This is a genomic window from Bradyrhizobium sp. ARR65, assembly GCF_000472385.1.
In the GTDB taxonomy this organism is placed as follows: domain Bacteria; phylum Pseudomonadota; class Alphaproteobacteria; order Rhizobiales; family Xanthobacteraceae; genus Bradyrhizobium.
The window spans coordinates 1-57,039 of record NZ_AWZU01000012.1; the positions used below are offsets into that span (position 1 = coordinate 1).

Here is a 57,039-nt window from a genome sequence, read left to right on the forward strand (position 1 = left end):
TGCACCAACCACTACTCTCATCGCATGGCCGGGCCTTGTCCCGGCCATCCACAAGCCTCCGGGTTTGAAGGCGTGGATGCCCGGGACAAGCCCGAGCATGACGGAAGAGAGAGCGTGACGTTCGCGCTATCCCTTCGCCACTCGCCGGCAATGCTCCCAGGCCGCAGCGATCAGATTCTCGCTCGCCTCGGGCGTCCGGAAGGCGGAATGGGCCGAGAGCGTCACGTTGGGCAATTCGGTCAGCGGGTGATCCGCCGGCAGCGGTTCGATGTTGAACACGTCGAGCCCCGCGTGGCGGATATGGCCCGACTTCAGCGCGTCGATCATTGCGGCCTCATCGACTAGCGCGCCGCGGGCGGTGTTGATGAGGATGACGCCCGGTCGCATCGCCGCGATGCGTTCGCGCGAGAGGAAGCCGCGGGTCTCGTCATTGAGCAAGAGATGCAGCGACACCACGTGGCTGTCAGCGAGCAGTTTCTCCAGCGAAACGAACTCGACGCCTGCATGGCTTCTCGGCGTGCGGTTCCAGGCGATCACGCGCATGCCGGAGCCGGACGCGATGCGCGCGACTTCCGCGGCGATGCCGCCAAAGCCGATCAGTCCCAGCGTCTTGCCGGTGAGCTGCATGCCGTCCTCGCGCAGCCATTGCCCTGCGCGCATCTCGCGGTCCATCAGCGCGATCACGCGGGCCGACGCCCACATCAAGGCGATAGTGCATTCGGCGACCGCGGTGTCGCCATAGCCCTTGATCAGATGCACCGATATACCGAGCTCGGCGAGCTCTTCCGGATTCATGTAGCTGCGCGCGCCGGTGCCGAGGAACACGACATGCTCCAGCCCGGTGCATTTCCTCGCGATCTCGGTCGGCAGCGGCGTGTGGTCGACGACGGCGATTTCGGCGCCATCAAGCACTTGCGGCCACTCGTCCGGTCTCAAATCGGGGTTGCGGTTGATCCGCACCTTGGGATCGCCGGACTGCTGCAGCCGCTCGAAGATGATGGCCAGCGATTCGTTGGCATCGACAAAGACTCCGCGCACGATGATTCTCCGCTGCTCGATGGTTGAGGTCAGGAGCCAACGCCGCTGAGCGCAAGCACCGTGTGCAGCAGCACATTGGCACCCGCGGCGCAATCGGCCTGCGTCGCGTCCTCCAGCTCATTGTGGCTGATGCCGTCCTTGCACGGCACGAACACCATGGCGGTCGGAATCCTGGTGTTGAGATTGCAGGCGTCGTGACCGGCACCCGAGGTGATACGGCGGTTGGAATAGCCGAGCGATTTGGCGGCATGCTCGACGGCATCGACGAGCCTCGCGTCGAAACGGGTCGGCGGCTTGCGCCAGATCAGCTCGAGGCCGACCTCGACCTTGCGCTTTTGGGCGATCTCGGCCGCAGCCGCACGAAAGTCGCGGTCGAGCGCGTTCATGATGGCATCATCCGAGCTGCGCAGATCGGCCGTGAAGGCGATCTCGCCCGGGATCACATTGCGCGAGGGGTTTGCGATCACCGCTTCCCCGATCGTGCCGACGGCGTTGGGCCCATGCTTTTTCGCGATGGCCTCCACGGCAAGCACGATTTCCGATAGCGTCGCGAGCGCATCACGGCGCAGTGGCATCGGTGTCGAGCCGGCATGGCTCTCGAAGCCGGTGATCTTGCCATCGTACCAGAGCACACCCTGGCCCGAATCGACCACGCCGATGGTCTTGTTCTCCGTTTCCAGGATCGGGCCCTGCTCGATATGCAGCTCGACGAAGCTGCCGAGCTTCTGGCCGCCGACCGGGAGGTCGCCGCGATAGCCGATGCGATCGAGCGCTTCTCCCACCGTGACGCCCTCGGCGTCCTTGCGCGACAGAATATCGTCGGTCGTGAAGTCGCCGACATAAGCGGCCGACGCCATCATGGCCGGCGCAAAGCGCGAGCCTTCCTCGTTGGTCCAGTTGACGATGCAGATCGGCGCGTCCGTCTCGATCCCGGCATCGTTGAGCGTGCGCACGACTTCGAGCGCCGCCAATGTGCCGAGAACGCCATCATATTTGCCTCCCGTAGGCTGGGTATCGAGATGCGAGCCGAGCCCGATCGGAAGTTTGCTCATGTCGCGGCCCTTGCGCAGCGCGAACATCGAGCCAAGCGCGTCGATCTTTACCTCAAGGCCGGCGGCCTCGCAGGCCTTGCGAAACCAGTCGCGCACCTGCTTGTCTTCGGCCGAGAGCGTCAAGCGCCGCACGCCGCCCTTGGGCGTGCCGCCGAACTTCGCGGTTTCGTGAATCGTTTCCCACAGGCGGGCGGAATCGATCTGCAGGTTGGTTGCGGCTCGGCTCATGCTGACTTCCTTTGAACGGCGTTGTTCAAGAGCATGATCCGAAAAGGTGGGAACCGGTTTTCCGAAAAGATCATGCTTAAAAAGAGAATCTTGAGTGCGATGGCGATCTCAACCAGATCGCCATCGCATAGAAGCGGTCACATGACTCGGGGCCAGGGCGGCATCAACCGACATGCCTGCATGCGCGATCTGGCCGGCGAGATCGGCCACGCGCTCGACCGCGACGACATCGGGGGAGGCGAGCCAGCTTGCAGTGAAGGTCAGGCGCTCCATCTCCAGATCGGTGTTGAGCAATTGCAGCCGTCCGTCGGCGAGCTCGCTCTCCACGATCGCCGCCGGAATCACGGCAATGCCGAGCCCCTCGATCGCCATGTGGATCACGGTCGACAGCGAGGTGCTGGCGTGCAGCCGGATCGGCGGCAGGTCGGGCCGGTTAAACACCGCGCGCACGGCCTCATAGGGCTGGGTCTTCCGCGGGAAGGTGATCAGCGGAAATCGCGCGAGTTCCGCCCGCGTGATCGGGCCGTCGCCGATCCCGAGCGAAGGGCTGGCAAGAAAGCTGATCGGGTAATCGCAGAGCACGCGATTGTGGACACCGGAGCCTGACAGGGGTCCCACCACGAAAGCCAGCTCAATCTCCTGGTTGAGCAGCCGTGCGCTTAAATTCGGCGTGATATCGACCTCGATTTCCAGGAGCAGGTTCGGGTAGGCGGTGTTGAGACTCTTGATCAGGCGGGGCAGCCAGGTGTGCACGATGGTTTCTGCGACACCGAGCCGGAGCACGCCGCGCATCGCGGTGCGCTCGCCGACCTCCGCCAGCATTTCCGAGCGCAGCCCGATCAGCTTTTCGGCGTAGACCATCATCTGCCGGCCGCTCGGGGTGGGTGAGGCGACGCGGTGGTCCCGGTTCAAGAGCTTCACCCCCATTTCGCGTTCGAGCTGGGCGATGCGTTGGGAAATTGCGGGCTGAGTCGTGTTGAGTCGCTGGGCGGCGCCGCGAAAACTGCCGAGTTTGACCACCCACAGAAACGTCTCGATCGACCTGAAATCCAGCATCGGAATCCGCCTAAGATGCTTGCCACGACTGATAAATTCGATTTATCGATCATGATCAAAAACGACGATTAGACTTTATAGCACGATTGGGATTGAGTGAGCATGTCGAGATATTAGGCAGGTCGCTCCGATGACTGTTTTTGCGGCAGGGCAGCAATTCCGCGGCGAGGAGAAGATTCTTCCAAGCGTCGAAGCACGACGCGCCTATCGCGCCGGCAAGGACGGCAGCACCGCCGGCGTTGCCAATGGCTATGTGCAGGGCAACCTGGCCATCCTGCCGGAAAAGTTCGCTTCCGCCTTTCATCGCTTCTGCCAGCTCAATCCGAAGCCGTGCCCGATCATCGGCATGTCGGATGTCGGCAATCCCCGCATTCCCGCGCTCGGCGCCGACCTGGACATCCGCACCGATGTGCCGCGCTATCGCGTCTGGCGCGACGGCGAGGTGGTCGAGGAGCCGACCGACATCACGGCGCATTGGCGCGACGACCTCGTCGCCTTCGTGCTCGGCTGCTCCTTCTCGTTTGAAGAGGCGCTGCTCGCGGAAGGGCTGCCGATCAAGCACATCGAGCGCGATGTGCGCGTGCCGATGTACCGCACCAACATCGCCTGCGCGTCCGCCGGGCCGTTCGCGGGCCCCATGGTGGTCTCGATGCGTCCGTTCAAGCCCGCGGATGCGATACGTGCGGTGCAGATCACCTCGCGCTTTCCGGCCGTGCACGGCGCGCCGGTTCACCTCGGCCATCCGCACCTGATCGGGATCAAGGATATTGCGAAACCCGATTACGGCGATCCGGTGCCGGTCGAAGCGGACGAGATTCCGGTGTTCTGGGCCTGCGGCGTCACGCCGCAAGCGGTGATCGCTGCGGCCAAGGTGCCGTTTGCTATCACGCACGCGCCGGGGCTCATGCTGGTGACGGACTTGCAGAACAGACATCTGGCCGTGCTCTAATGGGCAGGGGACTGCCGTTTCTTGAGGCTTTACGGCGGCCGCCAACCGTTACATTTAGCTGCCGCAAAAACCGGGGCATAAACAGGGGATGAAGTGATGAAGATCAGCCGCCGTAATCTGTTGCTTGGAGCCAGTGCAGCCGCCGCGCTCGGCCCGATCGCAGCCCGCGCAGAGGCTTCGGAAGTTGCGATCGGCGTGATCTATCCGTTGTCCGGCTCCAGCGCCCAGATCGGCGTGGACGCGCAGAAGGCCTTCGAGACCGCGGCCGACATCATCAACAAGGACTATGATTTCAAACTGCCGCTCGCCAAGGGCGAGGGATTGCCGGGCCTCGGCGGCGCCAAGGTCAAGCTGGTGTTCGCCGACCACCAGGCCGATCCGCAGAAGGGCCGCGCCGAAACCGAACGCCTGATCACACAGGAGAAGGTCTGCGCCATCGTCGGCACCTATCAGAGCGCGGTTGCGGTCACCGTCAGCCAGACCTGCGAGCGTTACCAGATTCCGTTCCTATCGGCCGACAATTCCTCGCCGAGCCTGCATCGCCGCGGCCTGAAATTCTATTTCCGTGCCTCGCCGCATGACGAGATGTTCTCGAAGGCGATGTTCGATTTCTTCGACGACCTGCGCAAGAACGGCCAGAAGATCGAGACGCTGGCGTTGTTCCACGAAGACACGATCTTCGGTACCGATTCCGCCAACGCGCAGACCAAGCTGGCGAGCGAACGCGGCTACAAGATCGTGGCCGACATCAAATATCGCGCCAATTCGCCGTCGCTGACCGCCGAGGTACAGCAGCTCAAGGCGGCCGACGCCGACGTACTGATGCCCTCGAGCTACACCACCGATGCCATCCTCCTGGTCAAGACCATGGCCGAACTCGGCTACAAGCCGAAGAACATCATGGCGCAGGATGCCGGCTTCTCCGAAAAGGCGCTATACGATGCCGTGGGCGACAAACTGGAAGGCGTCATCTCGCGCGGCAGTTTCTCGCTCGACCTCGCCGAGAAGCGGCCGATGGTCGGCCTGATCAACGAGATGTTCAAGGCGCGTTCCGGCAAGGACTTCAACGACTACACCTCGCGCCAGTTTATGGGCCTGATCCTGATGGCGGAGGCGATCAACCGCGCCAAGTCCACCGATGGCGACAAGATCCGGGAAGCGCTGGTGGCGACCGACATGCCGGGCGACGTCACCATCATGCCCTGGAAGCGGGTCAAATATGACGAGATGGGCCAGAACAACGATGCCGATCCGGTGCTGCTGCAGTATCTGGGCGGCAAGTTCGTGACCGTCGCGCCGGCGCAGGTGGCGGTGTCCGAGTCCGTCTGGCCGATGCCGGCGAAGTAAACAGCGAGCGAGGCAGGGGGCGTGACCGCCGAAACCATTATCCAAAGCCTCGCCAGCGGCCTGTTGATGGGCTTGCTCTACGGCCTGATTGCCGTAGGGCTCGCCCTCATCTTCGGCCTGATGGACGTGGTGAATTTCGCCCATGGCGAATTTCTGATGATCGCGATGTACGCGACCTTCTTCCTGTTTGCGTACTTCGCGCTCGATCCGCTGCTATCGGCGCCGCTGGTCGCAGCCGCGCTGTTCGTGTTCGGTGCGGTGATCTATCTGCTGATAGTGCGCTTTGCGGTGCGGGCGAAGGCCAATGCCGGCATGGTGCAGATCTTCTCGACCTTCGGTCTTGCGATCGTCATGCGCGGTCTGGCGCAGTTCTTCTTTACGCCGGACTATCGCAGCATCAATCACTCCTGGCTCGGCGGCAAGACCGTTTCGGTTGCGGGCATTTTCCTGCCCGAACCGCAGCTCGTGGGCGCGCTGGTGGCGATCGCGGCCTTTGTCGCGCTCTACTTCTTCATTCACCGCACCGATTTCGGCCGCGCGCTGGAAGCAACCCGTGAAGACGCGGGCGCCGTGGCGCTGGTTGGCATCGACAAGAACCGTGTGTTCGCGCTCGGTTGGGGACTTGGCGGTGCGCTGGTGGGACTCGCCGGCGCCATCATGGCGATATTCTTCTATATCTATCCCGATGTCGGCGCCTCCTTTGCGCTGATCGCCTACGTGACGGTGGCGCTCGGCGGTTTCGGCAGCGTGTTCGGCGCCTTCGCCGGCGGCATCCTCGTCGGCCTGGTCGAAGCGACCACCGCGTTGCTCCTGCCGCCCTCGCTGAAGTCGGTCGGCATCTACGCCGTCTACCTCCTTGTGGTCTTCATTCGGCCGCGCGGCCTGTTCGGGTCGATCTGATGGATAAGGATTTTGCCAGCCGTCGCCGCCGCGAGCTGATCGTCGCCGCCGTCTTGGCCCTGCTTGCTGCGCTGGCGCCATTGTTCGTGAAGGACGTCTACGTCCAGAACATCATGGTGCTGACCCTGATGTATGCGGCGCTGTCGCAAAGCTGGAACATCCTGTCGGGCTATTGCGGCCAGATCTCGCTCGGGCACGCGCTCTATTTCGGGCTTGGCGCCTACACCACGGCGCTGATGTTCATGAAGTTCGGCATCCTGCCGTGGTTCGGCATGCTGTCGGGCGGCGTATTGTCCGCGCTGATCGCAATGGCGCTTGGCTATCCCTGCTTCCGCCTGCGCGGGCATTATTTCGTCATCGCCACCATCGTGATCGCCGAGATCGCGCTGCTCTTGTTCCAGAACTGGGACTGGGCGGGCGCGGCGCTCGGCATCGACATTCCGATCCGCCGCGATAGCTGGCTCACCTTCCAGTTCACCCGCAGCAAGCTGCCTTATTTCTATTTCGCGCTGGTGCTCGCGGCCATCGCCTGGTTCGTGACCTGGTGGCTGGAGGATTCCAAATGGGGCTATTGGTGGCGCGCGGTGAAGGACAATCCGGAAGCCGCTGAAAGCCTTGGTGTCGTGGTGTTCAATTCCAAGATGGGCGCGGCTGCGGTCTCGGCATTCCTCACCGCAATCGGCGGCAGTTTCTATGCGCAGTTCGTGTCCTATATCGATCCGGAAAGCGTCATGGGCTTCCAGTTCTCGCTTCTCATGGCGCTGCCGGCCGTGCTCGGCGGCATCGGCACCCTCTGGGGGCCGCTGCTCGGGGCCGTGATCCTCATCCCGCTCACCGAACTTACGCGTTCCTATATCGGCGGGTCGGGGCGCGGCGTCGACCTCATCGTCTATGGCTCGCTGATCGTGGCGATCTCGCTGGCGCGGCCGCAAGGTCTGGTCAGCCTGTTCTCGCGAGCTAAGAAGGTGCCCGCGCGATGACGGCGCTGCTGGAGACTCGTAACATCACCCAGCGCTTCAGCGGGCTGGTGGCGAACAGCGATGTGTCCATTTCGGTCGGGCGCGGCGAGATCGTCGGCCTGATCGGTCCCAACGGCGCCGGCAAGTCGACGCTGTTCAACCTGATCGCCGGCGTGTTCCGGCCGACTGAAGGCTCGATCTGGTTCGACGGCGAGGATGTCACCGCGCTCCCCGCAGCCGAGCGCTGCCAGCGCGGTGTGGGGCGCACCTTCCAGGTGGTCAAGAGTTTCGAGACCATGAGCGTGATCGACAATGTCATTGTCGGTGCGCTGGTGCGCACCACCGTGATGCGCGAGGCGCGGCGCAAGGCGTATGAGGTGTTGGAGTTCGCGGGCCTCGCCGCCCGCGCCCACGTGCTCGCCTCCGATCTGGTGCCGGCGGAAAAGCGCAGGCTGGAGGTCGCGCGTGCACTCGCCACCCAGCCGAAGCTGCTGCTGCTCGACGAAGTCTTGACCGGGCTCACGCCCACGGAGGCGCAGACCGGCGTGGAGCTGGTGCGGCGCGTGCGCGATACCGGCATCACCGTCTTAATGGTGGAGCACGTCATGGAAATCGTGATGCCGCTGGTCGACCGCGCCATCGTGCTCGATCTCGGCAAGGTGCTGGTCCAAGGCAAGCCTGCCGACGTCGTTCGCGATCCCAAAGTCATCACCGCCTATCTCGGGGACCGTCATGCTGTCGGTGCGTGAAGTCACCACCGCTTATCAGGGGCTGGTTGCCATCTCTTCCGTCAGCATCGAGGTGGAGCAGGGCGAGATCGTTTGCGTGGCGGGTGCGAACGGCGCCGGCAAGTCGACCTTGCTCAAGTCGATCGCTGGCGCCGAGCGCCCGCGCTCCGGCAGCGTCAGCTTCGACGGCAACCGGATCGATGGGCTGGCGCAGCATCTGATCACCGCGCGCGGCATCGCCTATGTGCCGGAAAACCGCCGGCTGTTTCCGCGCCTCTCGGTGCGCGACAATCTGCGGCTCGGCAGCTATCTCTATCGCTCCCAAAGCGATCGCGAGGGGCCGCTGGATCTGGTGTTCAAGCTGTTTCCGCGGCTGTCCGAGCGGCTGGAGCAGCGGGCTGAGACGCTCTCCGGTGGCGAGCAGCAGATGCTGGCGATCGGGCGCGCGCTGATGACGCGGCCGCGGCTGCTGATGCTGGACGAGCCCTCTCAGGGCATCATGCCGAAACTGGTCGATGAGATCTTTGCCGCAGTGAAACGCATCCGCGACGCCGGCATGACCGTGCTGATCGTCGAGCAGCGCATGGCCGAGTGTCTCGAAATCGCCGACCGCGCCTACATCCTGCAGACTGGCCGCGTGCTGATGGATGGTCCCGCTGCCGAGATCAAGGTGAACCCGGACGTGCGCAAGGCGTATTTGGGATTGTGACGCGCTTGTCCTGCCGGCGGCCGTGACATGCGCAGCTATGACGACGCTTGAGGCGACGTCACCGCCAGTCGTCGTCGAACAGTTTGCGAAACTCGCCCCACGCCTCGTCGTGCAGTTCGAAGCCGATACCCGGCGCCTGCGGGAGGTCGACGCAGCCGTCGACGATCTCGCGATCGCGGTCGTAGCTGTTCATCGCATCGACGGCGAGATGCGACGAGCCGCGGAACCCACCACCGGTTTGCCCGCGCGCACAACGTCGGTAACCACCGCAACCAGGCTGGTGGTGAGACCACCTGACGGAATCGCGGGATCGGCGTAGCGGGACAGCGCGATCGTGCGCTCCCGGATATCAACGATACGCATGGATTGGTCTCCAGGACATCGCACCGGCGCGTACGGGAAAGGCGGCGTGTCGCAGGTCTAGTTCAGACGTCGCCAGACCGAGATAGGCGTGTTTCCGTCCGGCCGGGCAGGCACGCGATAACTCAGCTCGTCGCCTTTCAACTCATAGTGCCGGGTCTGCGTGTTGCCTTCCCAGTTGGGAAAGGATGCGGCGTCGATCTTGAACGTGAGCGCGCCGCCCGCCGCATCGAGGGCGATGGTGCCGTAATGCGTGCTGGAGCCGAGGACGGCGGCCTTGTACTCGGCATCTGTGCCCGCGAGCTTGTCGCCTGCGGCGAAGCGCGGCCGTTCTGATTTGAAGATCTGCAGCGAGTAGTGGCCGGCTGCATCGATCAGCAGCAGTCCTTTCGGCGCGGCACCGTAATCGCGCGTTCGCGTTCCGTCGGCGTGCAGGACGTCCGCGGCAAGCAGGGTCCAGGTCCCCGCGAGCGGAAAGGCGGCCGGAGGCGAATCCGCGCGCAATGCGGATGAGGCGGGGGCCGTGATCAGCAGGACCATGCTGATGACGCCGGCCTGCAGGGTGGTTGTGAATTTCATGACGTGGACGCTCCCGAAGCGGACGATTTGGCGGAGAAACTCGGTGCGCCGGAACATAGGCCTGTGAATACATAAGAAAATACGATAATTCTGATATCTAAAATTCAAGAAACCGAACAATGCTTCGTATCAATCTGGACATGGATGTGCTGCGAACGCTGGTGACCGCCCAGGAACTCGGCAGCTTCAACCGGGCGGCCGATCATATCGGCCGTTCCCAATCAGCGGTTAGTCAGCAGATCCGCAAGATCGAGGAGCAGGTCGGCGAGCCGCTGTTTCACAAGCAGGGACGTCGGCTGGTGTTGACCGACGCGGGAGAGGTCGTGCTCGCCTATGCGCGGCGCATCCTCGATCTCAACGATGAAGCCGTTGCCGCCATTCGCGGGCGCGCGATCGACGGGCAGGTGCGTTTCGGCCTGCCTGCCGATTTTGCGGAGACGTGGCTGCCGATGGCGCTGGGGCGCTTCAAGCGCGCACATCCCGCGGTGCGGATCGAGGCGGTCGTGGATCGCAATCGCCGGCTGCTGGAGCGCCTGGACAATGGCGAGTTGGATCTGGTGCTCGCGATCGGCAACGGCACGCGCAGCGATGCGCACGTATTGGCGCCGCTGCCGTTGGCGTGGATCGGTCCGGCGGTATCTAAACCGGTCTGGGTGCGGGGCGAGCCGATTCCGCTTGCGATGTATGAGCCGCCTTGCTTCTTCCGCCAGCGCGCGCTGGCCGCGCTCGATAAGGCTGCTCTGCCCTGGCGCATTGCGTTCACGAGCCCAAGCCTGCATGGCCTCTGGGCCGCGGTCGAAGCCGGGCTCGGCATTACGCTGCGAACCGCCGTCGGGCTTCCCGCGTCACTGAACGTGCTCACCGCCGATTTGCCGGCAGTTGCAGAGCCTGCGCTCCCGGTCTGCCTTCACGACGGCGGTCGCGCGCTTGATCCCACATTGACGTCGCTCAGGTCCGTCATTGTCGAGACGATGGCGGGGAAGCTGCGATCGTGACGCGGCAATGGGATTGCGTTTGCTTATCGTATCGTAGGGTCGGCAAAGCGACCTGTCCGCCGTAGCTCGAAGAGCAAAGGCGGAAGCGTGCCCACCACTTACCTGACGTCTTGGTGGGCACGGCGCATGCGCGCCTTTGTCCACCCTACAAGTTAGCTATCGTAGATGGGTGGAGCGAAGCGATATCCATCGTTTTGCTCACCTTTCGGGGTGATGGCTTTGGCTGCGCTCTACCCATCCCACGGTTCAGTGCCCGTGCTCGGGCAGCTTTAACCCGAACGTCTTGACGAGATCCGCAATCTGCTCCGGCGACAAATAGCGCGGGTTCAGCCCCCGCAACAGCAGATGGAGTTTTGCGGTCTCTTCCAGCTCCTCGGTGGCAAATACCGCCGATTCCAGCGTATCGCCCGCGACCACCGGGCCGTGATTGGCGAGCAGCACTGAGGAATATTGTCCCGCGAGACCCTTGATCGCATCGGCCACCGCCGGATCGCCGGGCCGGTAATAGGGCACGAGCGCGGTCGCCCCGCAGCGCATCAGGTAATAGGCTGTCATGGGCGGCAGCGCGGCGCGCGGATCGATGTCAGGCAGCATCGAGAGCGCCACCGAATGGGTCGAGTGCAGATGCACCACGGCCCGCGCCGCGCCGCGGGTCTGATACAGCGCGCTGTGCAGCGGCACTTCCTTGGTCGGCGCATCGCCCGAGAGCAACTTTCCGCTCGCATCGAGCCGCGACAGCTTGGCCGGATCGAGAAAACCGAGTGAGGCATTGGTCGGCGTCACCAGATAGCCGCCATCGTCCAGCTTCACGCTGATATTACCGGAGGAACCTGGCGTCAGCCCGCGCTCGAACAGCGAGCGTCCGAAACGGCAGATGTCCTCGCGGATCTTTGTTTCGCTTTTTGTTTCGCTCATGGCGGCCATCCCTATTCCGCCTTGTCTCACGCTTTGGCAGCACGGCCAAGCCGTGATAGGCAGAGAGAAAGCTCAATAAAACGGAAACGCGAAGGAAAGTTGCCGCATGCCGCAAGCTGACAAACCGAAAATGGCCGTGATCGGGCTCGGCTCGATGGGGTTCGGCATGGCGACCTCGCTCAAGCGGGCCGGCTTCGAGGTTACCGGCTGCGATGTCGCGGCCGAAAGCGTGGCGCGGTTCGTCAAGGAGGGCGGAAAGGGGGCCAAGACACCGGCCGAGGCCGCCAAGACCGCGGATATCGTGGTGAGCGTGGTCGTCAATGCGGCGCAGACCGAAACCATTCTGTTCGGCGAAAGCGGCGTCGCCGAAACCTTGGCCAAGGATGCCGTGTTCATCTCCTCCGCCACGATGGATCCCGACATAGCGCGGCGGCTCGCCAGGCAATTGGAGGCAACGGGGCGGCATTATCTCGATGCGCCGATTTCGGGCGGCGCGCAGCGTGCCGCCCAGGGCGAACTCACCGTGCTGGCCTCCGGCAGTCCCGCCGCCTTCGCCAAGGCCCGACCCGCGCTGGATGCGATGGCGGCAAAGGTCTACGAGCTCGGCGATGCGGCCGGCCAGGGCGCCGCCTTCAAGATGATCAACCAGCTGCTGGCCGGCGTGCATATTGCGGCGGCCTCCGAGGCGATGGCCTTTGCCGCCAAGCAGGGCCTCGACATCCGCAAGGTCTACGAGGTGATCACGGCCTCTGCTGGCAATTCCTGGATGTTCGAGAACAGGATGCCGCATGTGCTGGACGGCGATTACACGCCGCGCAGCGCTGTTGAGATCTTTGTCAAGGACCTCGGCATCATCCAGGACATGGCGCGCTCGGCGCGCTTTCCGGTGCCCGTCGCGGCCGCCGCGCTGCAGATGTTCCTGATGACATCGGCGTCCGGTATGGGCCGCGACGATGACGCGTCGGTGGCCCGGATGTATGCGAAGATCAGCGGCGCCAAATTGCCCGGTGAGGCGGGCTAGCGAGAAGAGAAGAGGACAGCACATGCCCCGTTTCGCCGCCAATCTCACGATGATGTTCAACGAAGTGCCGTTTCTCGATCGTTTCGAGGCGGCGGCCCAATGCGGCTTCACCGCGGTGGAATTCCTGTTTCCGTACGAATATCCCGCCGAGGACGTCGGCGAGCGGTTGCGCCGCAACGGCCTGACCCAGGCGTTGTTCAACCTGCCGCCCGGCAATTGGGATGCTGGCGAAAAGGGCTTTGCGGCGCTGCCCGACCGTTTCGCCGACCTGCAGCAGAGCCTTCAGATGGCGCTGCCTTACGTCAAAGCGACTGGTGTCAAGCGACTGCATCTGATGGCTGGGATCGCCGATCGCAAGGATGCGAATGCAGTCGCGGCGTTCCGCAGATCGGTCATTTGGGCTGCGGAGTTTTTCCAGCCGCATGGGCTGGATGTGGTGATCGAGCCGATCAACCCGCGCAATGTGCCCGGCTACTTCCTCAACGACTTCGCCTTCGCCCGCGACCTGATCGGCGAGCTCGCCATCCCCAACCTGAAGCTCCAGTTCGACATCTATCACTGCCAGATCATTCACGGCGATGTCACCATGCGGCTGCGCGAGATGATGCCGATTATCGGTCACATCCAGATCGCCAGCATCCCCTCCCGCCACGAGCCCGACGGCGAGGAGTTGAACTATCCCTTCCTGTTCGCGGAACTCGACCGGCTCGGCTACGCCGGCTTTGTCGGCTGCGAATATAATCCGCGCGGCAAGACCACCGATGGTCTCGCCTGGTTCAAGCCCTATGCTGGAGTAAAGCCGTGACGTTAAAGCTCGGCTGTATCGCCGACGACTATACCGGCGCATCCGATCTCGCCAATACGCTGACGCGCGCGGGCCTGCGCACGGTGCAGACCATCGGCGTGCCCGCCGGCGATCTCGCGTTGCCGGAGATCGATGCGGTGGTGGTGTCGCTGAAAAGCCGCTCCATCGAGGCCTCCCTTGCGGTCGCCCGCTCGCGCGAGGCGGAAAAATGGCTGCGCGGGCGCGGCGCCCGCCACGTGTTGTTCAAGATCTGCTCGACCTTCGATTCCACCGACAAGGGCAATATCGGCCCTGTGATGGATGCGCTGCGCGACGATTGCGGCGAGAAGCTCGTCCTGGTGACGCCCGCTTTTCCCGAAACCGGCCGCACCGTCTACCAGGGCAACCTGTTCGTGGGATCGGTGCCGCTGAACGAGAGCCCGCTCAAGGATCATCCGCTCAACCCGATGCATGATTCCAACCTGGTGCGGGTGCTGGCTCGCCAGAGCAAGACCAGGATCGGGCTGATCGAACTCGCCACCGTGACGCGCGGGGCGGAGGCGGTGCACGCGCGCGTTGCCGCGCTTGCGGCGGACGGATTTGGAGCCGCGATCATCGATGCGGTGTTTGACCGCGATCTCGAGACCATCGGCACCGTCGCCCTCGACCATCGGCTGTCGGTCGGTGCCTCCGGTATCGGACTAGGTCTGGCGCGGGCGCTGGTTGCCGCAACCGGGCGGCAAAATGCCTCACATGCCGACGCCATGGCGCCGGTCGGCGGGCCGGCGGCGTGTCTTGCCGGCAGTTGCTCGCAGGCAACGCTCGGTCAGATCGCCAGGGCTGAAGCGATCATGCCGGTGCTGCATCTCGATCCCGAGCAGGCGATGAAAGGCAAGGGCGAGGCCCGGCGCGCGCTGGCCTGGGCCGGCGAGCGTCTCGGCAAAGGCCCGTTCCTCATCGCGAGTAGCGCAACGCCTGATCGAGTAGCCGCGGTGCAGGCACGTTACGGTCGCGATGCCGCGGGCCACGCTATCGAGGAAGCCATGGCGGACATCGCCGAAGGGCTGGTGCAAGCCGGCGTTCGTCGCCTGGTGGTCGCTGGCGGCGAAACATCGGGTGCCGTGGTCGACCGCTTGCGTATACCAGGCTTCCTCGTCGGCGACGAGATTGCCGCCGGTGTGCCTGTTTTGCGCGCAGTCGGCACCAAGGAAGGCGCCATGCTGCTTGCCTTGAAGTCAGGCAATTTCGGCGGCCCTGAATTTTTCGCCGACGCGCTTAGGCTCATGCGCTAAGCGCACGGGAATTTAGTCCTTAATTCATTTCTTTAGCTTTTCAGTAGTCATACGGAGCACGCCGTTTACGCAAAGTGAAGGGCGCCTCGGCTCTGTTGGGCAGGCATTTGCCGAGTCTGCCGTTTTTAAGCATCACCATTGGCCGCGCAGCGCGGTCAAAAAACGAGAGAATTAGATCATGCTCGCCAAGTACTCGATCCGCGCGAAGATCATTGCGGTCGTCGCGTTCCTGCTCGTCGCGATGACCGGCATGGGACTGCTTGCGGTCCAAAGCATGAGGTCGATCAATGCCAACACCGTCGATATCACGACCAGCTGGCTGCCGAGCGTGCGCGCTCTTGGCGAGCTGCGCGCCGGCGTCATCAACTACCGCAACGTGATGCGCGAGCATCTGCTGGCTGAGACGGTTGAGGAGAAGGACGCGGTCGAAAAGTGGCTCGCCGACATTCTCGAGAACAACACCAAGATCCGGCAGACCTACGAACCCCTGATCACCTCGCCCGAAGAACGGGCGCTGTACAATGAATGGGCGCAGAGCTGGGATAGCTACAAAAAAGGGGCTGCGGAGGTCAGGGCGCTGTCCCGCAAGGAAGCGGGCCGCGTGCCGCATGAGGCGCATGAGCTGAACGCCAAGACGATAAACAAGATCAGTGTCGATGCCGACAGCCTCCTGAAAAAGGACATCGATCTCAACAACACCGGCGCCGACAAGGCGGCTGCCGATGCGGCGTCGAATTACGCCTCGGCCTTTGCCATGCTGGCCGCAATCCTCTGCGCTGCAGTTGTCCTTGGCGTCGCCATCAGCGTCTATCTGATCCGCGACGTCTCCAGCGGCATCGCCTCGATCGTCACGCCGATGCAGGCGCTCGGCAACGGCGACCTCTCGGTCGAGATTCCGCACCGTGGCGAGAAGACCGAGATCGGGCAGATGGCCGATGTATTGCAGGTCTTCAAGGAAGCCCTGATCGCCAAGAAAGCCGCCGACGAGGCCGCCGCCCGCGATGCGGAAGCCAAGATCGAGCGCGGACGCCGCGTCGACAACATCACCCGCGAGTTCGAGGCGATGATCGGCGAGATCGTCAACACCGTGTCCTCGGCGTCCTCTCAGCTTGAGTCGTCCGCCGGCAAGCTCTCGGCCACCGCCGAGCGCTCGCAGCAGCTCGCCGCCGCCGTTGCCTCCGCTTCGGAGGAAGCTTCCACCAACGTCCAGTCGGTGGCCTCCGCGACCGAAGAAATGGCGTCCTCCGTCACCGAGATCAGCCGCCAGGTGCAGGAATCGGCCCGCATGGCCGGCGATGCCGTCGGCCAGGCCCGCACCACCACCGAGCGCGTCAGTGAGCTCTCCAAGGCAGCGACCCGTATCGGCGACGTCCTCGAGCTGATCAACACCATTGCCGGCCAGACCAACCTATTGGCGCTCAATGCCACGATCGAGGCTGCCCGCGCCGGCGAGGCCGGTCGCGGCTTCGCGGTCGTCGCCTCCGAGGTCAAGGCGCTCGCCGAGCAGACTGCGAAAGCCACCGGCGAGATCGGTCAGCAGATCTCGGGCATCCAGGCGGCCACGCAGGAATCGGTGAACGCGATCAAGGAAATCTCGGGTACAATCGAAAAGCTGTCCGAAATCTCCTCGACCATCGCGGCGGCCGTGGAAGAGCAGGGCGCGGCCACGCAGGAGATCGCCCGCAACGTACAGCAGGCCGCGCAGGGGACGCAGCAGGTCTCGTCGAACATCGCCGATGTCGAGCGCGGGGCGAGCGAGACCGGATCGGCCTCCTCGCAAGTGCTCTCGGCCGCCCAAATGCTGTCTGGCGATTCCGGCCGGCTGAAGAACGAGGTCTCGAAGTTCCTGACCTCGGTGCGGGCGGCCTGAGCAAACCGCCGGAGCAATTTGGCCGGGCCCGTCGTGATACGGGCCCGTTTCCTTTTGGCCGGTCGTCAAGGCGCCTCCGCCAGATATCGCGGAAGCGAATGCGGCCATTACGCGCAGGCCTTAGCTAACCGGTCGCGGTTGAGGTAAATCAATCCCCTGCGGTTCGGGGGCGCAGGTTCCGCGCGGTCCCGCCTCACCTGGAAAGCGCCTATCCTATGATCGCAATCGTCCGCATCGCCCTGAGCCGGCCATACACTTTCGTCGTGCTCGCGTTGCTGCTCCTGATCATCGGGCCGCTCGCGGCGCTGCGCACGCCGACCGACATTTTTCCCGACATCCGCATCCCCGTGATCGGCGTGGTCTGGCAGTACACCGGCCTGCCGCCGGACCAGATGGCCGGCCGCATCACCACCCCGTTCCAGCGGGCGCTGACGACCACGGTCAACGACATCGAGCATATCGTCGCCAATTCCTATAACGGCTTTGGCATCATCAAGATCTTCTTCCAGCCGAACGTCGACATCCGCACCGCCAACGCGCAGGTCACCGCGATCTCGCAGACGCTTCTGAAGCAGATGCCACCGGGCGCCACCCCGCCCTTGATCCTGAACTACAGCGCCTCCACCGTTCCGATCATCCAGGTGGCGCTGTCCGGCGATGGCCTGACCGAACAGAACCTCGCCGATATCGGCATCAACCAGCTCCGTACGCCGCTGGTCACGGTGCCCGGCGCCGCCATTCCCTATCCGTTCGGCGGCAAGCAGCGCCAGGTGCAGATCGACCTCAACCCGACGGCGCTGCAAGCCCGCGGCCTCTCCGGCCAGGACGTCGCCAATGCGCTCGCTGCCCAAAACCTGATTACCCCGGTCGGCACGCAGAAGATCGGCGGGTTCGAATACAATATCCAGCTCAACAACTCGCCTTTGAAGATGGAGGAGCTCGGGGACCTGCCGATCAAAGCGGTCAACGGCGCCATGGTCTATGTGCGCGATGTCGCGAGCGTCCGTGACGGCAATCCGCCCCAGACCAACATCGTCCACGTCAACGGCAACCGCTCCGTGCTGATGATGGTGCTGAAGGCCGGCTACACCTCGACGCTGGATATCATCGCCGGCATCAAGCAGAAGGTGATCGACGTCCGCGATCAACTGCCCGATGCGCTCAAGATCGGCTTCATCGGCGACCAGTCGGTGTTCGTGCGCAGCGCGGTCACGGGCGTCGGCTTTGAAGGCGTGATCGCGGCGCTCTTGACCAGCGTGATGATCCTGTTGTTCCTGGGAAGCTGGCGCTCGACCATCATCATCGCCGTGTCGATCCCGCTCTCGGTGCTCGGCGCGATCATCATGCTGTCGGCGATCGGCGAGACGCTGAACATCATGACGCTGGGCGGCCTGGCGCTCGCCGTTGGCATCCTCGTCGACGACGCCACCGTCACCATCGAGAACATCAACTGGCACCTGGAACAGGGCAAGGACGTCGAGCCAGCGATCATGGACGGCGCCCGCCAGATCGTGACGCCGGCCTTCGTCTCGCTGCTCTGCATCTGCATCGTGTTCGTGCCGATGTTCTTCCTGACCGGCGTCGCCCGCTTCCTGTTCGTGCCGATGGCTGAAGCTGTGATGTTCGCGATGATGTGGTCGTTCATCCTGTCGCGCACGCTGGTGCCGACCATGGCGAAGTATCTCTTGCACAAGCATGAGCATCACGACGGCACGCCGGAACCTTCGCGCAACCCGCTGGTGCTGTTCCAGCGCGGCTTCGAAGCGCGCTTCGAGCGCATCCGCATGGGCTATCGTGGCCTGTTGACGCTCGCCATGCAGCACCGGCCGATCTTCCTCGTCGGCTTCCTGGGCTTCGTCGGGCTGTCGTTCCTGCTGACGCCGTATCTCGGCCGCAACTTCTTTCCGGCCGTCGACTCCGGCTCGATCCTCATGCATGTCCGCACCCAGATCGGCACCCGCATCGAGGAAAGCGCCGGCCAGTTCGCGGATGTGCAGAAGGCGATCCGCAAGATCATTCCGCCGAGCGAGATCGAAACGCTGGCCGATAATATCGGCATGCCGATCTCGGGCATCAACATGACCTACAACAACACCGGCGTGATCGGTCCGCAGGACGGCGACATCCAGATCAAGCTGAAAGAGGGACACCGGCCGACTGAAGAATATGTCCGGGTCATGCGCGAGCAGTTGCCGCGCCAGTTTCCGGGCATGACGTTCGCGTTTCTTCCCGCCGATATCGTCAGCCAGATCCTCAATTTCGGCGCGCCGGCGCCGATCGATCTGCAGATCCGCGGCGCCAACCTCGATGCCAACTTCGCCTATGCCAACAAGCTGCTCAGCCGCATCCGACATATCCCCGGCATTGCGGACGCGCGCATCCAGCAGTCGCCTGATAATCCGACCTTCAACATCGACGTCGACCGCACCCGAGCGCAATATGTCGGCCTCACCGAGCGCGACGTCACCAACAGCCTCGTGGTCAATCTTGCCGGCTCCTCGCAGGTCGCGCCGACCTATTATCTCAACCCCGACAACGGCGTGTCCTATTCCATCGTGATGCAGACGCCGCAATTCCAGATCGACTCGCTGAGTGCGCTCGAGACCCTGCCGATCACGGCGGCCTCGACTTCGACGCCGCCGATCCTCGGCGGCATCGCCGATATCAAGCGCTCGACCTCGAGCGCGGTGGTCTCGCAATACGACATCCAGCCGATGGTGCAGATCTTCGCGACATCGCAGGGGCGCGACCTCGGCGCGATCGCCGCCGACGTGCAGGCCGTGATCGCCGACACCGCCAAGGAGGTGCCGAAGGGGTCTTCCGTGGTGCTGCTCGGCCAGGTGCAGACTATGAATAGCGCCTTTGCCGGGCTGTTGTTCGGGTTGCTCGCCGCCGTCGTGCTGATCTACTTGCTGATCGTCGTGAACTTCCAGTCCTGGTCTGATCCCTTCGTGATCATCACCGCGCTGCCGTCGGCGCTCGCCGGCATCGTCTGGATGCTGTTCACGTCCAACACCACGCTGTCCGTGCCGGCGCTGACCGGTGCCATCATGTGCATGGGCGTCGCCACCGCCAACAGCGTCCTGGTGATCAGCTTTGCGCGTGAGCGGTACGAGGAGCTTGGCGATCCCATCCAGGCTGCGATCGAGGCCGGCTTCGTGCGCTTCCGTCCCGTCTTGATGACGGCGCTCGCCATGATCATCGGAATGACGCCGATGGCGCTGAGTTTGGGCGAGGGCGGCGAGCAGAACGCCCCGCTCGGGCGGGCGGTCATCGGTGGGCTGATCTTCGCCACCATGGCAACGCTGATGTTTGTTCCCGTGGTCTTTAGTATGGTACACAAGAAACAAGGCGCCAACGCCGCCGCCGCATTGGAGACGCTGCATGCCCACTGAACAGACCACGCCGGTGTCTCGCCGGAAGTTGGGCATTTTTGCAGGTCTCGCCGGCATCGCCGCTGTTCTGGTGGTGGTGACCGGCATCAGGGCGCGTGAAGACAGCGCCGCAAAACTGCGTGAATGGACCGACGATCAGGCCATTCCAACCGTCGCCGTGGTGCAGCCGGATGCAAAGGCCCTGAGCGCGACGATCGACCTCCCGGGGCGGCTGGAAGCCTATTCCCGCGCTCCCATCTTCGCCCGCGTCAGCGGCTACCTGAAAGGCTGGAGCGCCGACATCGGCGCCAAGGTAAAGGCGGGGCAAGTGATTGCCGAGATCGAGGCGCCCGACCTCGATCAGCAGTTGTTGCAGGCGCGCGCCGATCTCGCCAGCCAAGAGGCCAGCGCGAAATTGTCGGAGGCGACGCTGAACCGCCGCAAGACGCTGATCGCCTCGAACTTCGTCTCGATGCAGGAGATCGACGAGCGCACCGCCGACCTCTCCAACAAGCTCGCCGCAGTCAAGGCTGCCCAGGCCAATGTCGAGCGGCTGGAAGTGCTGGCCGGCTACAAGAAGATCACCGCACCTTTTGACGGCATCGTTACTGCGCGCGACACCGACGTCGGCGCGCTGATCAATGCCGGCGGCGGCGGAGGCCTGCCGATGTTCGTGATATCAGACGTTTCCAGGCTCAGGCTTTATGTGAACGTGCCGCAGAACTACGTGCCGGCGATCAAGATCGGCGCGAAAGCCGTGGTGACCGTGCCGGAATATCCGAACCGGACCTTCCCGGCGACCGTCGAGGCGTCCGCGCAGTCCGTCGATGTCAATTCCGGCACCACGCGGATGCAGCTCGGCATCGACAATGCGAACGGCGAATTGATGCCGGGCGGGTATGCCAGCGTCAGGCTGAGCCTGCAGCGCGACAGCGTGCCCCTGCACATTCCGGCGAGCGCATTGATATTCGACCAGAAGGGCTTGCGCGTGGCCACCGTCGGCGTTGGCGACAAGGTGCGGTTCAAGACTGTGACCATCGCGCGCGACCTCGGCCGCGAGATCGAGATCGGCTCGGGCCTGTCGACGGAAGATCGCGTCATCGTCGCCCCGCCCGACGGCGTCGCCGAAGGCGACCAGGTCCACATCGCCGGCGCCGCGGCGCCCAACGCCAAGCCCGCGAAGGTGTCCGAACGGCAGGATGTGAAGGGGTAGGGTCCTTCACCTCGCCCCGCTTGCGGGGAGAAGGGTGTAGCAGCGTCACCCGACCCGCCACTCGGGCACGCCGTCGTCGGACATTGCGATCTCGCCGCGCGAGCCCACGGGGCTGCGCTCCATGCTGGTGAGATGCCTAAGCGTCACGTCATCGCTTACTGGCACGCGCGCCAGCGTGCGCGCATTCGCCTCCGTCCGCAGCATCACCACGCCATGCTCGACCTCGCCGTTGCGGCCATAGAGCATGGTGAAGCTTTCGACGGCTCCCTTACCGGACGCCTCAGTGACGAACTCCGGCGCGGCGCGGTTGTTCTTATCCGCCGCGGCCTGCACGCTGGTCTCCTGCGCCAGCGGCATGCGCGGCGACTCGCGCGACAGCACCAGCGCATGATGCTTGGTCACGAACCCGCCCTGCCCGTAGAGCAGCCCGAGTTTTGCGCCCTCGCGCATCCTGCGCACCATCGCGCAGGTCGCATGCGTCATATAGGTGTTGAGCGGTGCGCCAAAGAAAGTGAGCCCGCCGGTCACGGTTGGCTTGACGTCGGACCCGAGCCTGAGCGTGCGCCGCGCCATCTTGGGCACGCAGGGAAAGCAGCTGTAGAGCTCGATTGCATCGAAGACCCGGCCATCATCGCCGCCGGCGAGGTCCATCACGGCGGTAAGCACTGCGTTCTGCGCATGGCTCTCGCAGAACTGGTCGCGCATGAGATAGTCGCGCGGCTCTTCGGCGAAAGCGCCGCCGATGGGATAGACCAGGTGTTCTTCCGCGATGCCGGCTTCGCGCGCCTTGGCGAGGCTGGTCAGCAGCACCGCTGCGCCCATGTTCACGGTCGGGTTGGCCACCATCAGCTTGGTGTAGGGCCAGGCGATCAGCCGGTTGTCCGGCGAGGGCGTGGTGATCTCTTCCGGCGCAAAATGTCGCTTCAGCCAGGCATTCGGGTTGGTGGAGGCGACCGCCGAATAACGCGACCATAGCTCGCCGGATTCCGCCAGCGCCGCGCGCGGCGTCTGGCCCCAATGCGCGCTGCTGGCCGCCTCATAGAAGGGATAGACGCTCACGGGGCGGAATACGCCGAGCTTCACCGCAAGCGGCTTCTGAAACGCCGCGCCGCGTTTCGGCTCGGGCGCGTCGTGCGCGAACGGGGGCCAGGGCAGGGCGACGCCGGCGCGCTCGGCTTTCGTCGCGGTCGATTGTGCCTCGGCACCACACACCGCGGCGACGCTGCATTCGCCGCGCGCAATGCGCTGCGCCGCCTCGTGCAGATAGCGGATCGGGCTCTCGCCGCCGACCGGGCCATAATAGCAGTGCGCTGGATTGATGTTCAGACGCCGGGCGAGCAGTTTGTCCGGATCGCAATAGCGCCAACTCAGGAAATTCACGACGTCGAGAGATTGTATTTCGTGGAGGAGCTTTACGCACGAGTCCGCCTCGGCGCGCCTGAGCGCCTGTTCCAGCAGCGCGAGCGGCTCGAGGCCTTCGGTGATTTCTTTGGGACGGTCGACGATCTCGCCAATGCCGACGATGACGGGAATGCGGTCTGGGGGGAGGGGGCTGCTCATCGAACTTCCGAAACGACGCTGTTGTTCTTGCCGTACTCTTTCCTTCTGTCATTGCGAGCGGAGCGAAGCAATCCAGAAGCGGTCCGCGGAGATAGTCTGGATTGTTTCGTCGCTCCGTACGTCGCAACGACGGCGGCGACTACTCCGCAACGAGCGCATTCATATGCTCGATCGCCTCGAGAAAATCTTCCTTGAATTCCTGCACCACGGCACCCGCCGATTTCACACTGTCGATCAGCCCAACGCCCTGGCCGACAAAATAGCTGACGAGGTCGCGCGCTTTCATGTTGCCCGCGGCTGCGGCGCGGTCGATCGAATTGAAGGCATCGCGGCTGATGATGCTTTGCAGCGGCATCGGCAGCGCGCCCGGGCTGTTCTCGCCGCGGTCCCAGGCATCGGTCCAGACCGAGCGGAGCTGCCGTGCCGGTTTTCCCGTGCGCCCCTTGGAGCGGACCGCATCGCGCGAGGAGGCCGCGATCATCTTCTCGCGGAAGATTTCGGTGGTCTCGGATTCCAGCGTCGCCAGCCACACCGAGCCGGTCCACACCCCGGCCGCACCCATCGCCATGCAGGCCGCCATTTGCCGGCCCGTCATGATGCCGCCGGCGGCGAGCACCGGCACGTCGCGGACCTTTTTTATCGCCTTGATCACCTCTGGCACCAGCACCATGGTGGACACCTCGCCGCAATGGCCGCCGGCTTCCGTGCCTTGCACCACCAGAATGTCGACGCCGGCCGCGACCTGGCGCAGCGCGTGTTCCTTGGCGCCGACCAGCGCGGCCACCGGCACGCCGTGTTTCCTGCCCATCTCGATCATCTCCTTCGGCGGCAGGCCGAGCGCGTTCGCGATCAGGCGGATCGGATGGCGGAACGAGACTTCAAGAAGCTGCAAGGCCGTATCCGCATCGAAGGGCTGCGGCTGATTGTCGGCAACATTGGTGGTGGCGAGCTCGATGCCGTATGTCTTCAGGAGGTCGCGCGTGAAGTCGCGATGCGCCTGCGGTATGCGCGCCTCCAGGCTCTTCCAGGTGACGTGCTTCTCGCCCGCCGTGGAGATGTTTTCCGGGATCAGCACGTCGACGCCATAGGGTTTGCCGTCGACATGCTCGTCGATCCACCTCAGTTCCTGCTCGATCGATTCAGGCGAGTGCACGGTCGCGCCGAGCACGCCAAACCCGCCAGCACGACTGACGGCGGCCACCACGTCGCGGCAATGGCTGAAGGCGACGAGCGGAAATTCGATGCCCAGCATCTCGCAAATCGGCGATTTCATCGGCGTTCACTCCATCGCGGCAGGTTCGGTCTGCTCGTAGTGTTTTGAAGATGACGCGAGACGCTAGCGCATCGCGCGCCCCAGCGCCAAGCCGGTTTCGCGCACCGGACTTGTGTGTAGACGCTATGCCTAGGCAGCAGCGCGGCACGCATTCCGCCCAGCAAAATATGTTGCTCCTCTGGGCGAGTATCTACCACGCTGTCTTGCCTCTTGCGCTTTGGCGCGGACGTGGAATGCTCCGCTCGACAAGGACGATTTTCCGAGGAGCGTGCCCTTCATGTCTGCATTGCCATCGATCTCGCCTGAAGGCCGGAAAACCTGCGACGTTGTCGTGGTTGGCGCCGGCTTTGCCGGCATGTACATGCTGTATCGGCTGCGTGGCGCGGGCTTTTCCGTGCGCGTCTACGAGCAGGGTGGGGGCGTCGGTGGCACCTGGTATTGGAACCGCTATCCGGGCGCGCGCTGCGACGTCGAGAGCATGCAGTACTCCTATTCCTTCTCTGAGGAGCTGCAGCGGGAATGGGACTGGAGCGAACGCTACGCGCCGCAGCCAGAGATATTGAAATACGCCAACCATGTCGCCGACCGCTTCAACCTGCGGCGGGACATTCAGTTCAACACCCGCGTCGATCGCGCGGTGTTCGATGAAACTGCCAACACTTGGGCAGTGACCACATCGGACGGCAACACAGCGATCGCAAGCTTCGTCGTGCTCGCCACCGGCTGCCTTTCCAATGCACGCAGGCCCGACATCAAGGGCCTCGAAAGCTTCAAAGGTCCGGTCTATCACACCGGCAATTGGCCGCACGAACCGGTGGATTTCACCGGCTTGCGGGTCGGCGTGATCGGAACGGGGTCCTCCGGCATCCAGTCGGTGCCTGTGATCGCCGAGCAGGCCAGGCATCTCACCGTATTTCAGCGCACGGCGAATTTTTCGATTCCAGCACGCAACGCGCGGCTGACGGAGGAGGAGCGGCAGGCGTTCCGGCAGAATTATCCTGAGATCAGGCGCTTCGCACGCGAAGTCGCACGCAACGGCATCTATACCGATCCGCCCGATCGCGGCGCGCTCGAGGACGGCCATGAACAGCGCCGCGCGAAATATGAGCAGCGCTGGGAGAAGGGCGGCCTGACCTTCATGTATGCCTACAACGACCTCGCGCTGAACCAAGCCGCAAACGATACCGCCGCCGATTTCGTCCGCGGCAAGATTGCCGAGATCGTCAAGGATCCGGAGACGGCAAGGCTGCTGCAGCCCAATTCGCATCCGATCGGCACCAAACGCATCTGCGTCGATACCGATTACTTTGCGACCTTCAATCGGGACAACGTCACGCTGGTCGACATCAAGGCCAATCCGATCGAACAGATCTTGCCGAATGGCCTGCGCACCAGCGCCAAGACGTATGAGTTGGATGCGCTGGTGCTGGCGACCGGCTTTGACGCGATGACGGGCTCGGTTGCAAAGATCGACATTCGCGGCCGCAACGGGTTAACACTGAACCGGAAATGGGCTGAAGGGCCCAAGACCTATCTCGGGCTGATGAGCGCGGGCTTCCCCAATCTCTTCATCATCACCGGCCCGGGCAGCCCATCGGTGCTGTCGAACATGATCGTCTCGATCGAGCAGCATGTCGATTGGATCGCCGATTGTCTCGCTTTCATGCATGCGAAGGGCCTTAACCTAATGGAAGCGGAGAAAGACGCCGAAGACAAATGGGTGGCGCATGTCAACGAGGTTGCCCACGCAACACTCTATCCGCAGGCCAATTCCTGGTACATGGGCGCCAACATCCCTGGCAAGCCGCGCATCTTCATGCCCTATATCGGCGGCGTCGGGACCTACCGGCAGATCTGCAACGAGGTCGCCGCCAAGGATTATGAAGGCTTTGCGATGGCGGCGAATGAGCGGGAACGGGCTGTGGCCATTTCCTGATCACCGTCATTGAGGTGGCGATGCCACCCGGTCCGCGCGAAGCGCGACCGGATGACAGGCCCGCGAGCTCGTCATTCTGCGGCGCCGGACTCGCCGGCGACGGTGACATCGAATGCAGCGCTCGGGGCGAACTCGTCACGCGCCCGCTCGAACCGGCCATAACGCAGCGCGAGCGTCGGCAAGACCAGGAGATTCAATGCCGTTGACGTCAGCAATCCGCCGAGGATGACGATGGCCATCGGCCCCTGGATCTCGCGGCCGGGATCGTTCATGCCGATGGCGAGCGGCAGAATGCCGAGGCCCGTCACGATCGAGGTCATGAGAATGGGCGTGAGCCGGTCCGCCGCCCCCGCGATCGCCGTCTCCAATCCCCACGGTCTGCGCTCGACGTCAACCAGGTGCTCGTAATGCGCAATCATCAGTATGGAATTGCGCAGGCTGATCCCGAACAGCGTGATGAAGCCGACCATGCCGCCCAATGTGAGCAGCCCGCCGGTGGCAAAGACAGCGAGCACGCCGCCGACCAGCGCGAAGGGCAGGCTCGCCAGCACCAGGAGCAAGTTGCGCCAATTCCGCGTGACGACCGAGAGCAACAGGAGGATGCCGACGGTCGCGATCAATGAATTGATCGCGAGGTCGCGCTTGGAGCGCGATTCCTCCTGCGCGGTACCGGCGAACTGGACGTAGGTGCCGGGAGGAAGCTGGACGTTGGCGCCGATCGCTGCCTTGGCGGCCTGGACGAAGGAAACAAGATCGGTGCCGCTGACGTTCGCAGTCACCGTCTGCACCCGACGTGCGCCTTCGTGCAGAACCTGATAGCGCCCCGAGGTCTGGTAAATGTCAGCGATCTGCTTGAGCAGAACGTACGCCCCGCCCGGACTGCGCAATGGCAGCTCGCCGACCTTGCTGATATTGTCCCGGCTGCTCGCGTCGAGAATGGTGATCACGTTGAAGACCTGATTGCCATCATAGGTCTGGCCAACGACATCGCCCTGATAGGCGGCGCGGATCAGTTCGAGCACCTCGACCGCATCAAAGCCCCAGCGCTCCAGATCGGGTTTGCGTAGGCGGATCGAAAGCTGCGGCAAACCGGGCGGCGACTGGACCTGAACGTCGGTCGCGCCATTGATCTCGCCGAGCGCTCGCGCGATTTCCTGAGCCTTTCTGTCAAGAACATCGAGATCGTTGCCGAAAACGTTGATCGCGACCGCCGCGGTGTAGCCGGAGAGCGTCTCCTCGATACGTTCCGTCAGAAACGTCATCACCGCGGCGTTGACACCCACGAAGCCCGCGAACGTGCGACGGATATCGGCTTGCGCCTTTTCGACCTCCTCGCCCGACAGGCCCGGCTGCAAATCCACTTCAAGCTCGCTGTAGTGAGGACCCCAGGTGTCCTCCGACTCCTCGGCGCGCCCTGCGCGTTGCGCAACCGACCGCACCCCCGGCACCCGCCGCAGCGCATCGGCAATACGGGCGCCGATCCGCAAGGACTCGTCGATCGAAGTGCCTGGCACCGCCGACATATGGGCGACAAAATGCCCCTCCTTCAGCTCGGGGATGAAGCCGCCGCCAAGAAACGGCAGCGCTGCGCAGCCGGCAAAGGTCAGCATGGCGGCCGTGATGATGATCGTCCGAGGCCGGTTCGCGACCCGCCGCGCGAGAGCCTCATAGCGGCCGCGCGTCCACCGGATCAGCGGCGGATCGCGCGTCGGCACCTTGCCGGGAAGCAGCGCCATGGAGAGGGCCGGCGTTACCGTCAGCGCGACCACGAGCGAAGCCAGCACCGCCGCGGTGTAAGCAAACCCCAGCGGTGCAAACAGGCGTCCTGCGGTGCCGGTCAGTGTCATGACCGGCAGCACGACGAGGATGACGGCAAAGGTCGCGTAGACCACGGCACCGCGGACTTCGAGCGTCGCGTCAAGAATGACCCGCGCGAACGGTCGCGGCTGGGGCGATCGCCGGTTCTCGCGCAGGCGGCGGACGATGTTTTCGACATCGATCACCGCGTCATCCACCACGACGCCGATCGCGATCGCGAGTCCTCCGAGCGTCATGGTGTCGAGCGATGCCCCAAGCCGCTCGAGCACGATGGTTGCGGCCAGCAGGGACAGCGGGATGGCGGTGCAGGAGATCGCCGCGGTGCGCAGATCGAACAGGAAGAGGAACAGGATCACGACCACGAGCAGGCCGCCCAGGACCAGCGAATCCCGGACGTTGCCCGTCGCGGTGTTGATGAAGTTGGCCGGACGGAACAGATCGGCATGAATCGCGATACCGTCGGCCAGCAGTGTCGGCCGCAGCTCTTCGAGTGCCCGCTCGACATTCTTGGTGACCTCAAGCGTATCGGCCGCATACTGTTCCGCCACATTGAGGATCACGCCAGGGCCGCCTTGAATCTCCGCCCCGCCGATCGGCGGTTCGGGCGCCTCGACGACATCGGCGACATTGCCCAAGGTCACGCTCGCGGCGCCCCGGCTCAACAGCACCGTCCGGGCAATGTCGTCGGGCTTGAGCGATTGTCCCTCGCTTTGGAAAACGATGCGCTGGTTCCTGGTATCGACGAAGCCGGCGCCGCGCACGCCGGTGGACCGGCGCGCCACGGTCAGCACATCGTTGAGCGTGAGGTCGTAGCGGATCAGCTCGTCCGGATGGACCTGCACCTGGATCGAACGCTTGTCGCCGCCGAACACCGTGACGCTGGCAACGCCTGGCACGGCGAGCAGCCGCGGGCGGACGGTCCAGTCGGCGGCCGTGCGCAGCTCCATCAGCGAGCGCGTCTGTGAGGTCAGGCCGATCACCAGCATGCGGCTGGTCGAGGAGGTGAGCGGTGTCATGACCGGCGGCTGCAGTCCCTGCGGGAGCTGCTGGGTCGCCGCGGCGAGCCGCTCGGCGACGACCTGCCGGTCGCGATAGATGTCGCTTGCTGGGTCGAAAAACACCGTCACAACCGAGAGGCCCTGGATCGACGTCGAGCGTAACGTCCTGATGCCGGACACGCCGCTGATGGCATTCTCGATCGGACGGGTGACGAGGATCTCGACCTGCTCGGGCGTCAGCCCAATGGCCTCGGTTTGAATGCTGACCTGCGGCGGGGCAAATTCCGGAAACACGTCGTATTTGGCCCGGCCGAGGGCATAGACGCCGTACGCCACCAGGAGGCAGGCCAGCGCGGCGACGATGCCGCGGAAGCGGATCGCGAATCCGATGATCGCGGCCTGGGGACCTGAGGGATGGGCGGCGCTCACGGCTAGTCCTCGACCTGGATCTGCGCGCGGAATTCCTCGGACAGCAGCAATTGCGCGCCGCGCGTCACGACCTCGGCATGTTCGGGCAGATTGCTCACGAGATAGCCGCCGTCCGGCATAGGCCGATCGGTCGTGATCTCCGTACGTGCGAACGTGTCTTGAGCGGTGAGCCGATACACCCAGGCTCGCCCCTGCCACCATACGACCGCGGAGGCAGGCACTGCGGCAACATCAATGGATCGGCCGGATGGCAGGAACCCGAGCACGTTCATCCCGGGCAGGACGCCGCTTTCCGCCGGCGCCGTAAAGAAAAAGCTCACGCCCTGAATCTTCGGATCGATACGCGTTGCAGGCGAGACGAAGGCGATCGCGGCCCGGCTGCCCTTGCCGGTTTCGATGGAGGCGGTCGCAGGCGGCTTTGCCAGCGTGACGCCGGGCGGCAGGCTGACCTGCAGCAGGAAATCCTGCCGCTCGATGAGCCGGGTGATGTCAGGCGAGCCTTCGACAAGCGATCTGCCAAGTACGGGACCCCATTCCTGGTACGCCGTCGCCGCGAGGGTGCGTAGCTGAGATTCCGCGGCCGCCAGGCTCGCCTGGTCCGTGCCATAGGCTGCCTGGGCCGCCTGCAGTTGGGCCTGCGAAACCGCCTGCGGCTCGCTGATGAGCTTCTGCGCGCGCTCGAACGCCGGCTTCGAGGACGCCAGTTTCGCCTGTGCGGTTTGCACCTGCGCCTTCGCCGCCGCGTAGTTGTTGCTGAGTTCGGTCAGTCGCGCCACGTCGAGCACGACGCCATAAGCGCGAAGCTCTTCTTCATGCGCCGCCGAGGGCAGCGTGGCTGTTTCGATGCCGCTGCGCTGCAGCGTATCCTCGTCAAGCCTGATCACCGGCTCGCCATTCTCGGTGGAGGCCCGGATCGGGACCTTGATCGTCCGCTCGCGCTCGGCCTCACTCGCCGCCTCCTGGCGTCCGGTCAGGAATCCCCAGCCGATTAGCACACCGAGGGCGATCATGGTTGCCACGATCAGCAACCGCATCCACAACGATCCTGCCCGTTCCTGCCGCTTGCTCATTTACCCCTTGGTACCCTCCCCAGGGCAGTTATAGCCGAAAATTTCGTGGCGGTCGGGTGGGATGGCCGCCACGACATGCTGTCTTGGCCTGGGCGAAGTCACAATCGGGGAAGGGAAGTTGTCCGCACCTCCTCGAAGCGGAGAGGGGCAGGTCGCGAGGCCGGCACCAGCTCGCGCCTCACGCGCGACGTCAAAACGCGGTGTAGCCGCCGTCGATCACGAAGCAATCGGCCGTATGATAGGACGACGCCGCGCTCATCAGGTAAACCGCGATGCCGCCGAAATCGCCGGGCTCGCCGAAGCGCCGCATCGGGATGCGCGGCATCACGTTGCCGACGAATTTCTCGTCCGACATGATCTTTGCGGTCATCTCGCTCTTGATCCAGCCGGGCAGAATGGCGTTGGCGGTCACGCCATAACGCGCCAATTCCACCGCGAGCGCGCGGACCACGGCATTGATGGCGGCTTTGGTCGCCGCATAATGCTCGTTGCGCGCGGTGCCGAACAGCGAGGCGAGGCTCGAGGTCGCAACCAGCCGGCCGAACTTGTCGCCATTATTGGCGCGCTCGGTCATGTGACGGGCCGCGGCCTGGAACACATGGAACACGCCATCGAGATTGGTGGCGAACATCGTGCGCCATTCCTCTTCGGTGCGTTCGATGAAGGCGCGCCGGCCGCCGCCGCCGATGCCGGCGTTGGCAAAGCAACCGTCGAGCCGGCCGAAGGTGTCCAGCGTCGCCGTCATGGCATCTTTCACGGAGGCAGGATCGGTGACATCGCAGATGCGGCTGTGCACCTTGCCGGGGCCGGCGGCCATGGTCGCGGCAGCCGCCTTGTTCTTGTCGGCATTGCGCCCCCAGATCGAGACATTGCAGCCAGCAGACGCAAGTGCCTGCGCGATGCCGAGGCCTATACCGCCATTGCCGCCGGTGACGACAGCGACGCGGCCGGTGAGGTCGAACATGTTCATGGGGCGTTTTCCGTGTTGGCTGACGCACGTCAGCCGTGCGTTTCGAGGGAGATCGGCGCTGCCGCCGAGCATGGACAAGCGCGCGGCAAAAATCAAATATGCGCCATGAACCCTAATCCATCCGCGCCACGGAGCAATGCGGATCACCAGGTGAGAGGAAACCATGCAATTCAAGCACTGCACGCTCGAGATCGATGGACCGGTCGCGGTCCTCAGGATGGATCACCAGGAGGTCATGAACGCCGTCTCCCTGGACATGCTGGGTGGTCTCATCGAGGCGCTCGATGAGATCGAGGCAAGAAAGGCGGAGGTGCGCTGTCTGGTGCTGACGGGAGCGGGGCGCGCCTTCTGCACCGGCGCCAATCTGCAGGGGCGAAACCAGCAGCAGAAGCCGGGCCGCAGCAACGCCGGTGCGGCGCTCGAGACCGGCTTTCATCCCCTCCTGCGGCGGATCCGCAACTTGCATTGCCCGCTGGTCACCGCCGTCAACGGCCCGGCGGCCGGTGCCGGCATGAGCTTTGCGCTGATGGGCGACATGATCCTCGCCGCGCGCTCGGCCTATTTCCTGCAGGCGTTCCGCCGCATCGGCCTGGTGCCGGATTGCGGCTCGACCTGGCTGATGCCCCGCCTGGTCGGCAAGGCGCGCGCGATCGAGCTGTCGCTGATGGGCGAGCGGCTGCCGGCGGAGAAGGCGCTGGAATGGGGATTGATCAACCGGGTCTATGACGACGCTGTGCTGATGGAAGAAGCGATGAAGCTCGCGCGTGAGCTTGCGAACGGACCGACGGTTGCCCTGTCGCTCATCCGCAAGCTCTACTGGGACAGCCCGGAGAACTCCTTCGAGGATCAGCTCAACCTCGAATTCCAGTCGCAGCGCATCGCCGGAGCCACTGAGGATTTTCGCGAGGGCGTGACCGCGTTCCTCGAGAAGCGTCCGGCGAAATTTATCGGCAAATGATCGAGAACGAACTGACGCGTTCGGTCATCGACTGGTACCCGGGCGCAACTGCCGTCGTGGGAGCAATCAAGCCGTCGGGCGGTGCCAGCCTGCGCTACGCGATGCCTGACCCTCCACCGTCATTCCGGGTTCGGTCCTACGGACCGCCCCAGAGTGACGGGCTTGGGACTCACCGCCCCAGCCACTTGGGCGGCCGCTTCTCGGCGAACGCCTTCGGCCCTTCGATGTAATCCTGCGACTCCACCATCGCCTTCACGGCGGGATACTCGCGCTGTTCGGCGATCGCCTGTTCCAGCGAGACCGCAAGGCCGCGCTGAATGGTCTGCTTCGAGGCACGGATGGACATCGGCGAGTTCTTGCAGATCATCTCCGCCCAGCGCTCGGCGGCGGCCAGCGCCTCGCCCTGCGGCACTACCTCGTTGACGAAGCCGAGCTCGTAGCCCTCGCGCGCCGAAACGTGACGCGCGGTCAGGATCATTCCCATCGCCCGCTTCAAGCCGATCTGCCGCGGCAGCCGATGCAGGCCGCCGGCGAGCGCCGCAAGGCCGACACGCGGCTCGGGCAGGGCGAAAGTCGCATTCTCGGAGGCGATGATGAGGTCGCAGGCGAGCGCGATCTCGAAGCCGCCGCCCATGGCGACGCCGTTCACGGCTGCGATGATCGGCTTGTCGCAGTCGAAGCGCGAGGTCAATCCCGCAAAGCCACCCTTGTCCCAGCCGCGCTTTCCGCCTGCCGCCTGCCATTTCAGGTCGTTGCCCGCGCAAAACGCCTTGTCGCCGGCGCCGGTGACGATCGCCACCCATTGCTCGGGATCGGCGGAGAAATCGTCGAACACCTTGTTGAGCTCGAAATGCGCCTCGATGTGCAGCGCATTGTAGACCTCGGGCCGCGACAGCGTGACGATGGTGATCGGTCCCTTGCGCTCCACCTTCGAAAATCTCAGCTCCATGCTCGCTCCCTTCATTTTCTGTAGCGCGGAATGCTTGGGCGGATCCTAGCGCTTGGCGCGCAGTCTGCACACGTCGTCCTGGCGAAAGCCAGGCCCTATAGCAAGAGGCAGGTGCCACGCTCCATCGTGGCTCGCGGCTGCAACTCCTCCTGTGGTTATGAGGCCGGCTTGCGCTTGCTTTCGCTCGCCTATCCGGGACGACAAAGAGGATCAATTCACCTGCCGCTCTTTCCCAGCCCAGTAGGGATCGCGCAAGTGCCGCCGCAAGATCTTGCCCGAGGGGTTGCGCGGTAATGCCGCGATGAAGTCCACCGATTTGGGTGTCTTGTAGCCGGCAATGCGCTCCCGGGTGAAATTGATGATGTCGGCAGCCGTCGCCGTCTTGCCCGGCTTCAGCACCACGATGGCCTTCACCGCTTCACCCCATTTGTCATCGGGGATGCCGATCACCGCCGCTTCCGCTACATCAGGGTGATCGCAGATCGCGCTTTCCACCTCCGCGGGATAGATGTTCTCGCCGCCCGAGATGATCATGTCCTTGATGCGATCGTGGATATAGAGGTAGCCGTCCTCGTCCAGGTAGCCGGCATCTCCGGTCCGCAGCCAGCCGTCCTTGTCGAGCGTTCTCGCGGTTGCCTCCGGCAAATTCCAATAGCCGACCATGTTGGAACCGGAGCGGGTGGCGATCTCGCCGACCTGGCGTGGCGGCAGGCGGTTGCCTTCGGCGTCCAGAATCGCAAGCTCAACGCCGGGCAGCGGTTTGCCGGCCGAACGCATCCGTTCCGATCCCACGATGTGGTCTTCCGGTGCCAGCGCGACGATCGTGCCGGTGGTTTCGGTCATGCCGTACATCTGCACGAAGCCGCATTTGAACACCTCGATACACTCCTTCAGCAGCGCTGCGGGAATGGGCGAGGCGCCGTAGAGCATGTACTTCAGGCGCGAGAAATCCACGTTTCGTGCACGTGGTTGCCGCACCACGAATTGCATGGCCGCCGGCACCATGAATATTTTCGTGATTCCGTCCCGCTCGAAAAAGTCGAGCACCTTGGTCGGATCGAACTCGCGCGCGATCACCGCCCGCGCGCCGTGATAGAGACCCATCACGCCCCACCCCGAACCGCCGATGTGAAAGATCGGCATCGCCACCAGCGAGACGTCGTCGGTGGTCCATCTGTTCCAATCCGGCTTCTCCGTATCGCTGCCGGCGTTGACCAGGTTGAGAAAGTTGGCGTGCGACAGCATCGCGCCTTTCGGCTTGCCGGTGGTGCCTGAGGTGTAAAGCTGGATGGCGATATCCCCTGGCGTAATCTCGACGCCGGGATCGGCGCTGCTCTGCGCGTCCCGCCAGGTGGTAAAGTCAGGCCATTCCGGCGCGCCGCCTTCAGTGGCGATGATCGTCCGCACGGTCTTCAGCTCTGGTGCGATGTTGCGGACCAGCGTGATGAACTCGGGCCCGACGAACAGCACCGGCGCCTTGCAGTCCTCGACGATGAAGGCCACCTCGGGTCCGGCGAGCCGCCAGTTCACCGGCGCCATCACCACATTGGCCTTCATGGCGCCGAGCAGCAATTCGAAATAGATGTCGCTGTTCTTGCCGAGATAGGCGATGCGTTCGCCGGGGCGGACGCCGAGTGCGCTCAGCGCATTCGCAACGCGGTTGGTGTTGCGGTCGAACTCGGCGAAACTCGTCGTGCGTCCTTCGAATTCGAAGGCTATGGCTTCGCCGCGGTTGTTGGCCTGCAGGCGCACCATCTCGGCCAGCGTCGCCGGCCGCTTGGCAATGGACATGTTTCCCCCGTATCGTTTTCTTTGCCGCGATAGTGACGTCACGCGGCAACAAAGACAATACGGGGAGGGGTCCCTTTCAGGCACGTCGTCCCGGCTGCGAGCCCTAAACACAAGCGGAAATGTTGCTGGAATGGCTCCCGGGCTTACAAACTCTGCTCTGTCGTTATGGATCGTTGGCCGCCGCTACCACCCACTATACCGCGGTCGTCCCGGCGAAAAGCCGGGACCAATAACCACAGTGAGAAATGATCGCGAAGGACGCTGTCGGCGCAGCCGGTCACCAGTTGCTTGCAGGGCAAAGCTGGAATGGCTGGCGCGTCCGTAGAATAGGTCGAAAATGACCCGAAGCCGACTTCAGCTCTTCAGGGAAAGTTTGGACATTCGGGCAAAACACCGGCGGTGGTCCTCACGCGTGCTAGCTGGCGGCGACAAGAGCCGCTCGGGCGGCATTTTGCGTCATTCGAGTTGCCGTCAGCCGCAGGAAGTATAACGATAAGCCTGGATTGCGCTCGCATAGCTTCTTGAGCGCTCCATCGGGGATCCACAGCAAATCCACGTCAGTTTCTGCCATCGCAGTCTGAGTGCGCCGCCGCTCCAGAGAGAACAACCCAATCTCTCCGAACAAGTCACCAACAGAAAGTCGCTGATCAATTTCCGGGAACCTGACTTCACCCGACACGATCATGTAGAGCAGGTCAGCATGCTGTCCCTTCCTGAAAATCGTCTCTCCTGCCTTGAAATGCTTCGGTTGCATAAATGGCTGCAGCCAGGCGGGAGAAAGATCCGTGGCGGCAGCGAGCTTCGCTTTCCGAAGCAAATTTATCATGCGAAAGAGCAATATGGCATTCAACGGAAGCAAGATGATGTGCAGAACAAGCACAGGATATAGTTTGGCACCAAGTGCGTAACTGATGAAAGCGAAATTGCTGCATATTGCGACCGCACGCAGGCTCAACATCGTCCTCATGCAGAATGTAAGCAGGACGAGGGCTGACGCCAAATAGCCGATGCCGTTGATCAATGTCATGGCCGTGCCCAACCCTAGTCATCAATTGCAAATAAATCGACGCGAGGACCGCTATCGCGTTCAGTGCGTCGCTCCGATGGCTGACTGGACCGGCACCGCGAGTCATCAAAGCTGCGAAACCCGATTCTGGCACAATCAGCGAAGTGGCGACAGTTCTCATTGAGGTCCGCCTACTCGCGGTATAGCCGACTAGATTTGCTCACGCTGAGTTCTTCGCATTTTGACCCATTGCGGACATCGTCAGGTTGATCGAGCGACTCTTAGCTAGTCATCTTGGCCACAGAGTTCCCTGCATCACTAAAAGGCCATTATTGGAATGCGAAGACTAACGTCGCAAGTTGGGTCGTTGGGTCGGGAAGCATCGATGGCTCAGTTTAGGTTCGTATTTGCCATCTTGTTTTGCTTTAGCATGACGACAGCGCAAGCTGCCGGCGTAAAAAACTTCGACATCCCCGCCAGCACCGAGGGACCAGCGATCAGAGTATTGGTTTGGACTCCTTGCGCGGAGACACCGCATGAGATGGATGCGCGTGGAGCCACCTTTTTCGCCGTGCCGGGGTGTCCGATCGCCGGAGAAAAGCTTCCGCTCATCGTGATCTCGCACGGCCGGAGAGGATGGTTCGGCGGTCATCACGACACTGCAGCCGCCTTGGCGGATGCCGGATTTATCGTTGCAGTGCTCAACCATCCCGGTGACACTTGGCGCGACACCAGCCGCACGGATAGTCTTTCGGTTCTCGTCGAACGTCCCATGGATATGAAGCGTTTGATCGATTACATGCTCGACGGGTGGCCTGACGCGTCGCGCATCGATACACAGCACATCGGACTATATGGGTTTTCATTCGGTGGTTACACGGGTCTCGTGGTCATCGGCGGCGATCCCGATTTGCGAAAGGGCTTGCCCAACTGCGGCACGTCGAGCTTGAGGGCGTGCAAGCAGCTCGAAAACGGCGAGCTTCCCGATCAACCGATCAAGCATGACCCGCGAGTCAAGGCCGCCGTAATCATCGATCCCTTTCCCGTGTTTTTATTCCCTAAAGAAAATCTCAAGGGAATAGCAGTGCCGGTCCAACTGTGGAGTTCTGACCCGGAGCAGAACGCCAACGGTCTGTCCGGGTGTTGTGCGGCTGCTATCAACGAGAGGCTCCCAGCAAAGGCAGATTACCATTTTGTGCAAAATGCCAAACACTACTCGTTCCTCGCTACCTGCACTTCGAAGGAACTACAGGAGGCGCCTGCGATTTGCACCGACGCGCCGGGCTTCGATCGCGTTGCCTTCCATAGGGCGCTCCACGCGGATGTCGTTGCTTTCTTCCACCAGCACTTCACGGAAAGCTCAAAGCCCTAGTGATCCCGTTCTGAGGCTGTCCAGGTAATTCGGAGTTCTGCTGTCGTTGTTGCGGTGCATGAGTTCGGAAGTGGCCCAAGGCGGCGGACCCGGCGTGTCCGCTCCTTCGGGGGTGAAGCGGACCCGATATGCTCTACCTGAGTTATTCCGGGTGTGACCTATAGCCGACGCGGCGGCTGACCAGGCTGCGGAATCAGTCTGTCGCGGGCGCTGAGTGATGCTCGTGCGTAATGCGCCAGTCGCCATCGATTTTGCGCAATCCCACCGTGAGCCTGAAAAGAAAACCGTCCTTATCCATCGGGTTGCTTGACGAATCCGGTCCACACCACATGATCGCCACTGCGAAGGCGACGTCCGCGCTCGCGGTTATGGCGAGCTCTCGGAAATCAAAGGCCGTGCCGGGTTTGTGGTAGCGGAAAAAAAGATACCACGTCTGGGCGTACGCTTCGATGCCCCTGCATTGAAGCGGTGGCGGCAGATCGAACATCACCATTTCTTGATCATGATGCGCAAGGATCGCGGGAAGATCGTGACGGCGCACAGCGTCTGCCCAGTCCTCAAGAAGGGTTTTGATCAAGCCTTCTTCGGCGTTGGCCTGTTCAGGCATTGTTTGGCCTCCTGTTGCGAACCTAGGACGCAGAAAGGTCAGCCTATCCGACATCGTCTGTGAACTTTTTCTACCGCCTGTCGCGAGCTTTGACCCGTCCGCCGAGAACACAACGGGTGAGAACACGACGGAATGAGCCGTCGTTGATGTCGCCTGTTGGCCCATCAGCGAAGTCGAAGCTTGACGTGTAGAGGTCAGCTTACGGCGGCACAGCGGACCAGTTTTGCTCAATTAGAGTTCTTCGCATTTTGGTCTCTTGCGTCATTCCACTCCTGGGCGGCAACCGTCCGGTTGAGGGAAACAGCGGATGTTGATGTCGATGCCTCAAGGCCTTTGGGCTTGTAAAAAACACGACCTCATACGACCACGCAGCGTGATTTGCCCGGCGGGTCGCTTGCGCGAACTTCTGTCAAGCCTTTCGTCCGAAAATATTCTGCTTTTCAGAAATTCGGATTTGCCGTAGCGTCCGCTTTATCCCGCCTCGATGCAGAGGGACGTATCGCGGTCGTCACGAAACGTGAGGCGGGGATGCGGTGGCCGTGAATGCGCCGACAGACGAGCGGCGTCATTGCGGACGGCGAAATCGTGTGGTCCTGGCGCGCCCTTGCAGGCGCCAAGTTGGCGGCGATGCATCCGCATCGCGCTGATGACGGTGGCAAACGCTGGTTCACCGAGGAGAGCGCGTATAAGCCGTAAACCACTCGCGCAGGGAAGGCCGGGCTGATCCCGCCTGTACCTGTGGTCTTTGCGCTCGCGCAAATTTCTGTTGCGCGAGGGCCCCGGGTGCAGCGGCCACCCGGTCTTCCCTGCGCCCTCTGATCTAATCGAGGGACAAAGAGATGCAAACCTCGGGTGCGACGCGCCGCGAGAATACGAAGTCATGGATACGTCATTGCTAGGAACGACGTCGTGCTGGCGAAAGCCAGGATCCATAACCCCAGGCTTTAGTTGTTATGATGATCGACGACCACCGAGCATCACCGAGACAATCCGCGGTATCGGTCCCGGCTTTCGCCGGGACGACGATGAGAGACGTCGCTCGCGCTCGCAACGACGTTGGAAACAACGGAGTTGGAATTGAAGCGAAAGGTCTCCCTACCGTCGTCCTGGCGAAAGCCATGACGACGGCCTAGCTAGCCCCGCTGCGCCTTGTCCTTCTCGTTCTGCGCCTTGATCGACTCCCGCGCCTTCGCCCAGTCGTCGTCACTCCAATCGCGCAACTGATAGAAGTTGCCGCCCATGGCCAGCGCCTGGCCGCCGTCCATGGCGATGGTCTCGCCGTTGATCCAGTCGCAGCCGCCGGAGATCAGGAACACCGCGAGATTCTGCAACTCCTCCATGGTGCCGACCCGCCCCATCGGATTCATCGCCTTGGTGCGCGCGCCGGCCTCGTCGCCGGGCTTGATCCGCTTGCTCATGCCCTCGGTCGGGATCTCGCCGGGCGCGATGGTGTTGAGGCGGATGCCGTAGCGGCCCCATTCGGTGGCCAGCGACATGGTCATGGCATGAATGGCGGACTTGCTCATCGCCGACGGCACCACGTAAGGCGAGCCATTGCGCACCCAGGTCACCGTGATCGACACCACATTGCCGGGCAGTTTTGCCGCGATCCAGCGCCGCCCCACCGCATGGGTTACATGGAAGGTGCCGTGCATGACGATGTTGGCGACCGCGTCAAAGCCGCGCGGGCTCAGCTCTTCGGTGCGTGAGATGAAATTGCCGGCCGCGTTGTTGACGAGGTCGGTGAGGGGACCTTCGTGAAAAATATTCTCCACCATTTCGTCGACCGCGGGCTGGTTGCGGATATCGACGCCATGGCTGGTGACCCGGCCGCCATAGAGGTCCATCAGCTCGGTTGCCGTCTCGTCGCAGACGATCTTGCGGCGGCCACAGATATGGATGTCGGCGCCAAGCTGAAGGAAGCGCGCGGCCATTGCCTTGCCGAGGCCAGTCCCGCCACCCGTGACCAGGATGCGTCGGCCGAGGAGAAGATTGTCTTTGAACATGATGTCCGCCCGAGCGATCGCTTGTTGATTGCTCGATTGACTAAATCCGTCCGGCGCCGTTCTGTAAAGCGGCAAACAAACAACAATCTGTTTAGGAGAACCCCATGGAGCAGCGCGTCTCGATTTCGATTGCCGAAGGCGTCGCCGACGTCCGCCTGGTGCGCGCCGACAAGATGAACGCGCTGGACGCCGCCATGTTCGAGGCGCTGGTCGATGCAAGCGACAGGCTGAGCCGGGAGAAGGGACTGCGCGCCGTGGTGCTCTCCGGCGAGGGGCGGGCGTTCTGCGCCGGTCTCGACATGGGGCGCTTTGCCGCAATGAACGAAAATGGCGGGAACGGAATTCCGGGCGGCGAAAAACGCGACCTCACGCTTCGCACGCACGGACTTGCAAATTTTCCCCAAGCCGCAGTGTGGGGCTGGCGCCAGCTCCCGGTACCGGTGATCGCCGCCGTACATGGCGTCGCTTTCGGCGGCGGCTTTCAGCTCGCGCTCGGGGCGGACATCCGCCTTCTCGCGCCCGATGCGCGGATGTCGATCATGGAGATCAAATGGGGGCTGGTGCCTGACATGGCGGGCACGCCGATCCTCGCGAGCCTCGTGCGCGACGATATCCTGCGCGAGCTCACCTATACCGGGCGAATCTTTTCCGCTCAGGAAGCGCTGAGCTATGGCCTCGCAACTCGGATCTGCGACGATCCGCGCGCGGCGGCATTGGGGATGGCGCGCGAGACCGCCGGCAAGAGCCCAGACGCCATCCGTGCCGCCAAGCGCATGCTGAACAAGCTCTCGGTTGATCCTGGACCGGCGCTGCTTGCCGAATCCATCGAGCAGCAGAAGCTGATCGGCAGCCCTAATCAGACGGAAGCCGTCCGCGCCAATCTGCAGAAGCGTGCGCCGAATTTCGTGGACCCTGCCTAAACTTGTCCCGTCATTCCGGCATCATCTCCAGCGAGCGCCGGCGCAGCCGTGCCGATGTCGCCGAGACGCCTCTTTCTTGATCTTGCGCTGCGTCAAAAAAATTGCAGACTTAGGGATTGCCGGGCAGTTGTTGGAGCCCTCGACGATGTCCCCCCAGACCATGCCTTCCGACGTCGAACAGCGGTCCAACCGCGCCGATGAGGCGCAGGCGCTCGAGGAAGACGCCCGCTTACGGAATGACATCCGGCTGCTGGGGCGCATCCTCGGCGATACCGTCCGCGACCAGGAGGGGGCCGACGTGTTCGATCTGGTCGAGCGCATCCGCCAGACCTCGATCCGCTTCCATCGCGACGAGGATCGCGTGGCGCGGCGGGAGCTCGAATCGACCCTCGACAGCATGTCGATCTCCGAGACGGTGCGCATCGTCCGCGCCTTCAGTTATTTCTCCCATCTCGCCAACATCGCCGAGGACCAGAACAACATCCGTCAGATGCGCGCCCGCAGCAATGCCAAGGGCGCGCCGCGTGCAGGGGTCCTGGCCGAAACTCTGGAACATGCAAAGGCCGCCGGCTTTTCCGCCGCTGAGCTGCGTAAGTTCTTCAAGGACGCGCTGGTGAGCCCGGTTTTGACCGCGCACCCGACCGAGGTCCGCCGCAAGAGCACCATGGATCGCGAAATGGAGATCGCAACGCTGCTCGACCGGCGCGAGCGCGTGCAGCTCACAGCCGAAGAGGCCGAGGCGAGCGACGAGCAGTTGCGCCGCGCGGTTCTGACGCTGTGGCAGACGAATCTGTTGCGCCGGACCAAGCTCACGGTGCTGGACGAGGTCTCCAATGGCCTCGCGTTCTATGACTACACCTTCCTGCACGAGGTGCCGCGGCTCATTTGCGCGCTGGAAGACCGGCTCAATGCGGACGACGAGGCCGGCGGCGAGATCGCCTCGTTCCTCAAAATGGGAAGCTGGATTGGCGGCGACCGCGATGGCAATCCCTTCGTCACCGCCGATGTGATGCGCGGCACGCTGCGCCTGCAGTCGAGCCGCATCATCCAGTTCTATCTCGAAGAGCTGCACGCGCTCGGCGCGGAACTGTCCATTGCCGCGCATCTTGCGGATGTCTCGGAGGATCTGCGTGCGCTCGCCGAACGTTCACCCGACACCTCGCCGCATCGCAGCGGCGAGCCGTACCGTCTCGCGGTGTCCGGCATCTATGCGCGCCTGACCGCAACCGCGCACAAGCTTGAGGTCGAGATCAGCCGCAAGCCGGTTGGCGAGGCCGCGCCATATCGAACCGCTCAGGAGCTAAAGGCCGATCTCGACGTGCTGCACCGCTCGCTGCTCGCCAACAATGCGCGGGTGATCGCGCGCGGGCGGTTGCGGCTGCTGCGCCGTGCCGTCGATTGTTTCGGCTTCCATCTGGCGCGGCTCGATATACGGCAGAATTCGGCGGTGCACGAGCGCACGGTTGCCGAGTTGTTGGACGCGGCGATGCCGGGCATGTCCTATCTTGCGCTAACCGAGGACGCTCGGGTAGCGCTGCTCGCGAACGAGTTGCGCAACACGCGGCCGCTGATCTCGAAATTCGTCAAATACAGCGAGGAGACGCTTGGCGAACTGGCGGTGTTCCAGGCCGCGGCCGAAGCGCACGAGAAGTTCGGACCGGATGTCATTCCCCAATGCATCATCTCCATGTGCAAGGGCATGTCCGACATGCTGGAGCTGGCGCTGCTCTTGAAAGAAGTCGGCCTGATCAATCCGTCGGGGCGCAGCGCCATCAACATCGTGCCGCTGTTCGAAACCATCGAGGATTTGCAGGCGTGCGCCGGCATCATGGACCGCATGCTGGCGCTGCACGATTACCGGCGCCTGGTGGACAGCCGCGGCGCGGTGCAGGAGGTGATGCTCGGCTATTCCGACAGCAACAAGGATGGCGGTTTTGTCACCTCAGGCTGGGAGCTTTACAAGGCCGAGATCGGATTGGTCGAAGTGTTCGAGCGTCACGGCGTCCGCCTTCGCCTCTTCCACGGCCGCGGCGGGTCAGTCGGCCGCGGCGGCGGGCCGAGCTATGACGCGATCATCGCCCAGCCGGGTGGGGCGGTGAACGGCCAGATCCGCATCACCGAGCAGGGCGAGATCATCTCGAGCAAATATTCCAACGCGGAAGTGGGGCGCAACAATCTGGAAATCCTCGCCGCGGCGACGCTTGAGGCGAGCCTGTTGCACCCTCGGCAGCATGCGCCGAAGCACGAGTATCTCACAGCCATGGAGCGGCTGTCCGAGCTCGCCTTCAAGGCCTATCGCGGCCTCGTCTACGAGACCGACGGCTTCGTCGATTATTTCTGGGCCTCCACCGTCATCAACGAGATCGCGACGCTGAACATCGGCAGCCGCCCGGCCTCGCGCAAGAAGACGCGCGCGATCGAGGATCTGCGCGCGATCCCCTGGGTGTTTTCCTGGGCGCAATGCCGCCTCATGCTGCCGGGCTGGTTCGGCTTTGGCAGCGCGGTCGAGGCCTGGATTGGGGAGCATCCGGAGCAGGGCATGCCGTTCCTGAAGGAGCTGTATCAGGAATGGCCCTTCTTCCGCATGCTGCTCTCGAACATGGACATGGTGCTTGCAAAGAGCTCGATCGCGATCGCCTCGCGCTATGCCGAGCTGGTGCCCGACGCGAACTTGCGCGAAAAGATCTTCGGCCGCATCAGGCGCGAATGGCATCTCTCGATCGAGACGCTGTTCGACATTACCGGGCATGACCGGCTGTTGCAGAGCAACCCGCTGCTGGAACGCTCGGTGCGCCACCGTTTCCCCTATCTCGACCCGCTCAACCACGTGCAGGTCGAACTGTTGAAAGCGCACCGCGCGCAAAATCCCGACGAGCAGGTGCTGCGCGGAATCCAGCTCACCATTAACGGCATCTCGGCGGGGCTGAGGAATACGGGATAGCGAAGGACGATGTCGCCCCTTGCTCATTGGTCATGCCCGAGCTTGTCCCGGGCATCCACGCCTTCCTTCTCGGCCAAGTCGTGGATGGCCGGGACAAGCCCGGCCATGCGATGAGAGTAGTGGTTGGTGCAAAATCAACAATTATGCGCGCCCTGCGTCTCCACATAGACGGCATAAAGCGATTGGCTCGCCGTCATGAACAGGCGGTTGCGCTTCTTGCCGCCGAAGCAGAGGTTAGCGCAGGTTTCAGGCAGGATGATCTGGCCGATCCGCGCGCCGTCGTCGCCGGAAAAGACCTGCACGCCGTCATAACCCGGGCCGACCCAGCCCGCGCCGACCCAGACATTGCCGTCGATATCGACCCGCAGGCCGTCGGGGAAACCCGATTTCCCGTTCAGCGTCATGTCGATGAACTGGCGCGGATTTGAGAGCTTGTCGCCGTTGAGGTCATAGGCCCAAACGATGTTCTTGGCCTGCGGGTAATGCGTGATGCCGGTATCGCAGACATAGACCTTCTTGTAATCGTGGCTGAAGGCGATGCCGTTCGGCTTGAAGGGATCGTCGGCGACCTTGCTGAGCTGGCCGGTCTTCGCATCCAGCCGATACACCGCTTCCTTCTGATAGGGCTGCAGCGATCCCGTATTCGCCCTTTGTCCCTCATAGGTGCTGAGCGCGCCGTAACCGGGGTCGGTGAACCAGATCGATCCGTCGTTGGGATGCACGACCATGTCGTTCGGCCCATTCAGCGGCTTGCCGTTGGCCTGTTCGGCGAGCGCTGTGACAGAGCCATTGTGCTCGTACCGGACCAACCGGGTACGCTCGGCCGTGATCTGCCGTCCCTCGAAATCGAAGGTGCTGCCATTGGCTTCATTGGAGGGCTTGTGGAACTGCTCGGAAATGTGGCCGTCATCGTCGAGGTAGCGAAGCTGGCGGTTGGCCGGGATGTCGCTCCAGACCAGATATTGGCCTTGTGCGTTCCAGGCCGGCCCTTCCGCCCAAAGGCAGCCCGTGTAAAGGCGTTTGATCGCGGTGTTGCCGACCTTGGCCTTGAAGCGCTTCGGATCGATGACGATGACGTCGGGATCGGGATATCGCTCCGGCTCGGCGCTCCGGCCATAGTCGCGCGCCGATGCCTCTGAGGCCATCGCAGTTGCGGCAGCCAACGTTGCCGCGCCCTTCAGCAGGGTGCGGCGATCTAGATTGCCGGTCTTGTTCTCGTCATTGTCGGGAAAGGTCAGTGGAGCTGTCATTGTTTTCCTCCAACGGTTTTTGTTGGAAGGAAAACATCCGCCCGCATTCCGGCATAAAGCGGGCGGATCAGGCCAAACAACCAGAGATAGTTTGATCCACAGTCTCTTTTCGATCGGATCCCTTAGCCCAACAATTGGGCGCGCTTTTGCGCTTCCACTTTCTCGGGACCGGTCACGGTTTCATAGCGCCCTGTACACTCGTGTAGACTGCGTACAGAGAGCTCGAGCCGCAGATGTAAAGCCTGTTTCGCTGCTGGCCGCCGAAGCACAGGTTGGCGACAGTTTCCGGAATGTGGATCTTGCCGAGCAGTTCACCCTCTGGAGTGTAGCAGCGCACGCCGTCCTCGTTCGGATCGCCCCAACCCACGGAGCACCAGATACGCCCAGCGGTGTCAGTGCGCATCCCGTCGGTAATGCTGGGTTTGGGCATTTCCGCAAAGACTTTGCCGTTCGAAACTTTTCCGGTCCCGATATCCACGTCAAAGACGCGGATATGCGACGGGTTGTCCGGTCCATCCGTGAAGCCGGTATCGATGACGTAGAGTTTCTTCTCGTCAGGCGACAAGGTGATGCCATTGGGCTCCACGAAGTCATCGACGACGACCTTGATCTCTCCGGATTTCGGATCAACGCGGTAGACGTTGTGCTTCTCCTGCTCGGGCTCCGCCTTCACGCCCTCGTAGTAGCCGCCGATGCCGTAAATTGGATCGGTAAACCAGATCGAACCATCGGAAGCGACAACCGCATCGTTCGGCGAGTTGAGCTTCTTGCCATTGTATTTGTCAGCAATGATCGTGATCGAGCCGTCGAGTTCGGTCCGGGTCACTCGCCGGCCGCTATGCTCACAAGTGATCAGACGTCCTTCCCGATCAATGGTGTTGCCGTTCGAGTTCATCGACGGTTGCCGGTATACGCTTAGGTGACCGTCATCCTCGGAAAAGCGCATGATACGGTTGTTGGGAATGTCGCTGAACAGCACATAGCGCCCCGCCGGGAAGTAGACCGGCCCTTCGGCCCAGCGCATTCCCGTCGCAACGCGCTCAACCGCCATGGTGCCGGCGAAGGCTGGAAAGCCGGCAGGTCCGAACGAAACCTTGGGATGGGCCGACTCCAGATGGGAATCCGGATAGCGGCTCCCGGGAAGCGGCCCCAAGGGTAGCGGCCCGGTTGAGCGCGTTGGAGCGCCGGTTTGGCCGAACGGCGCTACTGTCGCAGCCGAGGCCGTCTCCATGGTCACGGCCGTCGCTGCCAGCGCCCCCGCTGCGCCCGTTAGCAGGGTACGGCGGTTGAGGCTGCCGGTTTTGGTCTGAATGTCTCGAAAGGTCAGTGGGGTTGTCATGATCTCCTCCCAAATTTTTTTGTTGGAAGGAAACCATCTGCCCGCATTCCGGCATAAAGCGGGCAGGGCTTGGTGACACTATCTCACATCGTATTCTTCGCAGACCCGCTCAAATCGGATCCCAGCCAAAGACATCCGCCGAGCGGTCGAGCTTGTAGAACGAGGCTTTCAGCGCCGGCATTGCATGCTCAGCGACGCTCTGTGGCGTCCAGCCTTCGCTGCGATGCACTGAGCGCAAGGGACGCGACTGGCCCATCAGGAAGATTTCGTTCATGCGCACCGCAAAAATCTGGCCGGTCACCTCCTTGCCGGCGTCGCTGAGCAGATAGGACACAACGGGCGCGATCTTTTCGGGGCCCATCTGCTGAATCTTGGCGACGCGCGCCTTCTCGGCTTCGGTCTCGGTCGGGATGGTCCCGATCATCCGGCTCCAGGCAAAGGGGGAGACGCAGTTGGAGCGCACATTGAAGCGCTGCATATCGAGCGCGATCGATTTCGACAAACCGACGATGCCAAGCTTGGCCGCCGCGTAGTTGGCCTGGCCGAAATTGCCGACCAGACCGGATGTCGAGGTGAAGTGGACGAAGGAGCCGCTCTCCTGTTCCCGGAAGAGCCGGGCCGCCGCATGCGAGACGTAGAACGAGCCCATCAGGTGCACCTTGATCACCGCCTCGAACGCTTCCACGCTCATTTTGTGAAAGATCATGTCGCGGAGGATGCCGGCGTTGTTGACGACCCCGTCGAGTCGGCCGAAGTGATCGGTCGCGGTCTTGACGATGCGGCTTGCGGGTATCGCTTCCGCCACGCTTTCAAAGTTCGCGACCGCCGTACCACCGCGCTTTTTGATCTCCTCGACTACTTCTTCGGCTGGCGCCGCGCTTGAGCCCGAGCCATCAGAGGCAACGCCGGGGTCGTTCACCACGACCTTGGCGCCTTCCGCCGCGCATAGCAGCGCGATCTCGCGCCCGATGCCGCGACCGGCTCCGGTGACGACGATGACTTTGTCCTGGAGTGATTTTGTCATGCTGTCTCCTGTTGGTCGTCATTCCGGGGCACCTCGAAGAGGCGAACCCGGAATCTCGAGATTCCGGGTCCGCGCTCGCGCGCCCCGGAATGACGAGAGTCGCTAACGTTCGTTCGTAAAAATGATCGTGCCTGATGCCGCAAACATCCCGCCGACGCCATGGCAAACCGAGATCTTCGCCCCCGGCACCTGCGCCGGCGCGATGCCGCGCATCTGGCGCACGCTCTCCTGCAGCGCATACATGCCGTACATGCCCGAATGCATGTAGGAGAGACCGCCGCCATTGGTGTTCAGCGGCAGCTTGCCACCGGGGCGCGTGTTGCCCTCGGCGATGAATTTTCCAGTCTCTTCATACGGCATGAAGCCGAGATCGCCGAGTCCGTAAAGCGGCAGATGCGCGAAGGCATCGTAGATCATGAGATGATCGACATCCTTGTGCGTGATGCCGGCTTCCCTAAGGGCGAGCGGCCCCGCCACCTTGAAGGCACGCGAGGAATTGAACGTTTCCATCTGGCTGACCATGGGCGTCTCCACGCTCTCGCCGGTGCCGAGGATGTAAACCGGCTTACGCGGGAAATCCTTGGCGCGGTCGGCGGAGGTCAGGATCAAGGCGCCGCCGCCATCGGTGACGAGGCAGCACTGCAGCAGCCGGAACGGATAAGCGATCATCCGCGAGTTGAGCACATCGGCAACCGTGATCGGCTCCTTCATGGTCGCGCGCGGGTTTTTCGCCGCCCATTCGCGCTGCACCACTGCCACCATGGCGAGCTGCTCATGGGTGATGCCATGGGTCTTCATGAATCGCAGCACGGGAATGGGAAACATGCTGGCCGGCGTGGTGACGCCGTAAGGCAGTTCGAATTGCCCGTTCAGGCTGTCGGGTCCGACCATGCGCGGCGTGCGGCCGATGTTGGACCTGCCACTTTCGGCATGGGTGATCAGCACGGTCTTGCAAAGGCCGGCTTCGATTGCGGCCGCGGCGTGGCGGACGTGCAGCATGAAGGAGCAGCCGCCGACCGAGGTGCCGTCGACCCAGGTCGGCGTGATGCCAAGGTAATGGCAGATCTGCTGCGGTGTCTCGACCGCGGTGGCAAAGCCGTCGATATCGGAGAGCTTCAGGCCCGCATCCTTGATCGCGTTCAGCGCCGCATCGGCATGCAACTGGATTTGCGACATGTTGGGGATAACGCCGAGCTCGGTGGTCTCGGCCGCGCCGACGACGGCGACCTGGTTTCTGCGCATCGGCTTACCCCCTCGCTGGACGGAAGAGCGGAAGGGTGATCTGCTCGTCGAGCTTTTCGAATTTGACTTCGACCGGCATGTCGAGCGCAAGCGCTTCCGGCGTCTGCGGACAATCGACGATATTGGTCATCAGTCGCGGACCTTCGTCGAGCTCCACCACCGCAATGGAATAGGGCGGGGTGAAGCCGGGCGCCGGGCGGTGATGAATGATGTAGCTGTAAAGCTTGCCCTTGCCGCTCGCCTTAAACATCGAGACCTCGCGCGAGCCGCAGGCGGGACAGAACGGCCGCGGCGGAAAGTAGGTCTTCGCGCAAGCCTCGCAGCGCTGCAGACGAAGCTCGCCTGCTCGCGTGCCGTCCCAGAAATGCTGTGTCTCCGGAGTCGGTTTCGGTCGCGCCCGCGCTGCCTCAGTCATCGGCAATTCCTCCATCGAGATCGTTTGCGATCTTGATGCGCCAATTGAGGACCTGCCGTCAACGGCGATGCAGCTATGCGCTCGGTCCGCGTATTCCACCGCGCGCAAAATTTGCGCTAGAGCGGTCGCCGAGCTGGAGGAATCCCAACCTCCGCCGTCATTGCGAGCGCAAGCGAAGCACTCCAGGCCTTCTCCGCGGACGCAGTCTGGATTGCTTCGTCGCTGTCGCTCCTCGCAACGACGGTCCTAGTCGTCGCGCTTGAGAAAGCTGACGCGCTCGCGCGAGAGATGATCGGCAAAGGCCTTGCTCAATGGCGGAAGCGTGCGGTTCTTCCTTTTAATCAGCCACACCGGCCGCGAAAAATTGGGGTCGCTGATGTGTCGGGCCCGCAAGGTGGGTTCGGCCGCGATCTCGCGCGCGGAAGCCGGCAACAAGGTGATGCCGATGCCGGCGCGCACCATGCCGAGCGCCGTCATCATCTGGGTGGTTTCCGTCACGGGCGTCGGCATCAGCTTCGCCTTCCGGAAGGCGTTGTCCGTCACCGCACGCACGCTGGTGCGGCCATCCATCATCACGATGGGAAACTGCGCCAGGCGCTCGGCCGTGATGCGGGAAAATCGATCGATCGGGTGGCCCTTGGGATAGACGACCCTGATCTCGTCGCTCGCCCTGAACAGAACCTCGATATCCGGAAAATCGACATTGCCGCCAGTAAGTCCCAGATCGACTTCGTCGGAGCGGACCAGGCCAAGCACTGCACTGGCGATGACGTCCTTCACGGCGAAGGAGGCACCAGGGTTCTGCTTCCTGAAATGCCTGATCGAATCAGGCAACAGGCTCGCGGCAAAGGACGGCAGCGCGGCAATGCGCACAACGCCAAGCTGCGCGGTCGAGACGTGCTTCACGTCCAGCAGCACGGAATCGAGATCCTGCAGCGTCCGCTCGAAGGAGGGAAGCAGGTCGCGGCCGACGCGCGTCAGGTTCACCGACCTGGGATTGCGATCGAAAAGCTTGAGCTGCAGCGCTTCTTCAAGCCGCCTGATCTGCACCGTGAGCGTCGGCTGGGAGACGTGAAGGAATTCGGCGGCGCGCGTAAAACTTCCGAGCTTGGCGACGGCGACGAAGGAGCGCATTTGCCGCAGGCTGATGTCCATAGATAAATCGTATGGCTGAGATTGAATTATTTCAATCCTCGTATAGTTGATTTGTCCGCGCGGACGCGCCAAAAGGGGCCGACAACACTGGTGAGGAAACGTAATGCTCAAGAACAGTTTGGCCGCGCTGGCCGCGGCCGCGCTGCTGGCCGGACCGGCCTTTGCGGCGGACGTGCCGGCGGAGATCAAGATCGGCACCCTCTATGCCTCCTCGGGCCGCTATGCCTCGATCTCGATGCCGGTCTATAGCGCGCTGAAGCTCTGGGCCGATCAGAAGAACGCCGAGGGCGGCGTCTATGTAAAGGCGTTCGACAAGAAGCTGCCGGTCAAGCTTATCTCCTACGACGACCAGAGCAACACCGCGACCGCCTCGACCCTCTATAATCAGCTCATCACGCAGGACAAGGTGGATCTCCTGGTCGCCGATTCCGGCTCGGTGCTGACCGCGCCTGCCGTTGCGATCGCACGCGACCACAAGATGTTCCTGTTCGACCAGACCGGTACCGGCGCAAGCTTCTTTTCCAAGGACAATCCTTACATTGCACTGATGGCCGACCCGGTGTCGACCGTCTGGCCGAAGCCGGTCGCCGACTTCGTCACCCATGACGGTCCCGGCCTTGGCATCAAGAAGATCGCCATTCTTTACGCCACCAACGAGTTCACGGGCACGCAGGCCAACGCGTTCCGCAAGTTCGTGAAGGATTCCGGCGCGCCCATCGAGATCGTCTATGATCAGGGCGTGCCGACCGAGACCACGAACTACACGGTCATCATCAACAACATCAACAACGCCAATCCGGATGCGGTGATTCACTTCGGCTACGCGCCGAACGACATCGCCTTCCTGCGCAACGTCCAGGACGTCGGCATCAAGTTCAAGATGCTGTTCGCGATCTATGCCGGACTCGAGACCGAGCTCTTGGAGAAGAACATCGGGGCCAAGGGCCTTGAGCACATCTGGACCTATGTGCCGCCGTCGGAATTGGAATATCCCGTCAATTTCGGCATGCCGATGAAGGACTATAAGGCCGCCTGGGACAAGAAATATCCTGACGGCAAGATCGAGTTCGGCTTCAATGCGGTCGCGGGCTACACCACCGGGCTCGTGATCGAAAAGACGCTGTCAGTCGCGACCTCGCTCGATCAGATGGAGCTGCGGCGCGCGGTGTTCAGCCTCTCCGGCCAGCTCAAGACGCTGGACGGCACCTTCGCGCTCGACGAGACGGGCGGACAGATCGGCGAATTGACGCCGCTCGGCCAGCTCACGCTCGACGATCACGGCCATATCAAATTCGTCTCGATCTATCCGCACGAGACCGCGACCGGCAAACCGGTCTATCCGGCTCCATGAGCAGTGCGGGTCAAGAGGCAAGAGGACGTCGGGGCGATGAGCGGATTTGGACGAGGTGAGCTCTCCATCCCCGTCACCCTGAGGAGGCCGCAACGCGGCCGTCTCGAAGGGCGACGGCCCGGCTCTTGCAGCGGGGCCGTTCACCCTTCGAGGCTCGCTTCGCGAGCGCCTCTCAGCGACAAACGGCGGAGCCGTTTGCGCGGGGATGACGGAGTGATATACGCGCGCCCCGCGGACAACGGTATGGTCTAGCATGTTGACTTACGCGCTGGTCGCCGGCGTTCTGTTCGGTCTCTATTTCAGCCTGGTCGGTATCGGCCTCAATCTCGTGTTCGGCGTCATGCGCATCGTCAATCTTGCGCATGGCGACGTGCTGATGCTGGGCGCGTTCATTGCGCTCGGGGTGGTGACGCTCGCCGGCATCGATCCGCTGTTCGCGGTGCCGCTTGCGTTCATCGTCTTCCTGCTGGCCGGTCTGTTGCTCTATTGGGTGCTGGTGCCCAGGCTGCAGGGCTCGGTCAATCCGGAGATGCTCTCGATCATCCTGTTCTTCGGCCTCTCGCAGGTGATCGAAGCCATCACCACGATCTTCGCCGGCACCAGCGAACGCTCAATCCAGAGCCGGCTGCTCGGCACGGTGTTTTCGACCATCAAGGTGAAGTGGTTTGGCGGCAAGCCGGGCCCGGCCGGGCCGGTGCAGATATTCGGCCAGGGATTTCCGGCGCCCTGGGTGATCGCGGCGGTAACCAGCCTGGTCGCGATCGGCCTCGTCTATCTCTATCTCTACCGCAGCCGACTCGGCACGTTGACTCGCGCGGTGATGTCGCGGCGCGATGAGGCGCTTGCGACCGGCATCGACGTCGATCGCGTCTCGGCGGCGGCCTTCGGCATTGGACTGGGTCTTGCCGCGGTGGCCGGCGTGTTCGCGCCCTTCATGTTCGGGTCGGTGACGCCGGCCTTTGGCGCCGATGCGACCGTCACCTCCTTTGCGATCGTGGTGCTGGGCTCGCTCGGCAATCCGCTCGGCACCGCGCTCGGTGGTGTCGTCTATGGCGTCTGTTACATGCTGGTGCAGACCTATCTTTCCTCCTGGGCCGATCTCTTGCCTTACGTTCTGTTGATCCTGATCCTGCTATTGCGTCCGAGCGGGTTGCTCGGAAGGCAGGTGCGCGTTGCCTAGCGCCCTCAAGCATACGCTCTTCATTCTCGCACCGCTGGTCATCGTCTTGGCGGTGCTGCCGGGCGTGTATCAAAACCATCTCCTGCTGTTCAATTTCGTGATCTTCCTGGTCCTCGCGCAGGGCGTGAACATCATCTACGGCTTCACCGGCTATCTGCCGTTCGGCTATGTCGGCTTCTTCGGCGCGGGCGCCTATGGCTTTGCCATCATGGTGATGCATCTGCAGGCGCCGGCGCTGCTCGCAGTTCTGGCCGCGGGCGTGGTCGGCATCCTGCTCGGGCTGTTGCTGACGCCGCTGTTGCGACTGTCGGGCGCGTATTTCGCGATCGCCAACCTCGCGGCATCTCTTGCGGTGTTGCACCTCGTGGCCAATCCCGCGCTGGAGAGCATCACCAAGGGGCCGTATGGCGTGTCGCTGACCGGCACCTTCAATCCCAATTCAGCCTATATGGCCGCCGTCGTCGTGCTCGCGCTGACGGTCGCCGCTGTTGTCTATTTGAAAAACTCCAGCTTCGGGCTCGCCCTGCAGGCGGTGCGGGAAGATTCGGTGAGCGCCGCCATGGCGGGCGTCAACGTCGTGAAGATGCGCGTCCTCGCCTGGCTGGCATCGGCACTGGTCGCGGGCCTCGCCGGCGGCATCTACGCCTGGTACGTCTCGGTGTTCTATCCCGACAACGTATTCTCCGGCGAGTTCAGCATTTTTGCGATCGTGTTCGCGCTGTTCGGCGGCGTCGCCACCATCACGGGGCCGATCGTCGGCGTGATCATCCTCTATGGCATCTACAACCTGATCGGCTTCACCACGCCGCAATATTTCCAGTTGATCTATGGCCTCCTGATCATGGGCCTGGTGTTGTTCCTGCCGGCAGGCCTGGTGTCGCTGGCGACGCGGAGGGGATGGCATGTCCCCTAAGGCAAGACCTATCCTCAACGTCGCAAAGCTCGTGAAGCGCTTTGGCGGCTTCCATGCGCTCGACGGGTTGAGCTTCCACGTCGTTCCCGGCGAGATCTTGGGACTGGTCGGTCCCAACGGCTCCGGCAAGACCACCGCCATCAACGTGATCTCCGGCCTCTACGCGCCCGATGGCGGCGAGGTGACACTGGATGGCCAGCCGATCGGCGGCATCGCCTCGCACAGGCTCGTGCACCGCGGCATCAACCGCACCTTCCAGGTGCCAAAGCCGTTCATGTCGCTGACGGTGCGCGAGAATGTCCAGGTCGCGCTCAGCCACGGCCGCCCGGCGGTGGCGCCGCCGAGCGTTGCCGATCTGCTCGACGAATATCGCCTCACCGAACTCGCCGATCGTCCGGCGTCCGAGCTCAACAGCGCCCAGCAGAAGATGTTGGATCTGACCCGCGCGCTCGCCACCCGTCCGCGGCTGCTCCTGCTCGACGAACTTGCCGCCGGGCTCAATCCGGCGGAGCTCGACTGGATCGCCGGGCGCATCAAGGCGCTGGCCGCAAGCGGCATGGCGATCATCGTGGTCGAGCATTTGATGGGCTTTATCGAGCACATCACCGACCGCGTCATTGTCTTGAACGCCGGCAAGGAGATTTTTGAGGGCAAATTGGCTGCCGCCGTGCAGGAGCCGCAGGTGATCGAAGTGTTCCTGGGAGGCGAGCATGCCGCCTGAAGCCGCACCGCTGTTGAACGCTGCCGGCATCGAGGCCGGCTACGGCAGCATGCAGGTGTTGTGGGGCGTCGATCTCGACGTACGGCCCGGCGAAACCGTGCTGCTGCTGGGCGCCAACGGCGCCGGCAAGACCACCTTCCTGAAATCCTTGGTTGGCCTGGTCGAAGCGCGCCGCGGCACCATCCAGCTCGGCGGCGACGACATCACCCATATGCGCTCCAGCGACCGCATGCGGCGCGGCATGACCTACATGTCGGAGCTTGCGGTGTTTCCCGATCTCACCATCGAGGAAAATATCCGCATCGGCGCGCAGGCGCTCGGCCATGCCGATCCCGGCCGTCGCATGGAGGAGCTCTACCAGCTCTTTCCGGTCTTGCGCGACAAGCGGCGCGCGCTGGCTTCGAGTCTCTCCGGTGGCCAGCGCAAGATGCTCGGCATCGCCAAGGCACTCTCCGCCGAGCCCAAGCTCCTTGTGATGGACGAGCCCTCGGCAGGGCTCTCGCCGTTGTTCGTCAAGGAAGTCATCCGCGTCCTCAGCGGTCTGCAGGGGCGGGGACTGGCGCTCTTGATCGCCGAGCAAAATATCAGTTTCCTGGAAGTCGCGACGCGGGTGTTCGTGCTGGAAGGCGGACGCATCCGCTTCTCCGGCACGGTGGCCGAGATGAGCGGAAATGAGGCCCTGCACCGCGCCTATTTCGGGCTGAAATGATGCGGACCATCAGAATAGGTTCCGGCGCAGGCTATTCGGGCGACCGTATCGAGCCGGCGGTCGAGCTCGCCGAAAAGGGCGACATCCACTACCTCGTGTTCGAATGCCTGGGCGAGCGCACGGTGGCGCTGGCGCAGCAGGCGCGCCTGAAGAATCCGGACCTCGGCTACGATCCGCTTTTGGAAGAGCGGATGCGCGCGGTGCTGCCCCTATGCGCCGCCAAAGCCATCAAGATCGTCACCAATATGGGCGCGGCCAATCCGGAATCGGCGGCGAAGAAGACGGCGGAGATCGCGCGTTCACTCGGACTCTCGTCACTGAAGATCGCGGCCGTTGTCGGCGACGACGCGTTAGAGGCTTGCAGGCAAGGCGATCTGCCGATCCTGGAATTTGCCGGCACCATCAAGCAGCTCGGCAACCGCGTTATCTCCGCCAACGCCTATCTTGGCGCCGAGCCGATCGCGAACGCGCTCTCGGCCGGCGCCGACATCGTGATCACCGGCCGCGCCTCCGATCCCGCGCTGTTCCTGGCGCCGATGATCCATGCCTTCGGCTGGGCCATGGACGACTGGATTCTGCTGGGGAAGGGCACGGTCGCCGGACACTTGCTGGAGTGCGCTGGACAGATCACCGGCGGCTATTTTGCCGATCCGCCCTACAAGGACGTCGCGGGCCTCGCGCGGCTCGGCTTTCCCATCGGCGAGGTCGGCGAGGACGGCTCGCTTGTCGTCACCAAGGTCGCCGGCTCGGGCGGCGCCGTCACCGCACGGACCTGCAAGGAGCAATTGCTCTACGAGGTGCACGATCCCACGCGATACATCCAGCCCGACGTAGTGGCGGATTTCTCGCAAGTCGAGGTCGAGGAGATCGGACTGGATCGCGTCCGCATCACAGGCGGGCGCGGCACGGAGCGGACCGGGACGCTCAAGGTCTCGGTCGGCTATGTCGACAGTTTCATCGGCGAGGGACAGATCTCCTATGCCGGTCCCGGAGCATTGGCGCGCGGGCGGCTGGCGCTCGACATCGTCCGCGAGCGGCTGAAGCTGACCGGTGTTGCCGCGAGCGAATTGCGCTTCGACCTGATCGGAGTGGACTCGCTGCACGGGCCGCAAGTCTCGGCGCATGCCAACGAGCCCTATGAGGTCCGTATCCGCGTCACCGGCCGCACCGAAAGTCTGCGCGAAGCGGTCAGGATCGGCAACGAGGTCGAGACGCTCTATACCAACGGCCCCGCCGGCGGCGGTGGCGCCTGGAAATCCGCCCGCGAGGTGGTGGCGGTCGCCTCCGTCCTGCTGCCGCGCGGACTGGCAAAACCGCAAGTGCGCTTTGTCCAGGTGTAACGCGATGAAGTTGCGCGAAATCGCTCATTCCCGCACCGGCGACAAGGGCAATACCTCAAACATTTCCGTGATCGCCTATGATCCGAGGGATTATCCGCTGCTGCTTGAGCAGGTCACTGCGGCCCGAGTGAAGGCCCATTTCGCTGGCGTTGTCGAAGGCGATGTGGTGCGCTATGAGCTGCCCAGGATAGGTGCCCTGAACTTCGTGATGAGCCGGGCGCTCGGCGGCGGAGTGACGCGATCGCTGGCGCTGGACGCGCACGGCAAGTCGCTGTCATCAGCGCTGCTCGATCTGGAGATCGAGGCGCCTGTCGATAAGACCTAACCGAACTGTCAGGCGAGATGATCATGACCAAGCTTCCGACCCTCAACTCACTCGCCGATGATCTCGAAGCCGGCCGCACCAGCGCCCGCAAGCTCACCGAGG

At 63.1% G+C, this 57,039-nt stretch carries 50 protein-coding genes (1 of these 50 only partly in view); 27 read left to right on the forward strand and 23 right to left on the reverse strand.

Annotation, left to right across the window (positions count from 1 at the left end):
• Positions 1–126: 126 nt before the first annotated feature.
• From F758_RS0115410 to F758_RS0115420, 3 genes are all read right to left on the reverse strand, one after another.
• Positions 127–1,038: an NAD(P)-dependent oxidoreductase gene (locus F758_RS0115410; protein WP_024508691.1), complete on the reverse strand. Its 912-nt coding sequence runs from the start codon at positions 1,036–1,038 to the stop codon at positions 127–129.
• Between the two features lie 29 nt (positions 1,039–1,067).
• The gene (locus F758_RS0115415; RefSeq protein ID WP_024508692.1) at positions 1,068–2,318 is read right to left on the reverse strand and encodes a Zn-dependent hydrolase; all 1,251 of its coding nucleotides are present in this window, start codon (positions 2,316–2,318) and stop codon (positions 1,068–1,070) included.
• 108 nt (positions 2,319–2,426) lie between these two features.
• The gene (locus F758_RS0115420) at positions 2,427–3,374 is read right to left on the reverse strand and encodes a LysR family transcriptional regulator (RefSeq protein WP_024508693.1); all 948 of its coding nucleotides are present in this window, start codon (positions 3,372–3,374) and stop codon (positions 2,427–2,429) included.
• A 130-nt stretch (positions 3,375–3,504) separates the two neighbouring features.
• On the opposite strand from F758_RS0115420, the gene F758_RS0115425 reads away from it, so the two are divergent.
• From F758_RS0115425 to F758_RS0115450, 6 genes are all read left to right on the forward strand, one after another.
• Positions 3,505–4,323, forward strand: a complete 819-nt coding sequence (locus F758_RS0115425) for a putative hydro-lyase (protein WP_024508694.1) — start codon at positions 3,505–3,507, stop codon at positions 4,321–4,323.
• Positions 4,324–4,419: 96 nt separating this feature from the next.
• On the forward strand, positions 4,420–5,670 hold the full coding sequence (locus F758_RS0115430) for an ABC transporter substrate-binding protein (protein WP_024508695.1): 1,251 nt from the start codon (positions 4,420–4,422) through the stop codon (positions 5,668–5,670).
• 21 nt (positions 5,671–5,691) lie between these two features.
• Positions 5,692–6,570: a branched-chain amino acid ABC transporter permease gene (locus F758_RS0115435; RefSeq protein ID WP_024508696.1), complete on the forward strand. Its 879-nt coding sequence runs from the start codon at positions 5,692–5,694 to the stop codon at positions 6,568–6,570.
• On the forward strand, positions 6,570–7,550 hold the full coding sequence (locus tag F758_RS0115440) for a branched-chain amino acid ABC transporter permease (RefSeq protein ID WP_024508697.1): 981 nt from the start codon (positions 6,570–6,572) through the stop codon (positions 7,548–7,550). Before F758_RS0115435 ends, F758_RS0115440 begins: the two co-directional genes overlap by 1 nt.
• Complete coding sequence (locus tag F758_RS0115445) at positions 7,547–8,278, forward strand: ABC transporter ATP-binding protein (protein WP_024508698.1); 732 nt, start codon at positions 7,547–7,549, stop codon at positions 8,276–8,278. The genes F758_RS0115440 and F758_RS0115445 overlap by 4 nt, the downstream gene beginning before the upstream one ends.
• A complete protein-coding gene (locus tag F758_RS0115450) occupies positions 8,262–8,966 on the forward strand; it encodes an ABC transporter ATP-binding protein (RefSeq protein WP_024508699.1) in 705 nt (234 codons plus the stop codon). The genes F758_RS0115445 and F758_RS0115450 overlap by 17 nt, the downstream gene beginning before the upstream one ends.
• Before the next feature lie 58 nt (positions 8,967–9,024).
• Here F758_RS0115450 and F758_RS52790 read toward each other — a convergent pair whose 3' ends face one another.
• The 3 genes from F758_RS52790 to F758_RS0115465 are packed head-to-tail and all read right to left on the reverse strand — an operon-like array spanning position 9,025 to position 9,866.
• Complete coding sequence (locus F758_RS52790; RefSeq protein WP_283805862.1) at positions 9,025–9,159, reverse strand: hypothetical protein; 135 nt, start codon at positions 9,157–9,159, stop codon at positions 9,025–9,027.
• Positions 9,156–9,329 carry a hypothetical protein gene (locus F758_RS49600; protein ID WP_198026502.1) on the reverse strand — a complete coding sequence of 58 codons (174 nt, stop codon included), beginning with the start codon at positions 9,327–9,329 and terminating at the stop codon, positions 9,156–9,158. The genes F758_RS52790 and F758_RS49600 overlap by 4 nt, the downstream gene beginning before the upstream one ends.
• A gap of 57 nt (positions 9,330–9,386) precedes the next feature.
• On the reverse strand, positions 9,387–9,866 hold the full coding sequence (locus tag F758_RS0115465) for a lipocalin-like domain-containing protein (RefSeq protein ID WP_157450034.1): 480 nt from the start codon (positions 9,864–9,866) through the stop codon (positions 9,387–9,389).
• A 158-nt stretch (positions 9,867–10,024) separates the two neighbouring features.
• Here F758_RS0115465 and F758_RS0115470 point away from each other — a divergent pair, with 158 nt between their 5' ends.
• A complete protein-coding gene (locus F758_RS0115470) occupies positions 10,025–10,900 on the forward strand; it encodes a LysR substrate-binding domain-containing protein (protein ID WP_024508701.1) in 876 nt (291 codons plus the stop codon).
• 246 nt (positions 10,901–11,146) lie between these two features.
• On the opposite strand, the gene otnC is transcribed toward F758_RS0115470, so the two are convergent.
• On the reverse strand, positions 11,147–11,824 hold the full coding sequence (gene otnC / locus F758_RS0115475; RefSeq protein WP_024508702.1) for a 3-oxo-tetronate 4-phosphate decarboxylase: 678 nt from the start codon (positions 11,822–11,824) through the stop codon (positions 11,147–11,149).
• A 97-nt stretch (positions 11,825–11,921) separates the two neighbouring features.
• Here otnC and ltnD point away from each other — a divergent pair, with 97 nt between their 5' ends.
• The 6 genes from ltnD to F758_RS0115505 all read left to right on the forward strand — a co-directional run bounded on the left by ltnD (position 11,922) and on the right by F758_RS0115505 (position 21,369).
• Complete coding sequence (gene ltnD / locus F758_RS0115480) at positions 11,922–12,836, forward strand: L-threonate dehydrogenase (protein WP_024508703.1); 915 nt, start codon at positions 11,922–11,924, stop codon at positions 12,834–12,836.
• Positions 12,837–12,858: 22 nt separating this feature from the next.
• Positions 12,859–13,641 (forward strand): 2-oxo-tetronate isomerase, encoded by a 783-nt coding sequence (gene otnI, locus F758_RS0115485; RefSeq protein ID WP_024508704.1) that lies wholly within the window; start codon positions 12,859–12,861, stop codon positions 13,639–13,641.
• The gene (gene otnK, locus F758_RS0115490; protein WP_024508705.1) at positions 13,638–14,912 is read left to right on the forward strand and encodes a 3-oxo-tetronate kinase; all 1,275 of its coding nucleotides are present in this window, start codon (positions 13,638–13,640) and stop codon (positions 14,910–14,912) included. The genes otnI and otnK overlap by 4 nt, the downstream gene beginning before the upstream one ends.
• A 178-nt stretch (positions 14,913–15,090) precedes the next feature.
• Positions 15,091–16,782 carry a methyl-accepting chemotaxis protein gene (locus tag F758_RS0115495; RefSeq protein WP_024508706.1) on the forward strand — a complete coding sequence of 564 codons (1,692 nt, stop codon included), beginning with the start codon at positions 15,091–15,093 and terminating at the stop codon, positions 16,780–16,782.
• Positions 16,783–16,997: 215 nt separating this feature from the next.
• On the forward strand, positions 16,998–20,177 hold the full coding sequence (locus tag F758_RS0115500) for an efflux RND transporter permease subunit (RefSeq protein ID WP_024508707.1): 3,180 nt from the start codon (positions 16,998–17,000) through the stop codon (positions 20,175–20,177).
• Positions 20,167–21,369 (forward strand): efflux RND transporter periplasmic adaptor subunit, encoded by a 1,203-nt coding sequence (locus F758_RS0115505; protein WP_024508708.1) that lies wholly within the window; start codon positions 20,167–20,169, stop codon positions 21,367–21,369. The genes F758_RS0115500 and F758_RS0115505 overlap by 11 nt, the downstream gene beginning before the upstream one ends.
• A gap of 45 nt (positions 21,370–21,414) precedes the next feature.
• Here the strand turns inward: F758_RS0115505 and F758_RS0115510 are convergent, their stop codons facing one another.
• Both F758_RS0115510 and F758_RS0115515 read right to left on the reverse strand, forming a co-directional pair.
• On the reverse strand, positions 21,415–22,929 hold the full coding sequence (locus tag F758_RS0115510) for an acetyl-CoA acetyltransferase (protein WP_024508709.1): 1,515 nt from the start codon (positions 22,927–22,929) through the stop codon (positions 21,415–21,417).
• Positions 22,930–23,068: 139 nt separating this feature from the next.
• On the reverse strand, positions 23,069–24,202 hold the full coding sequence (locus tag F758_RS0115515) for a nitronate monooxygenase (RefSeq protein ID WP_024508710.1): 1,134 nt from the start codon (positions 24,200–24,202) through the stop codon (positions 23,069–23,071).
• A gap of 277 nt (positions 24,203–24,479) precedes the next feature.
• Between F758_RS0115515 and F758_RS0115520 the strand changes: the two genes are divergently transcribed.
• A complete protein-coding gene (locus tag F758_RS0115520; RefSeq protein WP_024508711.1) occupies positions 24,480–26,138 on the forward strand; it encodes a flavin-containing monooxygenase in 1,659 nt (552 codons plus the stop codon).
• A gap of 71 nt (positions 26,139–26,209) precedes the next feature.
• Here F758_RS0115520 and F758_RS0115525 read toward each other — a convergent pair whose 3' ends face one another.
• The 3 genes from F758_RS0115525 to F758_RS0115535 all read right to left on the reverse strand — a co-directional run bounded on the left by F758_RS0115525 (position 26,210) and on the right by F758_RS0115535 (position 31,423).
• Entirely contained in the window at positions 26,210–29,383 is a 3,174-nt protein-coding gene (locus tag F758_RS0115525; RefSeq protein ID WP_024508712.1) for an efflux RND transporter permease subunit, read from the reverse strand.
• Between the two features lie 2 nt (positions 29,384–29,385).
• A complete protein-coding gene (locus F758_RS51850; RefSeq protein ID WP_024508713.1) occupies positions 29,386–30,417 on the reverse strand; it encodes an efflux RND transporter periplasmic adaptor subunit in 1,032 nt (343 codons plus the stop codon).
• Between the two features lie 226 nt (positions 30,418–30,643).
• Complete coding sequence (locus F758_RS0115535; RefSeq protein WP_024508714.1) at positions 30,644–31,423, reverse strand: SDR family NAD(P)-dependent oxidoreductase; 780 nt, start codon at positions 31,421–31,423, stop codon at positions 30,644–30,646.
• 163 nt (positions 31,424–31,586) lie between these two features.
• Between F758_RS0115535 and F758_RS0115540 the strand changes: the two genes are divergently transcribed.
• Positions 31,587–32,381: an enoyl-CoA hydratase/isomerase gene (locus F758_RS0115540; RefSeq protein WP_024508715.1), complete on the forward strand. Its 795-nt coding sequence runs from the start codon at positions 31,587–31,589 to the stop codon at positions 32,379–32,381.
• A gap of 169 nt (positions 32,382–32,550) precedes the next feature.
• On the opposite strand, the gene F758_RS0115545 is transcribed toward F758_RS0115540, so the two are convergent.
• From F758_RS0115545 to F758_RS0115555, 3 genes are all read right to left on the reverse strand, one after another.
• Entirely contained in the window at positions 32,551–33,330 is a 780-nt protein-coding gene (locus tag F758_RS0115545) for an enoyl-CoA hydratase-related protein (RefSeq protein WP_024508716.1), read from the reverse strand.
• 210 nt (positions 33,331–33,540) lie between these two features.
• Entirely contained in the window at positions 33,541–35,121 is a 1,581-nt protein-coding gene (locus tag F758_RS0115550; protein ID WP_024508717.1) for a fatty acid--CoA ligase, read from the reverse strand.
• 415 nt (positions 35,122–35,536) lie between these two features.
• On the reverse strand, positions 35,537–36,148 hold the full coding sequence (locus tag F758_RS0115555; protein WP_024508718.1) for a Crp/Fnr family transcriptional regulator: 612 nt from the start codon (positions 36,146–36,148) through the stop codon (positions 35,537–35,539).
• Between the two features lie 364 nt (positions 36,149–36,512).
• Between F758_RS0115555 and F758_RS0115560 the strand changes: the two genes are divergently transcribed.
• Positions 36,513–37,499: an alpha/beta hydrolase family protein gene (locus F758_RS0115560; protein ID WP_024508719.1), complete on the forward strand. Its 987-nt coding sequence runs from the start codon at positions 36,513–36,515 to the stop codon at positions 37,497–37,499.
• 193 nt (positions 37,500–37,692) lie between these two features.
• Here F758_RS0115560 and F758_RS44055 read toward each other — a convergent pair whose 3' ends face one another.
• On the reverse strand, positions 37,693–38,106 hold the full coding sequence (locus F758_RS44055) for a YybH family protein (protein WP_035722176.1): 414 nt from the start codon (positions 38,104–38,106) through the stop codon (positions 37,693–37,695).
• A gap of 543 nt (positions 38,107–38,649) precedes the next feature.
• On the opposite strand from F758_RS44055, the gene F758_RS49605 reads away from it, so the two are divergent.
• Positions 38,650–38,802, forward strand: a complete 153-nt coding sequence (locus F758_RS49605) for a hypothetical protein (RefSeq protein WP_157450032.1) — start codon at positions 38,650–38,652, stop codon at positions 38,800–38,802.
• A 437-nt stretch (positions 38,803–39,239) separates the two neighbouring features.
• On the opposite strand, the gene F758_RS0115580 is transcribed toward F758_RS49605, so the two are convergent.
• The gene (locus tag F758_RS0115580) at positions 39,240–40,112 is read right to left on the reverse strand and encodes an SDR family oxidoreductase (RefSeq protein ID WP_024508721.1); all 873 of its coding nucleotides are present in this window, start codon (positions 40,110–40,112) and stop codon (positions 39,240–39,242) included.
• 104 nt (positions 40,113–40,216) lie between these two features.
• On the opposite strand from F758_RS0115580, the gene F758_RS0115585 reads away from it, so the two are divergent.
• Both F758_RS0115585 and ppc read left to right on the forward strand, forming a co-directional pair.
• Positions 40,217–41,032, forward strand: a complete 816-nt coding sequence (locus F758_RS0115585; protein ID WP_024508722.1) for a crotonase/enoyl-CoA hydratase family protein — start codon at positions 40,217–40,219, stop codon at positions 41,030–41,032.
• Positions 41,033–41,177: 145 nt separating this feature from the next.
• A complete protein-coding gene (gene ppc / locus F758_RS0115590) occupies positions 41,178–43,973 on the forward strand; it encodes a phosphoenolpyruvate carboxylase (RefSeq protein ID WP_024508723.1) in 2,796 nt (931 codons plus the stop codon).
• A gap of 134 nt (positions 43,974–44,107) precedes the next feature.
• Here the strand turns inward: ppc and F758_RS0115600 are convergent, their stop codons facing one another.
• The 6 genes from F758_RS0115600 to F758_RS0115625 form a co-directional block, all read right to left on the reverse strand.
• Positions 44,108–45,223 (reverse strand): SMP-30/gluconolactonase/LRE family protein, encoded by a 1,116-nt coding sequence (locus F758_RS0115600; protein WP_024508724.1) that lies wholly within the window; start codon positions 45,221–45,223, stop codon positions 44,108–44,110.
• A gap of 172 nt (positions 45,224–45,395) precedes the next feature.
• Positions 45,396–46,562: an SMP-30/gluconolactonase/LRE family protein gene (locus tag F758_RS0115605; protein WP_024508725.1), complete on the reverse strand. Its 1,167-nt coding sequence runs from the start codon at positions 46,560–46,562 to the stop codon at positions 45,396–45,398.
• A 109-nt stretch (positions 46,563–46,671) separates the two neighbouring features.
• On the reverse strand, positions 46,672–47,586 hold the full coding sequence (locus F758_RS0115610) for an SDR family NAD(P)-dependent oxidoreductase (RefSeq protein WP_024508726.1): 915 nt from the start codon (positions 47,584–47,586) through the stop codon (positions 46,672–46,674).
• A gap of 102 nt (positions 47,587–47,688) precedes the next feature.
• Positions 47,689–48,828, reverse strand: coding sequence for a thiolase C-terminal domain-containing protein (locus F758_RS0115615; RefSeq protein ID WP_024508727.1), 1,140 nt, complete (start codon positions 48,826–48,828; stop codon positions 47,689–47,691).
• A gap of 4 nt (positions 48,829–48,832) precedes the next feature.
• On the reverse strand, positions 48,833–49,243 hold the full coding sequence (locus F758_RS0115620) for a Zn-ribbon domain-containing OB-fold protein (RefSeq protein WP_024508728.1): 411 nt from the start codon (positions 49,241–49,243) through the stop codon (positions 48,833–48,835).
• A gap of 246 nt (positions 49,244–49,489) precedes the next feature.
• On the reverse strand, positions 49,490–50,398 hold the full coding sequence (locus F758_RS0115625; protein WP_024508729.1) for a LysR family transcriptional regulator: 909 nt from the start codon (positions 50,396–50,398) through the stop codon (positions 49,490–49,492).
• Between the two features lie 103 nt (positions 50,399–50,501).
• Here F758_RS0115625 and F758_RS0115630 point away from each other — a divergent pair, with 103 nt between their 5' ends.
• The 8 genes from F758_RS0115630 to F758_RS0115665 all read left to right on the forward strand — a co-directional run.
• Complete coding sequence (locus F758_RS0115630; protein WP_024508730.1) at positions 50,502–51,749, forward strand: ABC transporter substrate-binding protein; 1,248 nt, start codon at positions 50,502–50,504, stop codon at positions 51,747–51,749.
• Positions 51,750–52,002: 253 nt separating this feature from the next.
• On the forward strand, positions 52,003–52,929 hold the full coding sequence (locus F758_RS0115635) for a branched-chain amino acid ABC transporter permease (protein WP_024508731.1): 927 nt from the start codon (positions 52,003–52,005) through the stop codon (positions 52,927–52,929).
• Positions 52,922–53,842: a branched-chain amino acid ABC transporter permease gene (locus F758_RS0115640; RefSeq protein WP_024508732.1), complete on the forward strand. Its 921-nt coding sequence runs from the start codon at positions 52,922–52,924 to the stop codon at positions 53,840–53,842. The genes F758_RS0115635 and F758_RS0115640 overlap by 8 nt, the downstream gene beginning before the upstream one ends.
• On the forward strand, positions 53,832–54,563 hold the full coding sequence (locus F758_RS0115645) for an ABC transporter ATP-binding protein (protein ID WP_024508733.1): 732 nt from the start codon (positions 53,832–53,834) through the stop codon (positions 54,561–54,563). Before F758_RS0115640 ends, F758_RS0115645 begins: the two co-directional genes overlap by 11 nt.
• Positions 54,553–55,272, forward strand: a complete 720-nt coding sequence (locus tag F758_RS0115650) for an ABC transporter ATP-binding protein (RefSeq protein ID WP_024508734.1) — start codon at positions 54,553–54,555, stop codon at positions 55,270–55,272. The genes F758_RS0115645 and F758_RS0115650 overlap by 11 nt, the downstream gene beginning before the upstream one ends.
• Complete coding sequence (locus F758_RS0115655) at positions 55,272–56,612, forward strand: acyclic terpene utilization AtuA family protein (RefSeq protein WP_024508735.1); 1,341 nt, start codon at positions 55,272–55,274, stop codon at positions 56,610–56,612. The genes F758_RS0115650 and F758_RS0115655 overlap by 1 nt, the downstream gene beginning before the upstream one ends.
• A gap of 4 nt (positions 56,613–56,616) precedes the next feature.
• On the forward strand, positions 56,617–56,937 hold the full coding sequence (locus tag F758_RS0115660) for an AtuA-related protein (RefSeq protein ID WP_024508736.1): 321 nt from the start codon (positions 56,617–56,619) through the stop codon (positions 56,935–56,937).
• 23 nt (positions 56,938–56,960) lie between these two features.
• On the forward strand, positions 56,961–57,039 hold the 5' end (the start) of the coding sequence (locus F758_RS0115665) for an amidase (RefSeq protein WP_024508737.1). 1,274 nt of this gene lie beyond the right edge of the window; the window shows 79 of its 1,353 coding nt (coding positions 1–79); it begins with the start codon at positions 56,961–56,963; its stop codon lies beyond the right edge, outside the window.

What these genes read in the sequence shown, in the direction of transcription:
- F758_RS0115625 (WP_024508729.1), bottom strand. Translation starts at nt 50,398, where the DNA reads ATGGACATCAGCCTGCGGCAAATGCGCTCCTTCGTCGCCGTCGCCAAG.
- F758_RS0115495 (WP_024508706.1), top strand. Translation starts at nt 15,091, where the DNA reads ATGCTCGCCAAGTACTCGATCCGCGCGAAGATCATTGCGGTCGTCGCG.
- F758_RS0115505 (WP_024508708.1), top strand. Translation starts at nt 20,167, where the DNA reads ATGCCCACTGAACAGACCACGCCGGTGTCTCGCCGGAAGTTGGGCATT.
- F758_RS0115510 (WP_024508709.1), bottom strand. Translation starts at nt 22,929, where the DNA reads ATGAGCAGCCCCCTCCCCCCAGACCGCATTCCCGTCATCGTCGGCATT.
- F758_RS49600 (WP_198026502.1), bottom strand. Translation starts at nt 9,329, where the DNA reads ATGCGTATCGTTGATATCCGGGAGCGCACGATCGCGCTGTCCCGCTAC.
- F758_RS0115445 (WP_024508698.1), top strand. Translation starts at nt 7,547, where the DNA reads ATGACGGCGCTGCTGGAGACTCGTAACATCACCCAGCGCTTCAGCGGG.
- F758_RS0115660 (WP_024508736.1), top strand. Translation starts at nt 56,617, where the DNA reads ATGAAGTTGCGCGAAATCGCTCATTCCCGCACCGGCGACAAGGGCAAT.
- F758_RS0115545 (WP_024508716.1), bottom strand. Translation starts at nt 33,330, where the DNA reads ATGGAGCTGAGATTTTCGAAGGTGGAGCGCAAGGGACCGATCACCATC.
- F758_RS0115580 (WP_024508721.1), bottom strand. Translation starts at nt 40,112, where the DNA reads ATGTTCAAAGACAATCTTCTCCTCGGCCGACGCATCCTGGTCACGGGT.
- ppc (WP_024508723.1), top strand. Translation starts at nt 41,178, where the DNA reads ATGTCCCCCCAGACCATGCCTTCCGACGTCGAACAGCGGTCCAACCGC.
- F758_RS0115430 (WP_024508695.1), top strand. Translation starts at nt 4,420, where the DNA reads ATGAAGATCAGCCGCCGTAATCTGTTGCTTGGAGCCAGTGCAGCCGCC.
- F758_RS0115515 (WP_024508710.1), bottom strand. Translation starts at nt 24,202, where the DNA reads ATGAAATCGCCGATTTGCGAGATGCTGGGCATCGAATTTCCGCTCGTC.
- F758_RS0115630 (WP_024508730.1), top strand. Translation starts at nt 50,502, where the DNA reads ATGCTCAAGAACAGTTTGGCCGCGCTGGCCGCGGCCGCGCTGCTGGCC.
- F758_RS0115610 (WP_024508726.1), bottom strand. Translation starts at nt 47,586, where the DNA reads ATGACAAAATCACTCCAGGACAAAGTCATCGTCGTCACCGGAGCCGGT.
- F758_RS0115500 (WP_024508707.1), top strand. Translation starts at nt 16,998, where the DNA reads ATGATCGCAATCGTCCGCATCGCCCTGAGCCGGCCATACACTTTCGTC.
- F758_RS44055 (WP_035722176.1), bottom strand. Translation starts at nt 38,106, where the DNA reads ATGCCTGAACAGGCCAACGCCGAAGAAGGCTTGATCAAAACCCTTCTT.
- F758_RS51850 (WP_024508713.1), bottom strand. Translation starts at nt 30,417, where the DNA reads ATGCGGTTGCTGATCGTGGCAACCATGATCGCCCTCGGTGTGCTAATC.
- F758_RS0115470 (WP_024508701.1), top strand. Translation starts at nt 10,025, where the DNA reads ATGCTTCGTATCAATCTGGACATGGATGTGCTGCGAACGCTGGTGACC.
- F758_RS49605 (WP_157450032.1), top strand. Translation starts at nt 38,650, where the DNA reads ATGCGCCGACAGACGAGCGGCGTCATTGCGGACGGCGAAATCGTGTGG.
- F758_RS0115655 (WP_024508735.1), top strand. Translation starts at nt 55,272, where the DNA reads ATGCGGACCATCAGAATAGGTTCCGGCGCAGGCTATTCGGGCGACCGT.
- F758_RS0115550 (WP_024508717.1), bottom strand. Translation starts at nt 35,121, where the DNA reads ATGTCCATTGCCAAGCGGCCGGCGACGCTGGCCGAGATGGTGCGCCTG.
- F758_RS0115520 (WP_024508711.1), top strand. Translation starts at nt 24,480, where the DNA reads ATGTCTGCATTGCCATCGATCTCGCCTGAAGGCCGGAAAACCTGCGAC.
- F758_RS0115535 (WP_024508714.1), bottom strand. Translation starts at nt 31,423, where the DNA reads ATGAACATGTTCGACCTCACCGGCCGCGTCGCTGTCGTCACCGGCGGC.
- F758_RS0115440 (WP_024508697.1), top strand. Translation starts at nt 6,570, where the DNA reads ATGGATAAGGATTTTGCCAGCCGTCGCCGCCGCGAGCTGATCGTCGCC.
- F758_RS0115645 (WP_024508733.1), top strand. Translation starts at nt 53,832, where the DNA reads ATGTCCCCTAAGGCAAGACCTATCCTCAACGTCGCAAAGCTCGTGAAG.
- F758_RS0115620 (WP_024508728.1), bottom strand. Translation starts at nt 49,243, where the DNA reads ATGACTGAGGCAGCGCGGGCGCGACCGAAACCGACTCCGGAGACACAG.
- F758_RS0115555 (WP_024508718.1), bottom strand. Translation starts at nt 36,148, where the DNA reads ATGACATTGATCAACGGCATCGGCTATTTGGCGTCAGCCCTCGTCCTG.
- F758_RS0115420 (WP_024508693.1), bottom strand. Translation starts at nt 3,374, where the DNA reads ATGCTGGATTTCAGGTCGATCGAGACGTTTCTGTGGGTGGTCAAACTC.
- F758_RS0115465 (WP_157450034.1), bottom strand. Translation starts at nt 9,866, where the DNA reads ATGGTCCTGCTGATCACGGCCCCCGCCTCATCCGCATTGCGCGCGGAT.
- F758_RS0115560 (WP_024508719.1), top strand. Translation starts at nt 36,513, where the DNA reads ATGGCTCAGTTTAGGTTCGTATTTGCCATCTTGTTTTGCTTTAGCATG.
- F758_RS0115425 (WP_024508694.1), top strand. Translation starts at nt 3,505, where the DNA reads ATGACTGTTTTTGCGGCAGGGCAGCAATTCCGCGGCGAGGAGAAGATT.
- ltnD (WP_024508703.1), top strand. Translation starts at nt 11,922, where the DNA reads ATGCCGCAAGCTGACAAACCGAAAATGGCCGTGATCGGGCTCGGCTCG.
- F758_RS0115635 (WP_024508731.1), top strand. Translation starts at nt 52,003, where the DNA reads ATGTTGACTTACGCGCTGGTCGCCGGCGTTCTGTTCGGTCTCTATTTC.
- F758_RS0115585 (WP_024508722.1), top strand. Translation starts at nt 40,217, where the DNA reads ATGGAGCAGCGCGTCTCGATTTCGATTGCCGAAGGCGTCGCCGACGTC.
- F758_RS0115415 (WP_024508692.1), bottom strand. Translation starts at nt 2,318, where the DNA reads ATGAGCCGAGCCGCAACCAACCTGCAGATCGATTCCGCCCGCCTGTGG.
- F758_RS0115540 (WP_024508715.1), top strand. Translation starts at nt 31,587, where the DNA reads ATGCAATTCAAGCACTGCACGCTCGAGATCGATGGACCGGTCGCGGTC.
- F758_RS0115615 (WP_024508727.1), bottom strand. Translation starts at nt 48,828, where the DNA reads ATGCGCAGAAACCAGGTCGCCGTCGTCGGCGCGGCCGAGACCACCGAG.
- F758_RS52790 (WP_283805862.1), bottom strand. Translation starts at nt 9,159, where the DNA reads ATGAACAGCTACGACCGCGATCGCGAGATCGTCGACGGCTGCGTCGAC.
- F758_RS0115650 (WP_024508734.1), top strand. Translation starts at nt 54,553, where the DNA reads ATGCCGCCTGAAGCCGCACCGCTGTTGAACGCTGCCGGCATCGAGGCC.
- otnC (WP_024508702.1), bottom strand. Translation starts at nt 11,824, where the DNA reads ATGGCCGCCATGAGCGAAACAAAAAGCGAAACAAAGATCCGCGAGGAC.
- F758_RS0115600 (WP_024508724.1), bottom strand. Translation starts at nt 45,223, where the DNA reads ATGACAGCTCCACTGACCTTTCCCGACAATGACGAGAACAAGACCGGC.
- otnI (WP_024508704.1), top strand. Translation starts at nt 12,859, where the DNA reads ATGCCCCGTTTCGCCGCCAATCTCACGATGATGTTCAACGAAGTGCCG.
- F758_RS0115450 (WP_024508699.1), top strand. Translation starts at nt 8,262, where the DNA reads ATGCTGTCGGTGCGTGAAGTCACCACCGCTTATCAGGGGCTGGTTGCC.
- F758_RS0115605 (WP_024508725.1), bottom strand. Translation starts at nt 46,562, where the DNA reads ATGACAACCCCACTGACCTTTCGAGACATTCAGACCAAAACCGGCAGC.